This is a genomic window from Streptomyces rimosus subsp. rimosus, from assembly GCF_000720725.1.
GTDB lineage: Bacteria > Actinomycetota > Actinomycetes > Streptomycetales > Streptomycetaceae > Streptomyces > Streptomyces rimosus_A.
Genome location: NZ_JOCQ01000059.1, coordinates 57672 through 100952, shown reverse-complemented (window position 1 = coordinate 100952; position 43281 = coordinate 57672). Strand labels below are relative to the sequence as shown.

General features: G+C 73.1%; 35 protein-coding genes and 2 pseudogenes (1 of these 37 cut by a window edge). 13 read left to right on the top strand and 24 right to left on the bottom strand.

Annotated features, from left to right (window positions below):
• Positions 1–96 precede the first annotated feature (96 nt).
• A complete protein-coding gene (locus IH45_RS0127230) occupies positions 97–300 on the top strand; it encodes a hypothetical protein (protein WP_030673876.1) in 204 nt (67 codons plus the stop codon).
• A gap of 15 nt (positions 301–315) precedes the next feature.
• Here IH45_RS0127230 and IH45_RS1000000145465 read toward each other — a convergent pair whose 3' ends face one another.
• The 8 genes and pseudogenes from IH45_RS1000000145465 to IH45_RS0127190 all read right to left on the bottom strand — a co-directional run bounded on the left by IH45_RS1000000145465 (position 316) and on the right by IH45_RS0127190 (position 13051).
• A complete protein-coding gene (locus IH45_RS1000000145465) occupies positions 316–3186 on the bottom strand; it encodes a CHAT domain-containing protein (protein WP_050515212.1) in 2871 nt (956 codons plus the stop codon).
• Positions 3187–3193: 7 nt separating this feature from the next.
• A complete protein-coding gene (locus IH45_RS0127220) occupies positions 3194–3958 on the bottom strand; it encodes a hypothetical protein (protein ID WP_030673870.1) in 765 nt (254 codons plus the stop codon).
• Positions 3955–4668 carry a hypothetical protein gene (locus IH45_RS0127215; protein WP_030673867.1) on the bottom strand — a complete coding sequence of 238 codons (714 nt, stop codon included), beginning with the start codon at positions 4666–4668 and terminating at the stop codon, positions 3955–3957. The genes IH45_RS0127220 and IH45_RS0127215 overlap by 4 nt, the downstream gene beginning before the upstream one ends.
• 216 nt (positions 4669–4884) lie before the next feature.
• Positions 4885–5853: pseudogene (locus IH45_RS0127210) on the bottom strand (RNA polymerase sigma factor); the annotation flags it as partial.
• A gap of 161 nt (positions 5854–6014) precedes the next feature.
• The gene (locus tag IH45_RS0127205) at positions 6015–8477 is read right to left on the bottom strand and encodes a penicillin acylase family protein (RefSeq protein ID WP_234440694.1); all 2463 of its coding nucleotides are present in this window, start codon (positions 8475–8477) and stop codon (positions 6015–6017) included.
• A gap of 47 nt (positions 8478–8524) precedes the next feature.
• Entirely contained in the window at positions 8525–9373 is an 849-nt protein-coding gene (locus tag IH45_RS0127200) for an SDR family NAD(P)-dependent oxidoreductase (protein WP_050515211.1), read from the bottom strand.
• 47 nt (positions 9374–9420) lie between these two features.
• Positions 9421–10713 carry a M20 family metallopeptidase gene (locus tag IH45_RS0127195; protein ID WP_030673855.1) on the bottom strand — a complete coding sequence of 431 codons (1293 nt, stop codon included), beginning with the start codon at positions 10711–10713 and terminating at the stop codon, positions 9421–9423.
• Positions 10714–10840: 127 nt separating this feature from the next.
• Positions 10841–13051, bottom strand: a complete 2211-nt coding sequence (locus IH45_RS0127190; RefSeq protein ID WP_050515210.1) for an ArnT family glycosyltransferase — start codon at positions 13049–13051, stop codon at positions 10841–10843.
• Positions 13052–13829: 778 nt separating this feature from the next.
• Here IH45_RS0127190 and IH45_RS0127185 point away from each other — a divergent pair.
• Positions 13830–14318: a glutathione peroxidase gene (locus IH45_RS0127185; RefSeq protein WP_030673849.1), complete on the top strand. Its 489-nt coding sequence runs from the start codon at positions 13830–13832 to the stop codon at positions 14316–14318.
• A gap of 70 nt (positions 14319–14388) precedes the next feature.
• Here the strand turns inward: IH45_RS0127185 and IH45_RS0127180 are convergent, their stop codons facing one another.
• Positions 14389–14868: an STAS domain-containing protein gene (locus IH45_RS0127180; RefSeq protein WP_063763059.1), complete on the bottom strand. Its 480-nt coding sequence runs from the start codon at positions 14866–14868 to the stop codon at positions 14389–14391.
• 687 nt (positions 14869–15555) lie between these two features.
• Between IH45_RS0127180 and IH45_RS0127175 the strand changes: the two genes are divergently transcribed.
• Complete coding sequence (locus IH45_RS0127175; RefSeq protein WP_030673845.1) at positions 15556–17238, top strand: GAF domain-containing protein; 1683 nt, start codon at positions 15556–15558, stop codon at positions 17236–17238.
• A 15-nt stretch (positions 17239–17253) separates the two neighbouring features.
• Here the strand turns inward: IH45_RS0127175 and IH45_RS0127170 are convergent, their stop codons facing one another.
• Positions 17254–18579 (bottom strand): arsenic transporter, encoded by a 1326-nt coding sequence (locus IH45_RS0127170; protein WP_030673843.1) that lies wholly within the window; start codon positions 18577–18579, stop codon positions 17254–17256.
• Between the two features lie 120 nt (positions 18580–18699).
• Here IH45_RS0127170 and IH45_RS0127165 point away from each other — a divergent pair, with 120 nt between their 5' ends.
• Positions 18700–19248, top strand: a complete 549-nt coding sequence (locus IH45_RS0127165) for a GNAT family N-acetyltransferase (RefSeq protein WP_030673839.1) — start codon at positions 18700–18702, stop codon at positions 19246–19248.
• Positions 19249–19390: 142 nt separating this feature from the next.
• Positions 19391–20746: an NAD(P)/FAD-dependent oxidoreductase gene (locus tag IH45_RS0127160; RefSeq protein WP_030673836.1), complete on the top strand. Its 1356-nt coding sequence runs from the start codon at positions 19391–19393 to the stop codon at positions 20744–20746.
• A 36-nt stretch (positions 20747–20782) separates the two neighbouring features.
• Here the strand turns inward: IH45_RS0127160 and IH45_RS0127155 are convergent, their stop codons facing one another.
• Positions 20783–21262: an ArsR/SmtB family transcription factor gene (locus IH45_RS0127155; RefSeq protein ID WP_234440693.1), complete on the bottom strand. Its 480-nt coding sequence runs from the start codon at positions 21260–21262 to the stop codon at positions 20783–20785.
• A 95-nt stretch (positions 21263–21357) separates the two neighbouring features.
• On the opposite strand from IH45_RS0127155, the gene IH45_RS0127150 reads away from it, so the two are divergent.
• From IH45_RS0127150 to lnt, 4 genes are all read left to right on the top strand, one after another.
• Positions 21358–23439: a heavy metal translocating P-type ATPase gene (locus IH45_RS0127150; protein WP_078897800.1), complete on the top strand. Its 2082-nt coding sequence runs from the start codon at positions 21358–21360 to the stop codon at positions 23437–23439.
• A gap of 144 nt (positions 23440–23583) precedes the next feature.
• Positions 23584–25500: an ABC transporter ATP-binding protein gene (locus tag IH45_RS0127145; RefSeq protein WP_030673828.1), complete on the top strand. Its 1917-nt coding sequence runs from the start codon at positions 23584–23586 to the stop codon at positions 25498–25500.
• A 98-nt stretch (positions 25501–25598) separates the two neighbouring features.
• A complete protein-coding gene (locus IH45_RS0127140) occupies positions 25599–26096 on the top strand; it encodes a nuclear transport factor 2 family protein (protein ID WP_030673825.1) in 498 nt (165 codons plus the stop codon).
• Positions 26097–26177: 81 nt separating this feature from the next.
• A complete protein-coding gene (gene lnt, locus IH45_RS0127135; RefSeq protein ID WP_050515209.1) occupies positions 26178–27761 on the top strand; it encodes an apolipoprotein N-acyltransferase in 1584 nt (527 codons plus the stop codon).
• 11 nt (positions 27762–27772) lie between these two features.
• Here the strand turns inward: lnt and IH45_RS1000000150185 are convergent, their stop codons facing one another.
• Both IH45_RS1000000150185 and IH45_RS0127125 read right to left on the bottom strand, forming a co-directional pair.
• Positions 27773–28678 (bottom strand): Gfo/Idh/MocA family protein, encoded by a 906-nt coding sequence (locus IH45_RS1000000150185; RefSeq protein ID WP_030673820.1) that lies wholly within the window; start codon positions 28676–28678, stop codon positions 27773–27775.
• A 45-nt stretch (positions 28679–28723) separates the two neighbouring features.
• Positions 28724–29968: an FAD-dependent monooxygenase gene (locus IH45_RS0127125; protein WP_030673818.1), complete on the bottom strand. Its 1245-nt coding sequence runs from the start codon at positions 29966–29968 to the stop codon at positions 28724–28726.
• Positions 29969–30101: 133 nt separating this feature from the next.
• On the opposite strand from IH45_RS0127125, the gene IH45_RS0127120 reads away from it, so the two are divergent.
• Together IH45_RS0127120 and IH45_RS0127115 are read left to right on the top strand one after the other, a co-directional pair.
• The gene (locus IH45_RS0127120; protein WP_030673817.1) at positions 30102–30737 is read left to right on the top strand and encodes a TetR/AcrR family transcriptional regulator; all 636 of its coding nucleotides are present in this window, start codon (positions 30102–30104) and stop codon (positions 30735–30737) included.
• Positions 30738–30814: 77 nt separating this feature from the next.
• Complete coding sequence (locus tag IH45_RS0127115; protein WP_030673815.1) at positions 30815–31318, top strand: hypothetical protein; 504 nt, start codon at positions 30815–30817, stop codon at positions 31316–31318.
• 60 nt (positions 31319–31378) lie between these two features.
• Here IH45_RS0127115 and IH45_RS0127110 read toward each other — a convergent pair whose 3' ends face one another.
• From IH45_RS0127110 to IH45_RS0127080, 7 genes are all read right to left on the bottom strand, one after another.
• Positions 31379–32056 (bottom strand): uracil-DNA glycosylase, encoded by a 678-nt coding sequence (locus IH45_RS0127110; protein ID WP_030673812.1) that lies wholly within the window; start codon positions 32054–32056, stop codon positions 31379–31381.
• Between the two features lie 121 nt (positions 32057–32177).
• Positions 32178–33143, bottom strand: coding sequence for an aldo/keto reductase (locus IH45_RS0127105; protein WP_030673810.1), 966 nt, complete (start codon positions 33141–33143; stop codon positions 32178–32180).
• Between the two features lie 232 nt (positions 33144–33375).
• Complete coding sequence (locus IH45_RS0127100) at positions 33376–34146, bottom strand: SDR family oxidoreductase (protein WP_030673808.1); 771 nt, start codon at positions 34144–34146, stop codon at positions 33376–33378.
• Between the two features lie 17 nt (positions 34147–34163).
• On the bottom strand, positions 34164–34925 hold the full coding sequence (fabG, locus tag IH45_RS0127095) for a 3-oxoacyl-ACP reductase FabG (protein ID WP_030673805.1): 762 nt from the start codon (positions 34923–34925) through the stop codon (positions 34164–34166).
• Positions 34926–35174: 249 nt separating this feature from the next.
• Positions 35175–35570 (bottom strand): DUF3037 domain-containing protein, encoded by a 396-nt coding sequence (locus IH45_RS0127090; protein WP_030673802.1) that lies wholly within the window; start codon positions 35568–35570, stop codon positions 35175–35177.
• On the bottom strand, positions 35567–36391 hold the full coding sequence (locus IH45_RS0127085; protein ID WP_030673799.1) for a HipA family kinase: 825 nt from the start codon (positions 36389–36391) through the stop codon (positions 35567–35569). The genes IH45_RS0127090 and IH45_RS0127085 overlap by 4 nt, the downstream gene beginning before the upstream one ends.
• Before the next feature lie 602 nt (positions 36392–36993).
• On the bottom strand, positions 36994–37524 hold the full coding sequence (locus IH45_RS0127080; protein ID WP_030673796.1) for a DinB family protein: 531 nt from the start codon (positions 37522–37524) through the stop codon (positions 36994–36996).
• 734 nt (positions 37525–38258) lie between these two features.
• Here IH45_RS0127080 and IH45_RS0127075 point away from each other — a divergent pair.
• Positions 38259–38776: pseudogene (locus IH45_RS0127075) on the top strand (transposase).
• A gap of 43 nt (positions 38777–38819) precedes the next feature.
• Here IH45_RS0127075 and IH45_RS01000000144155 read toward each other — a convergent pair.
• A complete protein-coding gene (locus IH45_RS01000000144155) occupies positions 38820–39215 on the bottom strand; it encodes a contact-dependent growth inhibition system immunity protein (RefSeq protein ID WP_234440692.1) in 396 nt (131 codons plus the stop codon).
• A 749-nt stretch (positions 39216–39964) separates the two neighbouring features.
• Here IH45_RS01000000144155 and IH45_RS0127065 point away from each other — a divergent pair.
• Positions 39965–40555, top strand: coding sequence for a TetR/AcrR family transcriptional regulator (locus tag IH45_RS0127065; protein ID WP_030673787.1), 591 nt, complete (start codon positions 39965–39967; stop codon positions 40553–40555).
• A gap of 121 nt (positions 40556–40676) precedes the next feature.
• Here the strand turns inward: IH45_RS0127065 and IH45_RS0127060 are convergent, their stop codons facing one another.
• The 3 genes from IH45_RS0127060 to IH45_RS0127050 all read right to left on the bottom strand — a co-directional run.
• Positions 40677–41282, bottom strand: a complete 606-nt coding sequence (locus IH45_RS0127060) for a hypothetical protein (RefSeq protein ID WP_030673784.1) — start codon at positions 41280–41282, stop codon at positions 40677–40679.
• A 47-nt stretch (positions 41283–41329) separates the two neighbouring features.
• Positions 41330–41704, bottom strand: a complete 375-nt coding sequence (locus IH45_RS0127055; protein ID WP_030673781.1) for a VOC family protein — start codon at positions 41702–41704, stop codon at positions 41330–41332.
• A 186-nt stretch (positions 41705–41890) separates the two neighbouring features.
• Positions 41891–43281, bottom strand: the 3' portion of a protein-coding gene (locus IH45_RS0127050; RefSeq protein WP_030673778.1) for an MFS transporter. Its footprint extends 169 nt past the window's final position; only the last 1391 of its 1560 coding nucleotides appear in the window; the start codon falls outside the window, past its right edge; it ends in the stop codon at positions 41891–41893.

Below are 43281 nucleotides of genomic sequence, written 5' to 3'. Positions count from 1 at the left end.
GAGAGCCGGACGGCCACTCCTTGGGAGCCACAGAAGGCAAGCACCGATCAGCCACATCCGGCCCTCCCGGGCCGCCTAACAACTTACGGAGCACCGATGGATGCCGACGACAGCGAACTGACCCCGTGGGAACGGGAGTTGCAGCAGGCGGATGCCTCCGAGGGGCGCGGGCACGCGCCGGACGACGGGGTGGCGGAGCCCTCCGTCGCGCCCGCCGACCCCGCGAGCGCCTCGTCCCGTTCCACGCACGAGCCGCTTCCCGTGGCAGCGGAGGCCCAGGAGGCGCCGGACGAGGAATGACCCGGGGACGGGCGGTCAGGGGCCGACGTGCACCAGGGCCGCCCACACTCCGGGCAGGCGCGGGAACATCTCGTGGCGGGCCCGGCGGGTGACCGCGTGGACGGCGGCGGCCACGCCCTCGCCCGCCGCCGGATGGGTTTCGAGTGCCTGGTACATCTCCTGGGCGAGGACGTACGCCGCGCGGTCGGGCAGCTGCCACAGCGTGGAGATCACGTGCGGGAACCCGGCGAGCTGGAAGGCGGAGGCCAGGTGGATCGCCTCGTCGCGGTAGCGGGGCCCGGCCACCGCGGTCTCGCAGGCCGACAGGTACGCCAGCCGGGAGCCGCGCAGGTCGAGGGCGGAGATGTCGCCCACGGTCAGCGGCGTGCGGGCGTGGTCGTGCAGCAGCAGCCGGCTGTGTGAGGGGGTCTTCGGATCGGGTACGGCGTGGCAGGCGAAGTGCGCCCAGGCGTGCCGCGGCAGCTCCTCCAGTACGCGTTCCCGTACGGCTTGCGTATCCGCCAGCAGGGTGGTGGCACCGGGCGCCCGACCGCGGACGAACTCCGCCTCGCGCGCGGCGCTGCGCAACGGGGGCGCACCCGGTGGCGCGGGCACGGCGACCACGAGCCGGCTGTCCTGGCCGGCCCGTGGGCCGGGGCGTGCGCGGGCCGCCATCAGAGCGTGTGCCGTAGGCGTGTACGACGAGACCGCCCGGTCGATCAAGGCGGGGCCGCCCTCGCGGTGGTGTCCGGCGGCGTGCAGCGGCAGCGCGGCCAGCGGCCCGGTGGGCACCCACCACACATGCGGGAGCGGTCCCCCGGGCGCCTGCCGCGGCAGGGCCGCGTCGAGCGCGGGGGCGACCAGCGTGTCCCACATCCAGCCCAGCACGCGATAGGCCGGGTCCTGCGCCCGGACGTCGGCGACGGCCCCGGGGGCGAAGCATCCGTGCAGCTCCCGGGCCTGTGCCTCGACCTCCTCGGGGGTGGTGTCGAGCGGCACCGAGCGGATGCCGTCGGGGGTGACGGCGATCGCGTCGGAGCGCCGGCCGGTGACGTTGAGGTAGATCATCGGGCCTCGTGTGCTCTGGGCGCGCAGCCGGGCGGCGGTGGGCGGGCGCGCGAAGTCCTCGAAACCGGGCTGTTCGTGGATGCGCTCCAGCAGCTGTTCCCAGCGCTCCTCCTGTTCGCGGCGGGTCTGCCGGAGCAGTTCCGGACCACGGGCGGCGCTTCCCGGAACGCGGCCCGTGAGGTGGCCGCCGCCCGTGTCCGGGGCCGGGAGGGGTGCTGTGAGCTGTCCGCGTACGTCCTCCAGTTCGTCGGCGAGGCGGGGGTGCGCGGTGCACAGCGCGCCGAGGTCGGTGCGCAGGGCGAGGGTCCTGGCCAGGAGCACGCCGCGGCCGTGTTCGAGCAGGACGGCGGCCCGGGCGGGCTGGTGGGCCTCCAGGGCGCTGGTGGCGGCCGCCCGGGCGATGCCCGGCCAGCGCACGATCTGCTGTTCCTGGTCGGCGCGGTTCAGCTCGTGCGACGCCAGGCGCGGCAGCAGCCCGATCACGTCCTCGTACGCCGTGACCGCCTCGGCGTGCAGCCCCTCCCCCGCGGCGATGTCGCTGAGCACGAGCCCGGCCCGGACCCGCGTCGGCACCTCGGCCGTGGAGTGCCGGGCCGCCGCGCGCGCGGCCCTCAGCGCCCGCTCCAGGCGGTCGGCTGTGGGCTCGGCGCGGTGCAGGCCGTAGAGGACGAGGGCGTGGTTGAGGTGGTAGCGGGCGCCCTCGGGAACGTCGTCCGCGACCCGCAGCAGGGCCTGCCGGGCGAAAGCCTCCGCCTCCTCCAGGGGTGGGTCGGAGCTTCTGATGCGGTATGTACGGTGCGCGGCTCGCGGCCGGGCCGGGGGCTCGTCCGTACCGGCTGCGGGCAGGTCGTGGGAGGCGCGGAGCGCGACGGACAGGTGGTGCAGGCACGAGGGGTACAGGGGGTCGGCCGGCGCTAGCCGTTCCAGGGTGCGTCGCCCCTGGGCCACGGCCTCGGTCAGGTCATGCGGGTCTCCGGCGGTGCGGCCGCGCACGGTGAGCAGATAGCAGAGCCGGATCTCGTCGGCCTTACGGGTGTAGCCGCGCTCGGCCGCTGAGCCGATGCCGCGCCGCATCCGGGCCAGGGCGGCGTCGAGGTCGCGCGGGTCGCCGCTGTGTTCGTACGAGCTGAGCAGGACCGCGCTGAGGCGGGAGCTGCACAGCGGGAAGTACAGGTGCCGGTCGTGGAGGAGGGCCAGGGCGGACCTTCCGCAGGCCCGGGCCTGTACGAGGTCCGCGGAGGCCCCGGTGTGCTCGTGGCGCAGGCGCAGTGCTGTGCTCAGCTCGGTCAGCAGCAGCGCGCGATGTGCCTTCGGGCCGCGCAGCGAGCGGGCTCCGCGGCCCACCCGTACGGCGTCGTCGAGGTCGGCGCGGTTCCGGAGGCGTTCGTAACGGATGCGCAGCGCCTTCACCAGGTCGGCGTGATGGCGCAGGTGAGGACCACTGCCCACCGTGTCGCGGATGGCCAGCCGAAAGGCGTCGACGGCGGCGTCCAGGGTGGCCGTGGTGTCCCGTTTGAAGTACAGGCGCAGGTTCGCGGCGCCTTCGGCGGCGTGCTGCGGGCCGTCGTCGCCGCTGTCGTGGCCGCGGCGGTGCCACTGGTGGCCCCGGTGGAGACCCGCCGCGCCGGCCAGGAGCATCGCGGCGGCGCCCACCGGCTCGTACCAGGGCGGCCGGTCGGCCCGCGGTACGCCGAACTCGGCGGCCACCCAGGTCAGGAAGCCACAGCCGAGCCCGAAGATGCGGTGGCGCTCCAGGAAGGGGAAGCGCCAGTTGGCGCCGCCGAACACTCCCATGACCAGCGCGCCCAGGGCGCCCAGGGCCTGGGCCCACTGGGACACCGCCGCCTCACTCCACCGTCGGCGCAGCCACCCCGAACAGCCGGGACAGCTCTGCCAACTGCCGCTGCGCAGACGCGAGTTCCGTACGGTGCCCGGGCAGCACGGCCGCCAGGGCGGCGTGCAACCGTACCCCTTCCCCACCCAGCCGCAGCGCCTCGGCCTGCGGCTCCAGGCCCGCGCAGCTGGGCAGCACGGCACGGCGGAAACGCCGCCGGTCCCGGTATACGGCCCGGAAGCCACTGCCCGCGTCCTCGCTGATACGCCACGGCGCGCCCGTGGCGCCGCGGGCGGGCGGCCGGTCGGCGATCACCGACGCGAGCAGCAGGCGGACATCGGCCGCGGCCGCGATCCGTTCGGCGGGCGGCACGTCCCCGGCGCCGTCGGGGTCGAAGCGCTCCAGCAGGGGGCCGTCCAGCGCCGCGCCGACCCGGCCGGGCTCGCCCCGCGCGGGGTCGGCCAGATGAGCGGCGGCCAGGCCGGTCCGGGCGTGCACCGCCACGTAGTGGGCGGCACCCGAGGCCGCGACCTTCGGCACCGACTCGCGGCACAGGACGGACAGGGCGTGGCAGGTGGCGCTCAGCTCGTCCCGTACCTCCTCGCGGGGCCTGGGGCCGCCCCGGAGCATGCTGGCGTACAACTGCAGGCGGTTCACGGCCAGGTGATAGGCGACGCCGGTGCGCCGGGGCGGGGCGCCGCTGCTCGCCGTGCTCCGCGCCTGCCGCCAGGCGGCGAGCGCCGTCTGCAAGGGGGCGCGCATGTGGTGCTTGCTCACTCCGGCCTCCACGTCCGTCGGTCTTGTCCGTCACGCGGCCCCGGATCGAAGTGCGGGGCGACCCGGTGCAGCTCCGCGTACAAGGCGTCGGCCTGCTCCCGCAGACGAAGACGTTCGCGGAACTCGCTCAAACCGGCGCAACTGGGCAGCACGGCCTGCATGTAGCGCTTCTTGTCCTGCCAGTAGCCGATGCGGCCCCGCCCCGCCTCGCCGCCGCTGCCGATCGGCCAGAGCCCCATGGCGCTGGGCCGGGTGGCGGCCTCGTCACCGAGCAGGGAGGCCAGCAGATCGCGCGCGTCCGCGGCGCCGGCGATCCGCATCTCGGCGGTGAGCACCTGGTCGTGGCGCCCCAGGGTCAACGCGTACAGCGTCCGGTCACGGCCGTCGTACACCTCCCGCTCGACCAGGGCGACCCGGCCGCGCGTCGGGTCGGCGAAGTGCGAGGCGGCCAGGGCCATGCGGGCGTTCTGCAGGGCGCTGTGCCGGTTCATGGCGGCGCACAGCCGGGCCGTCTCCCTGCCGAGCGCCCCGAACGCGTAGTAAGCGGGCGCCAGTTGACCGTCCCGCGACAGCTTCACGTACGAAAGGAAGCCGCCCAGGCCACGCGTGTAACTCCGGGCGGCCAGGAGCGGCCGCCCCTCGTCCTCGAAGCGCCGCCCCTGCTCCCAGAACCGCAACGCGGACTGAACGAACCGCTCGGCACCGGACACGACCGTCCCCCGATCCCCGCCCTCACGCCCGCCCGCCGGCCTCCCGGCCGCGTGGACGCCCCGGCAACGCTGACGGGCCGGGCGTACGCATCGAGTCTAGGATCCGCGGGACGCGGTCAGGCCGGGAACGGCAACGCCGGCCCCCGCCCGTGCGCCGGTGCTCCGGGGGCGTGCGCCGTCCGGCGGAGGGCTGTCGTCAGCCCGGGAAACCCTCCCCTAGTCCAGGTAGTCCCGCAGCAACTGCGACCGCGACGGATGCCGCAGCTTCGACATCGTCTTGTTCTCGATCTGGCGGATGCGCTCCCGGGTGACGCCGTAGACCTTGCCGATCTCGTCGAGCGTCTTGGGCTGGCCGTCCTTGAGGCCGTAGCGCATGGAGACAACGCCGGCCTCGCGGTCGGCCAGGGTGTCGAGGATGGCGCGGAGCTGCTGCTGGAGGAAGGAGAAGCCGACGGCCTCGGCGGGGACGACGGCTTCGGTGTCCTCGATCAGGTCGCCGAACTCGCTGTCGCCCTCGTCGCCCAGCGGGGTGTGCAGGGATATCGGCTCACGGCCGTATTTCTGTACCTCGATGACCTTTTCCGGGGTCATGTCGAGTTCCTTGGCCAGTTCCTCCGGGGTGGGTTCGCGGCCGCTGTCCTGGAGCATCTGGCGCTGAATCCGGGCCACCTTGTTGATGATCTCGACCATGTGGACCGGAATGCGGATCGTACGGGCCTGGTCGGCCATCGCGCGGGTGATGGCCTGGCGAATCCACCAGGTGGCGTACGTGGAGAATTTGAAGCCCTTCACGTAGTCGAACTTCTCGACGGCGCGGATGAGCCCGAGATTGCCCTCCTGGATGAGGTCGAGGAAGAGCATGCCGCGCCCCGTGTAGCGCTTGGCGAGCGAGACGACGAGCCGCAGGTTGGCCTCGACGAGGTGTTCCTTGGCGCGGGCGCCGTCCGCGACCAGGATCTCCAGCTCGCGGCGGAGCCGGCCGGCGGGCTCGCCGGTGTCCAGCTTCTCCTGGGCGAACAGTCCGGCCTCGACGCGCTTGGCCAGCTCCACCTCCTGCTCGGCGTTGAGCAGCGGGACCTTGCCGATCAGCTTGAGGTAGTCCTTGACCGGGTCGGCGGAGGCCCCGACGCCGGCGACCTGCTGCGCCGGCGCGTCCCCCTCGTCACCGTGGGACAGGGTGAATCCGCCGGCCGCCTCGATCGCCGTACCGTCGGCGGGTACGTCGTGCGGAGCCGGGGACCCGGTTATTTCCTGCGGTCGCGTGATGGCCGAGGTGAGTGACACGAGGAACCTCTCGATACACATAGGCAAGGTGCACGGCGAGCACCTCTTTATTCATCGCGCACTTACCCATGGTTTGTTACACGGTAATTCCCGTGATCTGAATCACGCTTTTCCGGCGGCGGTCCGCCGGCGGGCCGCAGGGTGATCACGCGGGTGGTGTGCCGTTCGACCGCCGCGCGGCCGTACAGCAGCGGAAAGGCGCGGTCCGCGGCCCAGTCCGCGAACAGGTCGCGGTAGTGCGGGCTGCCCGGGTCGCCGGACTGGCCGGGCGCGTTCATGGCCACCGAGGCGTCCCAGTCGCCGACGTCGATCACCAGCCGGAAGGTGGCCCCGCCGGCCTGCCGGAAGTCCGTGCCGTACGAGGTGGCGTTGACCGTGTCGCCGCTGCCGCCGCGCGGCGCGGGCCCGGCGTGGGTCCACTCCGGGGCCCGCTGCCCCATCGGCCACCCGGCGAGCGGATGCCGCGGTTCCGCCTGGTGCAGCGCGCCCCAGGTCCAGCGGGCGCGGTCCGGGCCGAGGAGCCGGCCGAGTTCGGCGAGCGCGCCGGGGAGGGTGGCGAGGACGGCCGTACGCAGGACCCGGTCCGGGGCGGGGCCGAGCCGGTCGCCGGGGGTGAGCAGCAGGTCGAGATCGATCCGGGGGTCGGTGGTGGCGGCTTCGCCGGCGGGCAGGACGCGTGCCAGGGCCGCGGCGCGCCGGTCCGGGGGCAGCAGGCGGGCCAGCGCCCGTTCCAGTACGGCCGGGCGCAGGTGCCGCCGGTACCAGACCTCGAAGAGCGCGCCGGGTACGGAGCCGGGCACCAGCCGCGCGTCCCAGGCGCGCAGCCGGTCCACCGCCCAGCTCACGGCCGGGTCGTCGCTGGTGACACCGTCCAGCAGGGGCAGGATGCGGCGGGCGGTCGGGCTGGAGCAGTCGGTCTGGAGGCGGACGCAGTCCGCGACGGTCCAGCCGGTGCGGGCGTCCAGTTCCGCGGCGATGTGGTCGCGGCGGGCGGGCGCGTACCAGTCGTACGTGATCGTCCGCCGGTCGTTCGGGTAGCCGGGCGGGAGGTTCATCTCGTTGGCCGTGGCGAACCAGCCCCGGCCGGGGTCGCGTACGGACGGCAGCGTGTCCGCGGGGTGGAAGCCGGCCCACTCGTAGCGGCCGTCGCCGGGCACGGGCAGCGTGCCGTCCCAGTTCGGCCGGGCGGGGACGCGGCCGGCGGGCTGCCAGCCGATGGTCCCGTCGGGGGCGGCGTAGACCTGGTTCTCGCCGGGCGCGCCCCAGCGGCGCAGCGCGGCCACGAAGGCGTCGGGGCCTTCCGCCGTCAGGTACTCCGTGCTGCCCAGGTACGGGGCCATGCCCGGGCCGAGCCAGGCGGCCCGTACGGCGAACGCCGTGCCGCGCTCCGGGTCCTCGTGGATCACCGGCCCGTGCCGGGTGAACCACAGCTCGACGGTGACCGGCCGCCCGTCGCGCACCGGGACCGTCTCGGTCACGCGGGTCATGGGCTCCCAGCGGCCGTCGTAGCGGTACTCGCGGGGCGCGTCCGGGTTGGTGCGGTAGACGTACAGGTCCTCCTGGTCGATGGGGAAGATCGTCAGCCCGAAGGCGATGCGGCCGTTGTGGCCGATGGAGATGCCGGGCAGCGCGGGCTCCCCCGCGCCGATGGCGTCGATGCCGGGGGCCGACAGGTGCGCGAGGTAGCGCAGCGCGGGCAGGGTGACGGCGCGGTGCGGATCGTTGGCCAGCAGCGGCCGGCCGGTGGCGGTACGGGACGGGCCGATCACCCAGTTGTTGCTGCCGTCCGGGCCCTGGCGCGGGCCGCCGTCCTCCCATGGCGGGGTGGTGGCCAGCCGGTGGACCCGCAGCACGTCGTCGGGGATGAGGGACAGATCCAGGCCCTCCGGTACGCGCAGGATGTGCGCGGGCTCCCGGGCCCGGCGCAGGTCCTCGACTGCGGGGCCGTGATCACGCAACGTCAGCGCGCGGGCGACCTCCTGCTCCAGGTTGTAGTAGAGGCCGTGGCTGCGGATGCGGGCCACGTCGGCGGGCTCCCAGTAGGCGGGCCGGTGGCCGAGCAGCGCGAACTCGGGTGGGAGGTGGGCCGGGTCGGCCCGGCAGAGCGCCACGTATGCGTTGACGCCGCGTACGAAAGCGCTGGTGATGCGCTCCGTACGGGGTCCGTAGGCGGCCCATTCGGCGGCCATGTCGCCGCGGTACAGGAAGAGCCGGGCCGCCCGGTCGTGTTCGAGGCAGCTCTCGCCGAACGCCTCGGAGAGCAGGCCGAGGCCGCGCCGCCGCCACAGGTCGATCTGGAAGAGGCGGTCCCGGGCGGCGTTGAAGCCCTGGGCGAGGAACAGGTCGTCCTGGGAGGCGGCGTACAGGTGCGGTACGCCCCAGCGGTCGACGCGGATCTCGACGGGGGCGGCCAGGCCGGGGACGTCGTAGGTGGTGCGGTCATGAGTGGTGTGCTCGGAGGGGGTGGCGTTGTCCGAAGGGGTTTGGTTGTCGGTGGGGGTGGTTTTGTCGCCGTGCGGTGGCATGGGGCTCCGTGGGGGTCGCGATGTGCCGTACGCCGGACCGGCCGCCGTCAGAGCGACGGCTCGAACCGGCCGTCCACCGCCGTCCAGCCCCCGTCGACCGTCAGCACGCTCCCGGTGACGAAGGTCGACGCGTCGGACACGAGATAGACCGCGGCGCCCGCGATCTCGTCGGCGCGGGCCCAGCGCCGCAGCGCGGACGCCTGGGCGTACGCGTCGTACCAGTGCGGATCGGCGGCGATCTGGTCGGTGAGCGGGGTGCGGACCACGCCGGGCGCCACCGCGTTGAACCGGATGCCGTGCGGCCCCCACTCCGCCGCGGCCGTCCGCAGGAACTGCACCAGCCCGGCCTTCGAGGCGGCGTACACGCTCTGCCCCGGCTCGACCTGGAAGGCTCGCATGGAGGCCAGGCCGACCACGCTGCCCCGGCCGCGCTCGGCCATGGCGGGGGCGACGGCCTGTACGAGGGTGAAGGCGGCCCGCAGGTTGAGGCCCATGACCCGGTCGAACTCGGCGGCGGTGTAGTCGGTGATCCGCTTGCGCACGTTGACGCCGGTGGTGACGACCAGCCCGTCCAGGGCTCCCCACCGGTCCACCGCGGCCCGTACCGCGTCCTCGTCCAGCACGTCGAGGGGGCAGGCGGTCGCGGTGCCGTTACGGCTGCCGGGGGCCGGCGGCTCGGCGGCGGCGGCTTCCGCGGCCGCCTCGGCACCGGCCGCGTCCAGATCGGCGACGATCACCTCGGCGCCGTGCGCGGCCAGGGCGCGTACCGCCTCCCGGCCGATGCCCCCGGCGCCGCCCACCACCGCGACGCGCCGCCCGTCCAGGCGGAACAGCTTCGCGTACTCGACCGCCGGGCCGGCTCCGCGCTCCGCCGCCTGCTCCGTCGCGTGCTCCATCGCCTGCTCCTTCGGCCGATGCGTTCGGCTTCCGTGTCCCGCCACCGTCATGCGCCGACGCCTTCGGGGCGGGCGTCTTCGGGGCGCGCGCCGCTTCCGCCGAGGAAGTGCCGGGCCGCCGCGGCGTACACCCGGGCGTACTCGCCGATCTCGCGCACCTCGACGTACTCGTCCTTCTGGTGGGCGATCCATTTGCCGCCCGGCCCGTAGACGACGGTCACCAGGCCCGCGTCGCGGGTCAGTATCGTCCCGTCGGTCGTGCCGGGGACCGCGCCGAAGGACGGGGCGCTGCCGTGCACCTGCCGGTGACCGGCCACCAGCGCCGTGACGACGGGGTGGCCTACGTCGGTCTCGATGGCCGGCCGGTCGTCCACGACGGTCAGCCCGACGGTGACGCCCACGCCCGCCGCGGCGTCCTCGGCCGCCTGCCGCAGGTGCCCGATCAGCTCGGCGTGGTCGGTGCCGGGAATCGTCCGCACATCGATGCCGACCACCGCGTGGGCGGGGATGACGTTGAGCTGGTCGGGGTCGCCGCCGTGCAGCACCGTCGGGGTGACGGTCACCGTCCCGGCGTGCGGATGGGTCCCGTACCGGCGTACGGCCCACTCCTCGGCCCCGGCGAGCGCGGCGACGACGCGCGCGCCGGCGACGAGCGGGTTACGGCCCTCCTGGGGCATCGCGCCGTGTGCCATCACCCCGCGCAGCGCGAGCCGCAGGCGGATGCCGCCGCGGGCCGAGGTGCACACCTCGTAGCCCTCCGGCTCGCAGACGATGACGCCGTCCACCCCGGCCGCCGCCGGGGAGGCGGCGAACGCCTTGGCGCCGAGCATCAGGCCCTCCTCGTCGCACAGCACGCCGAGGACGATCCGGCCGGGGAAGGGGCCGGCCTGCTGGAGCGCCCGTACCCCGTAGACCATGGCCGCGACCCCGGACTTCATGTCGGCGGCGCCCCGGCCCCACAGCCTGCCGTCCCGGATCTCGGCACCGTACGGATCGACGGACCAGGCCGCCGGGTCGCCCTCGGTGACCACGTCCGTGTGCCCCTCGAACATCAGGGTGCGGCCCGGCCCGCCGCCGCCCTCGACGACCGCGACGACGTTGGGGCGGCCGGGCGCCACCTCGGTCACCTCGTGCGGCCAGCCGAACGCGGTGAAGAGCCGGGAGACGAGGTCGGCGGCGGGCTGTTCGACGGCGGTGGCGCCATCGGCGTTGACCGTCCGCAGCCGGACGAGGTCCCGCGCGAAGGCCACGGCAGCCGGTGCGTCCACGTCCGGTACACCGCCGGTACGGGCGGCCCCGGCGTCCGGGTCCGACGGCACGAGGCTCGGGCTGCTGTGCACGGCACCCTCCAACGCCCCCGCATCCGAGGCCGCGAGATCGGTCTGACCGGACGGTCCTCCGTACTGTGCTGGCAGGCTCGCGTACGGGTCAAGAGGGGCACGGCGGGGCAAGCGGGGGGAATACCGGTCAGCCCCGTACGTCGTCCGGAGCGCAGCGGTAGAGGCTCTGGTTCGCACCGCCCCCGGCCTGCGGCTGTCCGGCCCCGGCCTGCGGCTGTCCGGCTCCGGCCTGCGGCTGTCCGGCCCCCTTTCCCGTCTCCCCGCCGTACGCCGCCGGGTCGACCTTCTCGCACGCCGACCGGACCCACCGGTTGATCCGCGCCGTCTCCGACGTACCCGCGGTGCTGCGGTTGCCGACCAGCGCGAAGCGCAGCTTCCCGGACGCGACCAGTCGCTGGTACGTCGCCAGGGTGACCGGCTCGGTCCCGGCCGCGAACCCGCCGAGCGGCAGGACGGCGGAGCCGCCGAGGCGGATGTACGGTTCGGCGGAGAGCAGCGCAGCGGAGAAGGTGTACCCGGCGGTCCCCTTGCGCCGTTCCACGTAGTCGAGGATCTTGCGCTGGGCGTCCGTCAGGTGCTCAGGGGTCCCGATGGTCACGTCCTGCGGGCCCGCGGAGGCCGAGTGGGCGGAGCCGGTGTACCGCGGGTCCAGTACGGACAGCGACCAGGTGGCGGGGGCGGCCGCCATGGTGAGGCAGCCTGCGATCAGCCCGGCGGCGCCGATGCGGTGAAGTCGATTGCGAGTCCTACCAGTTGACTGGCCGTCACTTCCCTTCGGCCCGCTCTCCTCGCGGCGGGCGCGGACGGCGCCGTACGCCAGCAGGCCGAGCGCGGCGAGCGCGGTCACGGCGATCAGGGGGATCAGCCACGGCACCCAGTCGGCGTGGCCGGAGACGAGGTGGGCTGCCCAGGCCGCCTGTACGGCGACGGTGACGGGCAGCGCCCATGTCCGGAGCCCTCCCCGTAGCCCTCCGGCCCTGGCGCTTGTCCCCTTGCGGTAGGCGCGCCACAGTGTGACGACCCCGGCGGCGGACAGCGCCGCGAGACCCGGCGCCAGGGCGGACATGTACGTGGCGTGCGGGACGTTGATGGCGCTCATGACCGCGGCCGCCGTCAGCAGCCAGCCGCCCCACAGAAGAAAGCCGCCGCGCACCGGGTCTGTACGGGGCTGTTTGCGGCGGGTGACGAAGCCGAGGACGAGTGCGCAGAGCGCGAGCGGGAAGAGCCACCCGATCTGCTGCGCGAGCGGCGCGCGGAAGAGCTTGAGCCAGCCGCTGATGGGGGCGCCCACCGCCAACTGCGACCCGTCGCCGCCCGCCGACTGGCCCGCCGGCCGGCCCGCCGACTGGCCCATCGTCTTGGCACCGGCACCGGCACCGGCACCAGCACCGGAACCGGCCTGGGCGCCTCCGCCCCGCGCCGCCCCGCCCTGCCCCTTGGCCGCACCCGCCTGCACGCTGTTGGCGGCGTCCATGCTCCAGCCCGAGCCGAGCCGGTCGAAGCCGTTGTAGCCGAACACCATCGACAGGGCGCTGTTGTTCCGTGAGCCGTCCACGTACGGCCGTGAATCCTGCGGTACGACGGTCATCAACAGGACCCAGGACAGCGAGACGGCGCACAGTACGGCGCCCGCGGTCAGCAGGTGACCCAGCCGTTTGCGCAGCGCCGCCGGGGAGACCACGAAGTACGCGACGGCCAGGGCGGGCACGATGACCCACGCCTGCATCATGGCCGCCTGGAAGGCCAGCCCCACCCAGACCGCCGCCAGCAGCAACGGCCGCAGCCGGCCGCTGAGCATCGCCCGCGCGCACTGGTCGGCCGCCAGCACCAGGCACATGGTCAGCGGCGCCTCCAGCAGCGCGTGCCCGAACATCGACGCGGCCACGGGGGTGAGCGTCAGCACGCCGGCCGCGAGCAGCCCGGCCGCCGGGCCGCGCCAGCGCCGTACGGTGCGGTGGATGACCAGGACGGTGACGACGCCCTCGACGCACTGCGGGAGCGTCAGCGCCCAGTTGCTGAAGCCGAAGATCCGCGCGGACAGCGCCTGCGGCCACAGGAATCCGCCGACCTTGTCCAGGGTGACGGTGGAACCGGGGTCGAAGGACGTGAACAGGAACGCCTTCCAACTCTCCGACATGCTGCGGACGGCGGCGGCGTAGTAGCCGGCGTAGTCGCTGCCGGTGATGTTCCAGGCGTACAGCAGGGCCGCGAGAGCGGCGATGCCCAGGAGCGCGGGCCGGTCCCAGCGCGGCCGGCCGGCCGGCGTCTGCCAGAACTGCCAGCGGGCGTGCGGGCGTTGGAGCGCGCGGGGCCGGTCCACGAAGGTTGTGGCGGACATGGGGTCTCTCCCGTGAACGGTGGGTGGTAGGGGCACCGCAGGGCGACGGTGGAGCCGGTATTCGGGGGATCGGCGCATTACCGGCGGCAACGGCAGCGGAACAGCGGGACTTCCCGCCGGGAAAAAGGTGCGTACGTACAGGGTTCCGATGCCGTCGCGAGCACGCCGCCCCACCGTGTCACGCGAAGATGAGAGAAACATGAAGCCAGGAAGCGGAATGGCGAATCCTGCTTCGTCCAGGGCCTTTCCGGTCAATCCCGCGGGAGGAATCCGGCGACCGGCCGGATCAGGAATTCTCCCCGCGCAGGAACGCTTCTCCCGAAGTCCTGCCGTCCGCGGCCACCGGTCACGACCTGCGCTTACGTTCGCGCGTCAACTTCCGGCCAGTACGGCCGGTTCACCCGCGCACGCACGTCACCTGCCGTTGTCCGGCGATTGTCCGGCGATCCGCGTGCCTGCCTCGCCCGCGAAACACGGTACGAAGCATGGCCGATACCGGCCCCTCACAGCAGGAGAATAGCGCGCGCACAGGAATTTCACAGCCGGGATATTCCCCGCGTGCCGGACAACCAGTTGGACAGGTCCGGGCGGAACGGCTCGGGCGGAACGGTTCGGCCGACGGGGCGGCGCGGCCGACAGCCGGTCCGGCGCGTCGGACCGGCGACCGGCGACCGGCAACCGACAACCGGCCGGGAAGAACACCCACCCGGATGATGTTGTTCGCCAAGAAGTCCGTCCGCACGTCCGCAACCGCGGTCCCGTAACGAGGAGCCCGAGCGTGAGCCTGTACGACATTCCCCTGCGCACCCTGAACGGCGAGCCCACCTCGCTGGCCGACCACCGGGGCAAGGCCCTCCTGGTGGTCAACGTCGCGTCCCGGTGCGGCCTGACGCCGCAGTACTCCGGCCTGGAGCGGCTCCAGCAGCAGTACGCCGACCGCGGCTTCAGCGTCCTGGGCTTCCCCAGCAACCAGTTCGCGGGGCAGGAGCCCGGCAGCGCCGAGGAGATCGCCACGTTCTGCTCGACCACGTACGGGGTCAGCTTCCCGCTGTTCGAGAAGACGGACGTCAACGGCCCGGACCGGCACCCCCTGTACGAGGAGCTCACCCGCACCGCCGACAGTGCGGGTGAGGCCGGTGACGTGCAGTGGAACTTCGAGAAGTTCCTCATCGGCGCCGACGGTGCGGTGGCGGGGCGGTTCCGGCCCCGGACCGAGCCGGAGGCGGCGGAGCTGACGGAGGCGATCGAGGCGGCGCTGCCGCGCTGAGGGGCGCGGCCGGGGCGGCGGCGCCGGGCCGAGGGTGCTCAGGGCCCGGTCCGGCTCGCCTGACGCAGCGTCAGGCGACGGCGCTGTCCGTGGGGGCGCCCGGCGTGGCCGGGCGCCCGGGGCCCTCGGCGTGCGGGCGGGTGCAGGGGCAGCCGTCCTCCGTCCGGGGCTCGGCACCGGCCTCGCCGGCGAGGCCGAACACCGGGTCGGGTCCCGGGTCGAGGCAGAGGTCGAAGGTGGACAGCAGGCCGGTCAGCCGCAGCAGCCGCAGCACGCTCGGGCTCTCGGCGACCCCGGCCAGGCGCAGCCGGCCCGCCTTGGCCTGTATACGCCGCCGGGTGCGGCACAGCATCGAGAGGCCGCAGCAGTCGATGAACGTCACGTCCCGCACGTCCAGCACGAGATCGGGGTGGCGGGTGCCGGTGATCTCGTCGAGTCGCATGCCCAGCGCGGCCGCCGCGAGGATGTCCACTTCTCCACCCAGTTCCACCACCGTGGTCGCGCCCACCACGCGCTCCCGGCTCGTGAAGCTCCATCCCTGGTCCACCATTGCCTGTCCCCACCTCCGTGCCCGGGCGCGTGCTGCCGTCGCACGCTGGCGGTGGAGACGTACGGAAGTTGGGGGACTCGCCCGGTGCGGCCCGGGCGGCGAAGACCACCGTCGGCGTTCGGCATCCGCGCGGTGCAAGCCTCCGGCGGGGTCCGGGTCGTCGGCTGTGCCCTTACGTGTCTACGGCTTACCCGCTGGCACCGGTGTCAGTCCGGACGGCACATACGTAAAGAAGTTGTCTCAAACTCACGTCATGGGGGCGGGCGGTGGACATGGCGCCCCCGAAGCGCGCGCATGTGACGGCGGTCACGGCACCCGGCATGGGACCGGTGCACCGGTCACCGGGCGGGACGGCGGCGGACCCGGCGGCGGATGGGGCGGAACGAGGCGGTTCCGCGCTCGTCGGGGCGCTGCGCGTCGGCCGAAAGACCGAGCTGTTTCCGGCCAGCGCTTATCCTTTCCCTACGCACCCGTTGGGTAGCGTCTGCGTGCCCGGCCCGGCCAATCGGTCGCAAGTTCCCTCATTTGGGCGAACTAGACTTAATTTCGTCAATCAGCCATCAGGGGAGCGTTACGGACACGCATCCGTTCCCCGGCCCCGTACGGCGCGTGCGGCACCCGGCCTGGGAGTGTGGCGTGCGGTACCGACGGAGCACAGACGCGAGAGACAGGGCGAAAGCGCGACCGATGCCGCACCATCCGCACTGCCATGGCCCCGCCGCGCCCCGCGCGACCGGCTCCCCGGACCCCGCCGAAGGGACCGCGCCGAGTCTGCGCGACCTCCCCGACAGCCTCCTCCCCCGGCTCTCCCAGCTCCTCGAAGCCATGGTGACGGTCGGCGCCGACCTCGATCCGACGTCCGCGATGCGCCGCATCGCGGACACCGCCGCGGCCCTGACCTCCGCCCGGTACGCCGCCGTCGGCCTGCTCGACGAGGACGGCGTCGCGCTGTGCGACCTGATCACCCACGGTGTCTCCGCCGAGGACGAGCGCCGGATCGGCCGCCTCCCCGAGCGCAGCCGGATCATCGGCGCACTGCTGCACGGCACCGAGGCCGTCCGCATCGCCGATGTCACCCGGGACCCGCGCACCTGCGGGCCGCTGCCGCCCGGACATCCGCCGATACGTTCCTTCCTCGGCGTGCCCATCCGGGCCCACGGCGAGCGGTTCGGGACCCTCTACCTCGCGGACAAACGGGACGGCGCGGAGTTCGACGCCGAGGACCTGCACCTGGTGCGGGTCCTGGCGACCGAGGCGGGCATCGCCATGAGCAACGCCCGGCTGTACGCGGCGGCCCGGCAGCGCCGCCGCTGGGTCGACGGCGCCGCGTCCGTCACGACCGCACTGCTGGCCGGGCCCACCTCCCGTACGGCACCCGGGGACGCGCTCGCGGTCGTCGCCGAGCGGGGCCGGGAGCTGGCCGAGGCGGTGACGGGGGCGGTCCTGCTGCCGCACTCCGGAGGCGGCATGGAGGTCGCGGCGCTCGCCACGGCCCTGCCGGACCCGGCCCGCGACGAGGCGTACCGGGGCGTGATCCCGCCGGAGAGCCCGGTCGTCCACCAGATACGGGCCGGACTGGCCGTCCACTCGGACGACTTCGCCACCGACCCGCGCTCGGTCTCCCCGCTCGCCCGCCATTACGGCCCGGCCATGCTGCTGCCGCTGCGCAGCGAGACGGGGGCCCACCCGGCCGGAGGCTGGGGGAAGGTGCTGGGCGCACTCGCGCTGTGCCGGGCTCCCGGCGAGCGGCGCTTCACCTCGTCCGAACGGACCCTGGCGGCGCAGTTCGCCGGGCAGGCCGCACTCGCCCTCGTCCTGGCGGACGCGCAGCGCGACCGGGAACGGCTGGCCGTCTACGAGGACCGCGACCGCATCGCCCGCGACCTGCATGACCTCGTCATACAGCGGCTGTTCGCGACCGGGATGCTCCTGGAGGGCACCCAGCGCAGGACGGTGGTGCCCGAGGTGCGGGAGGGTCTGGACAAGGCCGTGGACGAGCTGGACGCGACGATCCAGGAGATACGCACCGCGATCATCGCCCTGCAGCAGGGCCCGGCCGACACGCCCGCCGGGCTGCGCACCCGCGTCCTCCAGGAAGCCGGTGCCGCGGCCCCCGGCCTGGGCGTCCGGCCGTCGGTCCGGTTCGTGGGCCCGGTGGACGCGCGGGTCGGCAAGGCGAGCGGCGACGCGCTGGTCGAGAAGTTGCGGACGCTGCTCACGGACGCGTGCGAGCAGCGGGGCACGTCGACACTGGACCGTATCGACGTGGTGGTCGACGCGACGGCCGTCCTCGGTGACGGGCGGGCGGGGGTACGGCTGACCGTGGCGGAGGACGGGGGCGAGGCGGTGGGCTGGGAGGCGCCGTTGTAGCGGGCGGGGTCCGTACTAGACACCGATGACCTGCAACGCACCCCACAGCGCCAGCGTCGACAGGACCAGCCCCGCCGGTACGGTCAGCAGGCCGAGCCGGGTGAACGTGCCGACGTCCGGCGCGTTGCCGCGGTCCTGGAGGGTGCGCCGCCACAGGAGCGTGGCCAGCGAGCCGACGTACGTCAGGTTCGGGCCGAGGTTCACGCCGATCAGCACCGCGAGTACGGGGCCGGCGCCACCGTGTGCCGCGACCGGCAGCAGCGCCAGGACCGCGGGCAGGTTGTTGATGACGTTGGCGAGCAGCGCGGCGAACGCGGCCACGCCGAGGAGCGCGGGCAGCGAGGCCCCGGCGGGCAGCAGCCGGTCGACGGCGTCGCCCAGGCCGTTGTCCACGACCGCCTGCACCACGATGCCCAGGGCCAGCACGAAGAGGCAGAAGTACGGTTTGGCCGCCCCCACGACGCCGGTCACGGTGGTCTCCCGGCGCGCGAGCGCGCGTGTCCCGAGGACCAGGACGCCGGCCAGCGCCGCCCAGGCGGGGTTCAGCCCGGCGAACGAGGTCACCACGAACCCGGCGAGCGTGAGCGAAAGGACCACCAGCGCGAAGACGGGCAGCGGCGGCGGGTCCGGGGTCTCGTCGCCTTCGCCCCCGTGCGGCTGCCCGTCCGCGTCCGTACGCCGGTCCCCCGCGGCCGTCGGTGCCCTCCCGTCCCCGGCGTCCTCCCGCAGCTCCGCGCCGAAGAACCGCCGGAACACCACGTACTCGAAGGCCACCGCCACGGCCCACGGCAGGGCCATCAGGGCCGCGAAGCGGGTAAAGGACAGTCCGGCCGCGCCGAGCGCCAGCAGGTTGGTGAGGTTGGAGACGGGCAGCAGCAGCGAGGCGGAGTTCGCCAGGTGGGCGCAGGCGTACAGGTGGGGCCGGGCGCGGGCGCGGGCGTGCGCGGCGGTGGCCACGATCACCGGTGTCAGCAGCACCACCGTCGCGTCCAGGCTGAGGACCGCGGTGACGGCGGCGGCGAGTACGAAGACACCGGCCAGCAGCAGCCGCGGCCGTCCCGCACAGCGCCGCGCCAGGGCCGCGCCGGCCGCCTCGAAGAGCCCTTCCCGCGCGCACAGATGCGCCAGGACCAGCACGGCGGCCAGGAAACCCACGACCGGCAGCAGCGTACGCACCTGCTGCCAGGCGGCGTCCGGCGTCACCGCACCGGCCACCACGAGCAGGCCCGCCGCCGGGACGGCCACCACCGCCTCGGGGGCGCCGCCCGGCCTCCGTACGGCGAAGACCAGGACGCAGACCAGCAGCAGGAGGGACAGGATCTCGGCGACGGCGGTGCTCACCCCCGCAAACTACATGGGCTTGATCCACGGCCCGGGATCGCCCCGTTTAGGGTTGATTCGTACTGCCTCGGAGGCGCCCTGTCGCCCGTGCCCCGCTCTTCTCCGGAAGGAGTCCCGGCCATGTCCACCCCGGCCGCGCACGACCCCGCGATCACCCTGCAACCGCTGCGGCCCGAGCACCTTCCGGCCGTTCTGGAGCTGGGTTCCCGCGTCTACGACACCGATGCCATGCCGTACACCGGCTGGTCGCTGACCGCCGTCGCCACCCACCTCGACGCGTCCGTGCCCGCGTGCCGGGTCGCCCTGGCCGGTGAGCGGCTCGCCGGGTTCGTGCTCGGCTCGATGACCTTCGAACAGCGCGAGGACTGGGGGTACCTGGAGTGGATCGCGGTGGACCCGGAGTTCCAGGGGCGCGGGGTGGCCGGCCGGCTGGTCGAGGACTGCTGTGCGGCGCTGACGGCGGCGGGCGCCTCGTCCGTGGTCACCGACGTGGAGGTGAACAACACCGCGTCGGCCGCGCTGATGCGCCGCAACGGCTTCACCGAGGGCGTCACCGTCACCCTGTTCGTACGGCCCGGCACCGGCGCGGCCCCGCACCGCGGCGGCATCTCCCTGCCGCACTTCGCCCGCACCGGGCGCCCCCGGCCCACCCACCGCGACAGCCGCTGACCCGGCACGCGGCGCGGACGGTCCCCGCCCCGGTTGTCACCCGGTCGCAGGAAGCACCCGGCGGGCGCGGTGGCGGGCCGCGCCGCCGCGTGTGAGCGTGGCCGGGAGCCGACACAGCTGCCGACAGAGGCGAGGACGCGTCATGGAACGACCCAGAGTCCTGATCGTGGGCGGCGGCTTCGCCGGAGTGGAGTGCGCGCGGGGCCTGGAGCACAGCCTGTCCGCCGAGACGGCCGAGATCGTGCTCGTCACGCCCAACAACTACGAGCTGTACCTGCCGCTGCTGCCGCACGTCGCCGCCGGCGTGGTCACCCCGCAGTCGATCGCCCCCTCCCTGCGGCGGATCCTGCGCCGGACGCGCCTGGTGCCCGGCGGGGTGATCGGCATCGACACCGCGGCGAAGGTCTGCGTCGTACGGCTGATCACGGGCGAGATCACGGACGTGCGCTACGACCGCCTGGTGCTGACGCCGGGCAGCATCACCCGCACGTTCGACATCCCCGGGCTGACGGAGTACGCGCGGGGCATGAAGACGCTGGCCGAAGCCGCGTACATCCGGGACCACGTCATCGCCCAGCTCGACATCGCCGCGGCCTCGACGGACCCGGAGGAGCGGGCGGCGCGGCTCCAGTTCGTCGTCGTGGGCGGCGGGTACGCGGGCACCGAGACGGTCGCCTACCTCCAGCGGCTGACCAGCGCGGCCGCGCAGCGCTACCCGCGCCTGGACCCGACGCAGATCAAGTGGCACCTCATCGACATCGCGCCGAAGCTGATGCCCGAACTGGGCGAGCGGCTCGGGCAGAAGGCGCTGGAGCTGATGCGGCGGCGCGGCACGGAGGTGTCGCTCGGCGTGTCGGTCGCCCAGGTCACGGAAGACATCGTGGAGTTCACGGACGGGCGGGTGCTGCCGTGCCGGACGCTGATCTGGACCGCGGGTGTGGCGGCGTCCCCGCTCATCGGCACGCTCGGCGCGGAGACCGTACGCGGCCGGCTCGTCGTGGACGCCGACCTGACCGTACCGGGCATGCCGGACGTGCTGGCCTGCGGTGACGCGGCGGCCGTACCGGACCTGGAGAAGGGCGGGGGCGCGGTCTGCCCGCCCACAGCGCAGCACGCGGCGCGGCAGGGCAAGCACGCCGCCCGCAACATCATCGCCGGGCTGCGCGGGGCGCCGCGCACGGCGTACCGGCACAAGGATCTCGGTCTGGTCGTGGACCTCGGCGGCATCGACGCGGTGTCCAAGCCGCTGGGGTACGAGCTGACCGGGCTGCCCGCCCAGGTGGCGGCGCGCGGCTACCACCTGCTGGCGCTGCGCACCGGTGTCGCCAGGTTCCGCACCGTCGCGAACTGGCTGATCAACGCCACCGCCGGGGACGACTTCGTACGGACCGGCTTCCAGGCCGAGAAGCCCGCGACGCTGCGGGACTTCGAGCGGACCGATGTGTATCTGTCGCAGGAGGACGTACGGGAGCGGCTGGCGGCGCGCGGAGCGGGGTGAACGCGGGCGCGTACGCCGGGCGGGCTTCCGTGCGGGTCAGCGGCCGAGGGGCTTCGGCCCGGCTCCGGCCCGGGCCCGGGCGGCCGCTCCGGCCCCGGCGGCTTCTTCGACCTCTTCGGCCCCTTCAGCCTCGTGTTGCTCTTCCTCCCCACCCGCCTCCGCCGCGTCGGGCAGGTCGCGGGCGCCGAGCCGCAGGTGCTCGATGTGGTAGACGGCCTCGTCGAGGAGCTGGGCGACATGGGTGTCGTACAGGCTGTAGACGATCCGGCGGCCCCGGCGGGAGCCGGTGACCAGGCCCAGCGCCCGCAGCAGCCGCAGCTGGTGGGAGACCGCGGACTGCTCCATGCCGACCGCGTCGGCCAGCTCACCCACCGGGCAGGGCCCCTGCCGCAGCCGGGTGAGGATCATCAGCCGCGACGGCGTGGCCAGCGCCTGAAGGGTGGCGGCGATGGTCGCGGCGGCGTCCGCGTCCAGATGCGCTGCCGGTGTGGTCCTGCCGTCGACTCCGTGTCCCATACGCCTCATCGTATCTTCGGCAATACTTGAAGACGTCTTCATGTGTTCGGCTATGGTGTGCGGGTCCCGCTCCCCTCCCGCCCCTGAGGTACCGCATGACGTCCACATCCAGCCACGGCCGTACGCACCGGTCACCGGCAGCCCCGACCGGCGCGCCCGCCCCGGCCGACGCCTCCGCACCGGCCGACGCACCCACCCGGACCGCCCCTGCCACCGCCCCTGCCACTGCGCCACCCCCTCCCCCGCGCCGCGGCCGGCTCCTCGCCCTGCCCGAGGTGCGCTGGGCCGCCCTCGCCGCGCTCGCCTTCCTGCCGGCCTTCCCCCTCGACCTGATGGGCGCCCCGGCCTGGACGTGGGGGCCGCTGTACGCGGTGTGTTACGCGGCCGGCGGCTGGGAGCCCGGCCTCGCGGGCCTGCGGGCGCTGCGCGAACGGACCCTGGACGTCGATCTGCTGATGGTCGTGGCGGCGGTCGGCGCGGCGGCCATCGGGCAGTTCCTGGACGGCGGCCTGCTGATCGTGATCTTCGCGGTCTCGGGCGCGCTGGAGGCCCTGGCCACCCGGCGCACCGAGGACTCCGTACGCGGCCTGCTCGACCTCGCGCCCTCCACCGCCGTACGGCTGACGGCCGGCGGCCGGGAGGAGACCGTCGAGGCCGCCGCGCTGCGGGTGGGCGAGACCGTGCTCGTACGCCCCGGGGAGCGGCTGCCCGCCGACGGCACGGTGCTGGACGGTGCGAGCGAGGTGGACCAGGCCACCATCACCGGTGAGCCGCTGCCGGTGGACAAGGCCGCGGGCGACGAGGTGTTCGCCGGGACGCTGAACGGCACCGGCGCGCTGCGGGTACGGGTCGCCAAGGACGCCTCCGAGTCAGCGATCGCCCGGATCGTGGCGATGGTCGAGGAGGCGGGCCGGACCAAGGCGCCCACCCAGGTCTTCATCGAGACGGTGGAACAGCGCTACTCCGCCGTGGTGGTGCTGGCGACCCTGGCGCTGTTCGCACTGCCGCTCCTTTTCGGCGCGGACTTCACCGCGACCCTGCTGCGGGCGATGACCTTCATGATCGTGGCGTCGCCGTGCGCGGTCGTGCTGGCCACCATGCCGCCGCTGCTGTCCGCGATCGCCACCGCCGGGCGGCACGGCGTCCTGGTCAAGTCGGCCGTGGCGATGGAGGGGCTGGGCGCGGTCACCCGGGTGGCGATGGACAAGACCGGCACGCTCACCGAGGGTGCGCCACGGGTCGCCGGGGTGCGGGCGCTGGGCGGCGCGGACGAGCGGCAGGCGCTCGCGTACGCCGCCGCGGCGGAGCTGCCCAGCGAACATCCGCTGGCCCGCGCCGTGGTCGCCGCCGCGCGGGGCCGCGGCCTGCGGGTGTCCGGCGCGCGGGAGTTCTTGTCCATGCCGGGACGGGGCGTGCGCGCGGTGGTGGAGGGGCGCGTCGTACAGGTCGGCAGTCCGGCGGCGCTGCTGAGCGCGGGAGCGCCCGGGAGCACCGACGGGCTCGCCGAGGAGCTGGTGCGCGAGGCGCGCGCCGGCGCGGAGGAGGTGGGGGCCGCCGGTCACACCGCGGTGGCGGTACTGGTGGACGCCCGGCCCGTTGCCGTACTGGCCGTCGCCGACCGGCTGCGCCCCGGCGCTCCCGAGGCCGTGGCCCGGCTGCACCGCCTGACCGGCACCGGCGTGACGCTGCTGACCGGTGACCACGCCCGCGCCGCCGCCCGTACGGCCGAGGAGTGCGGCATCACGGACGTACGGGCCGGACTGCTGCCGCAGGACAAGGTGGCCGCGGTCCGCGCCTGGCAGGACGGCGGCGCGAAGGTGCTGGTGGTCGGCGACGGCGTGAACGACGCGCCCGCGCTGGCAGCCGCGCACAGCGGCGTCGCGATGGGCCGGGTGGGCTCCGACCTGGCCCTGGAGACGGCCGACGCGGTGGTGGTGCGCGACGAGACCGGGGCGGTGCCCACCGTCGTCGCGCTCTCGCGACGGGCGCGACGGCTGGTGGTCCAGAACCTGGTCATCGCGTCCGTGTGCATCGGCGTGCTGGTCACCTGGGACCTGGCCGGACACCTGCCACTGCCGCTGGGCGTACTCGGCCACGAGGGCTCGACGGTCCTGGTCGGCCTCAACGGGCTACGGCTGTTGCGCGCCGCTGCCTGGCGGCGGGCGGCGGCCACCTGAGGGGCCCGTATGCCCCGCCCCGGCGCGCCGACAAGGGAATCCCTTGACCTCAACATTGGTTGAGGTCATAGCTTCTGGCATGTCGCCGGGCAGCACGGCCCGCGCACCTCACCCATGCCGACCACGCCGCCCCGGAGGACCGCGATGGACATGGAAGTCACCGCCTGGCATTCGCTGCACAGCACCTTGAACGCGCAGCGCGACCGGCGCCCGTTCTCCCGCGCGACGCTGCGGCGCATCGTCGCCTTCGCCCGGCCGCACCGCCGCGCGCTGGCCTGGTTCCTGGTGCTGAGCACGGTGACCGCGGCGCTCGCGGTGGTCACGCCGGTGCTCGCGGGCCGGGTGGTCGACGGCATCGTGGGCGGCGCGGCGGCCGGCACCGTCCTCAAGCTCGCCGGGCTGATCGCCGCCATCGCGGTGGCGGAGGCGGGTCTGGGCCTGCTGGCCCGCCGGCTGTCGGCGGGCCTCGGCGAGGGCCTGATCCTCGACCTGCGGACCACCGTCTACGACCACGTGCAGCGGATGCCGGTCGCCTTCTTCACCCGTACCCGCACGGGAGCGCTGGTCAGCCGCCTCAACAACGATGTGATCGGCGCGCAGCGGGCGTTCAGCGACACGCTGTCCAGCGTGGTCGGCAACATCGTGACGCTGCTGCTGACGCTCGTGGTGATGCTGAGCCTGTCGTGGCAGATCACGCTGATCGCGCTGGTGCTGCTGCCGGTGTTCGTCCTGCCCGCGCGCCGGGTCGGCCGCCGGCTGGCCGGGCTGCGGCGGGAGGCGGCCGACCACAACGCCGCGATGGGCACCCGGATGACCGAGCGGTTCTCCGCGCCCGGCGCCACCCTCATCAAGCTGTTCGGCCGTCCGGCGCACGAGTCGGCGGAGTTCGCCGCACGGGCGCGGCGGGTGCGCGACATCGGGGTGCGCACGGCCATGGTCCAGACGTACTTCGTCACCGCGCTCACCCTCGTCTCCGCCCTCGCGCTGGCCGTCGTCTACGGCCTCGGCGGCTTCCTGGCACTGCGCGGCCACCTCGAAGCGGGCTCCATCGTGTCGCTGGCCCTGCTGCTGACCCGCCTGTACGCGCCGCTGACGGCGCTGTCCGGCGCGCACACCGAGGTGATGAGCGCGCTGGTCAGCTTCGAGCGGGTCTTCGAGGTGCTGGACCTCAAGCCGCTGATCGAGGAGAAGCCGGACGCCCGCGCGGTGCCGGAGGGACCGGTCGCGGTGGAGTTCGACTCCGTGCGCTTCGGCTACCCGTCCGCCGACAAGGTCTCCCTGGCCTCCCTCGAAGAGGTGGCGTCCCTGGACACCCGGGGCGGCGCCGAGGTGCTGCACGGTCTCTCCTTCCGCGCGGAACCGGGCCACATGGTCGCCCTGGTCGGCTCCTCGGGCGCCGGCAAGTCGACCATCGCGCAGCTGCTGCCGCGGCTGTACGACGTGGACGCCGGCGCGGTACGGGTCGGCGGCGTGGACGTACGCGATCTGACGGCCGACTCGATCCGCGACACCCTCGGCATGGTGACCCAGGACGGCCACCTCTTCCACGACACCATCCGCGAGAACCTGCGGCTGGCCCGGCCCGGGGCCGGCGAGGACGAGCTGTGGGACGCGCTGCGCCGCGCCCGTCTGGACGGCCTGATCGCCTCGCTGCCGGACGGCCTGGACACGGTGGTCGGCGAGCGCGGCTACCGGCTCTCGGGCGGTGAACGGCAGCGGCTGACCATCGCCCGCCTGCTGCTGGCCCGGCCGCGCGTGGTGATCCTCGACGAGGCCACCGCCCATCTGGACAACACCTCCGAGGCGGCGGTGCAGGAAGCGCTGACCGAGGCGCTGGAGGGCCGTACGTCCGTGGTGATCGCCCACCGGCTGTCGACCGTACGGGCCGCCGACCTGATCCTGGTGGTCGAGGACGGGCGGATCGTCGAACGCGGCACGCACGACGCGCTGCTCGCGGCGGGCGGACGGTACGAGGAGCTGTACCGCACGCAGTTCGAGCAGGCGGAGACCTCCGGGGAACGCGCCGACCGCACGGCGACGGAACCGACCGCGGCGCGCTGACCGGCCGCACCGCCCGCGGGCCCCCGCCGACGGCTGGGGCCCGCGGCCGTGCCTCCCGTCCCCTTGGCGCCGCCCCGCGCATGCCGAACACTGAGGCGATGACCCAGCGCGTGGAACACACCACTGTCATGGACCGCCTCGCCATCGACGACCTGGTCACCGGCTACGCGATCGCCGTGGACGACGGCGACTGGGCCGCCTACCGGGCCCTGTTCGCCCCCGGGGCGCACGTCGACTACCGCTCGGCGGGCGGCATCGCGGGCAGCGCCGACGCGGTCGCGGACTGGCTCGCCGAAATGATGCGGCGCTTCCCCGTACGCCAGCACCTGATCGTCAACCGGCGGATCGGCATCGAGCTGCGCGACGGCGGCGCGCCCGGCGACACCGCCACCGTGCAGGCCGACTACCTGAACCCGATGCACCTCGCGGACCCGCACGGCACCCCGCCCGGCCCGTCCGCCGGCGCGTCGGCCGCCCCGAACTACACCTGCGCCGGCCGCTATGTCTTCGCCGCCCGCCGCGCCGCCGACGGATGGCTGCTGACCGAGGTCGTCGTCCACGAGAAGTGGCGCCAACTGCTTCCGGCGCACGCCTGACGGGCCCTGCTGTCCATGATCGGCCGACGCGCGCACACTGGGTGCTGCGATCCGACGGAGGGCTCCGAAGGAGGAGACGGCATGCAGGTGTCGGCCGACGGCCGGAGGGAAACGGGCCGGGGACGCGTCCGCGAAGAGCGGCACCGCGGGCTCACGTCGCCCTGGACACGCGGCGCCGCCGCGGTCGTGGCCGGAGCGCTGCCCGCGCTCGCGTTCCCGGCGCCCGCCCTGTGGTGGCTGGCCTACGCCGCCCTCGTCCCGTGGATCCTGCTGGCGCGCTCGGCCCGGACGAACCGCCGCGCGGCCCTGGACGGCTGGCTCGGCGGCGCGGGCTTCATGCTGGCCGTCCACCACTGGCTGCTGCCGAGCCTGCACGTGTTCATCCTCGTGCTGGCCGCACTGCTCGGCCTGTTGTGGGCGCCCTGGGGCCTGCTCGTACGGGCGCTGCTGCACGGCAGCCCGGGCGCGGCCCGGTGCGCCGCGTCCCTCGTCCTCGTACCGTCCGGCTGGCTGATGGTCGAACTGGTCAGGTCCTGGGAGTACTTGGGCGGGCCCTGGGGGCTGCTGGGCGCCAGCCAGTGGCAGGTGCCGCCCGCGCTGCGGCTCGCCTCGCTCGGCGGGGTGTGGCTGCTGAGCCTGCTCATCGTGTCGGTGAACGCCGCGCTCGCCCTGCTCGTCGCGGTGCGGCGGGCCCGCGTACCGGCGGTGGCGGGCCTCCTCATCTGCGCTGTCGGCAGCACCGCGGCCTGGCTGTGGGCGCCGGTGCCGCGGCCGGCCGGCACGGTCCGCGTCGGCCTCGTCCAGCCGGGCGAGATCGTGGGCGCGGACCCGCGGATAGCCCGCGGCGATGAGCTGACCCGCTCGCTGGCCGGGCGCGGCGTCCAGCTGGTGGTCTGGGGAGAGAGCAGCGTCAACCGCGACCTGACCCGCAATCCGGCCATGTCGGCCCGGCTCGCCGCGCTTTCCCGGGACGTGGGCGCCGACCTCCTGGTGAACGTCGACGGGCGGCGCGCCGACCGGCCCGGCATCTACAAGAGTTCCGTCCTGGTCGGCCCGCAGGGCGCGACCGGCCACCGCTACGACAAGATGCGCCTGGTTCCGTTCGGCGAGTACATCCCGCTGCGTTCCGTGCTGGGCTGGGCGACGCACGTCGGCAAGGCCGCCGACCAGAACCGGATGCGCGGCACCCGGCAGGTGCTGATGCCGGTCGGCTCGGCGGGCGGGCTGCGCGTGGGGCCGCTGGTTTGCTTCGAGTCGGCGTTCCCGGACATGAGCCGTCAACTGGCGCACGATGGCGCGCAGTTGCTGGTCGCCCAGTCCTCCACCTCGACCTTCCAGGACAGCTGGGCGCCCGCCCAGCACGCCTCGCTGGCCGCGCTGCGGGCCGCCGAGACCTGGCGGCCGATGGCGCACGCCACGCTGACCGGGGTGAGCGCGGTGTACGGGCCGCGGGGCGAGCCGGTGGGCGGCCGCCTCGGCACCGAGCGAGGTGCGGCGGCCGTGTACGACATCCCGCTGGCCGAGGGCACCAGCCCGTACGTGCGCTTCGGCGACTGGGCCCTGTACGGCGCGATGCTGGCGCTCGGGGCGTACGCGGTGACGGCGGGGGCGCGGGCGTTGCGGTCACGCCGAGGCGCACGCGGGGCAGCGGAGCGGAAACCGTGAGGCCCGTCGCCTCACCCGGCCTGCGCCAGCGCCTCCTCGATCACCCGCTCGCACAGCTCGTGCGTACGCAGCGCGTCCTCGGCCGGCACGAACCGGCCCGCCCGCACGTCGTCCAGAAAGGCCAGCACGATCTGCTCGATGCCGCGCTGCCGGGCCACCGGTACCCAGTCGCCGCGCCGCCGCACGCTCGGCTGTCCCTTGTGGTCGATGATTTCGGCGAGGTTGACGACCTGGCGCTTGGTGTCCTGGCCGGACACGTCGAGGATCTCCTCCGCGGAACCGCTGAGCCGGTTCATGCTGCCGATGGCGCTGAAGCCGGCGCCGGAGAGGTGCAACACCACGTGGTGCATCAGGCCGTCGCGGATCTTCGCCCGGACGTCCACGTGCTCGACGGTGCCGGGCGCCAGGAACCGCAGCGTGTCGACCACGTGGATGAAGTCGTCCAGGACCAGCGTCCGGGGGCCCTCCGGGAGGCCGACCCGGTTCTTCTGCATGAGGATCAGGTCGCGCGGGTGCTCCAGGCACTGCGCGTACCCCGGCGCGTAGCGGCGGTTGAAGCCGACCGCCAGGCTGACGCGGCGCTCCTCGGCGAGCCGCACGATGCGCTCGGTGTCGGCCAGGTCGTAGGCAATCGGCTTGTCCACGTACGTCGGCACCCCGGCCTCGACGAGGCGGGTGACGATCTCCGGGTGCGCGGTGGTGGGCGCGTGCACGAACGCCGCGTCCAGACCGGCGGCGAGCAGCCCGTCCAGATCGGTGTGGCACCGGTCGGCGGGCAGGCGGCAGGTCGCGGCGACCCGCTCCAGGGTGGCCGGCGTACGGGTCTGGAGGTGCAGCTCGACACCGGGCTGCGCGCCGAGCACCGGCAGGTACGCCTTCTGTGCGATGTCGCCGAGTCCGATGCAGCCGACCTTCACGAAGGGCTCCCTGGGGTTGTGCCGCCGTTTCCGGTGACGCGCTGGTCAGCGCGCCGGGTGCGCCGGGCGTGCGCCGGGCGCCCCGGAAGCATACGTGCCGCCCGGGGGCCGCCAGTCGGCGATGCCGTCGAGCGAGCGCAGCGCGAGGTCCGGGGCGAACCGCGCGGTGCAGGCCACGGCGGCCTGGCGCAGCAGGACGGCGGGCGCGGACCGCCAGGTGGTGAGACGGCCGATGCGCTCCGACCGGCGCACGACCTCCGTCGTCCGCGGCAGCCGCTCCCGCGAGTACGCGTCGAGGGCCGCCGCCAGGGTCCGGTCCGACGCGACGCGGTGTGCCAGCACGATCGCGTCCTCGATGGCCTGGCAGCCGCCCTGGCCGAGGTTGGGCGTCATCGGGTGCACGGCGTCGCCGAGCAGAGCCACCCGGCCGCGGTGGCAGGCGGGCAGCGGCCGGGCCGCCGTACGGACGTCGTTGCGCAGGACGGCGGCCGGGTCGGCGGCCGCCAGGATCTCGGGGACGGGCTGGTGCCAGCCGCCGAACCGGCGCAGCAGCTCGGACCGTTCGTCGTCGGGCGCACGGCCCCCGGGCGGCACGGCCGCGGTGGCATAGGCGTAGACCCGCCCGTCGTGCAGCGCCACGCTCCCCCACACCCCGCCGGGCCCCCACGTCTCGTGCGCGGCGTACGGACGGCGGAGCGCCGGGACGACGAGGCGCCAACTGGTGAACCCGGCGTAGCGGGGCTCCGGGTGTCCGGGGAAGAGGGAGCGGCGGGTGGCGGAGTGGATGCCGTCGGCGGCTATGACGAGGTCGGCGGTCAGGTGGGGTGTGCGGGCGGTTTCGGCCGGGTCCAGGAGGCGGACGCGGGCCGGGCGGTCCGGGCGCGCGGGGTCGCCCGGGTCGGCCACTTCGGCGGGCGCGCCGGTCCGTACGGCCCCTTCGGGCAGCCGCCCGGCGAGCAGGGCGATCAGCTCCGCGCGGTGGGCGACCACGACGGGGCCGCCGAAGCGCCGTACGACCGCGGCGTTGTCCGTACGGGCCAGCCGGCGACCGCGCGGAGTCCGGAGCTCGCCCCTGATCTGCGGGACGGCCATGGCGCGTACGGCGTCTCCCGCGCCGATGGTGTCCAGCGCGCGCTGGGCGTTGGCGGCCAGCGCGATACCGGCCCCGACGGGTTCGAGCGCGGCGGCCCGTTCCAGGACGGTGATCTCCCACCCCTGCCGGTGCAGGGCGACGGCGGCGGTGAGGCCGCCGATCCCGCCGCCGATGACGATCGCTGTGCGCTGCCGCATGAGTCCTCCCGTGGCACCGAGCGGTGGGACCGGACGCCTCGGCGGACCTGCCACCGGACACTCGGACTACACCTGTAGTTGCCTGTCGGCACGACATTACTACACGTGTAGTCGCAGCGGTAGGCTCACCTGCATGACCCGAAGTGCCACCCCCGGCAAGGCCGCGACCAGCAAGGCCACGTCCGACGCGACCACGCCCCGCCACGACCGCATCGCCGACGCCGCCCTGTCCCTGCTCGCCGAGCGCGGGCTGCGCGGGCTCACCCACCGGGCCGTGGACGAGGCCGCCGGGCTGCCGCAGGGGTCCACCTCGAACCTCGCGCGCACCCGCGCGGCCCTGCTGGAAACGGCGGTACGGCGGCTGGCCGAACGGGAAGCGGCCGTCCTCACGCCCCAGGAGACGCCGGACGCGGCGGGCAGCGGCCCCGCGGCGCTCGCCGACGCCCTCTCCCTCGGCCTGCACCGTTCGCTGACCCGCCACCGGGACCTGGCCGTCGCCCGGTACGAACTGGCCCTGGAGGCCACCCGGCGCCCCGAGCTGCGCGTCTTCTACGACCGGGCCGGGCAGCGGTTCCGCGAGCCGCTGGTGGCGATGCTGACGGCGGCCGGGTCCACCGCGCCCGAGCGGCACGCGCTGAACGTCCTCGCCTGGTGTGACGGCATGCTCTTCTCCTGCATCGCCGGACAGTTCCACGCGACGCCGCCGACCCGGCGGGAACTGCGTACCGGTATCGAGGAATTGCTCGCCGGCCTGCTCGGCCGCGGCTGATCCGGTGTCAACGCCGCTCGGATCGATCACTCCCACGGGGCCTTCACAAAAGGGGCTGTCATCGGCAGAGTTGGCCGGTGTTCCGTATTCCCGCAGCGGCGGCCCTCGCCGTGACGACGGCCGCGGTCGCCACCGGATGTGTCACCGTCGCCCACCGCCCGGCCCCCGAAAGCCTCCGGCCCCGCCCCGCGGCGCCCGCCCCGTCCGTGGAGCCCATCGGCCCGGAGGTCACCCAGTCCCCGCGCCGTGAGGGTTCGGGAGCGCCGCCGCCCGGCCCGGCCGCCCGGCGCTCCGCACCGGCCGGTCCCCCGGCCTCCGGCGTACAGCGGACGAAGCAGCCGCAGCCGGAGTCCGCGCGGAAGGGGGCGGGGAAGGGCAAGGGCGCGGGCCGGGACGGACGGGGCGGCCCGGAGCACGGGTCCGGCCACGGAGGCCACCGCTTCGGCTCTCCATGGCAACGCGCCGAGGACCGCCGCCCGATCGCCCCGGCCCCCGGCCTGTGCGCGCTGGCCCGGGAGTACGGCCGCTGGCAGGGCGACGACCGCGCCGACGAGGTCTGCCGCCGCGTGTACGGAGGCTGAGCGCCGGGGCGCCCGCGCGGTCGGGCCGCCCCCGTCGGCGCCGAACGCCGCGGCCCCGGCTCAGCCCAGGTCGGGGATACGCCAGTCGATCGGGGTGTGCCCCTGCGCGGCGACCGCCTCGTTTATCCGGGTGAAGGGCTGGGAGCCGAAGAACTTCTTCGCGGACAGCGGGGACGGGTGGGCGCCCTCCACGACCGCGTGCCGCTCGGTGTCGATCAGCGGCAGCTTCTTCTTCGCGTAGTTCCCCCAGAGCACGAACACCGCCGGGTCCGGCCGGGAGGCCACCGCCTTTATCACCGCGTCGGTGAACTTCTCCCAGCCCTTGCCCTTGTGCGAGTTGGCCTCGCCCGCCCGCACCGTGAGCACCGCGTTCAGCAGCAGCACGCCCTGCCGGGCCCAGGGCATCAGATAGCCGTTGTCCGGGACCGGGTGGCCCAGCTCCTCCTTCATCTCCTTGTAGATGTTGCGCAGCGACGGCGGCGTCTTCACACCGGGCCGCACGGAGAAGCACAGCCCGTGGCCCTGCCCCTCTCCGTGGTACGGGTCCTGCCCCAGGATCAGCACCTTCACCTGGTCGTACGGGGTGGCGTCGAGGGCCGCGAAGACCTCCTCGCGGGGCGGGTAGACCGGCCCGTTCGCCCGCTCCTGCTCGACGAACTCGGTGAGCTCCTTGAAGTAGGGCTTCTCCAACTCCTCGCCGAGGACGCCGCGCCAGGACTCGGGCAGCATGTCGGTCATCACTGAGCAACCTCCGGTGTGCGTTCCGTTCTCGGCTACGAACTTACCGGCGACCACTGACAGCGCCGCACGCCCGTCCACCGGCCGGGCCCGCCCGGGCCTCCGCCCGCCCCGCGCCCGCTCACGCCGTGTCGAGCCGCGCCCGCTGCGCCGCGTCCAGTCGCAGGTCCAGCGCCGCCAGACTCTCGTCCAGCTGGGCCACCGAACTCACACCGAGGACCGGGACGACCGGCACCCGGCCGCCCATCAGCCAGGCCAGCACCACCTGGTTCACGGTGGCCCCGGCCTCCGCGGCGACCTCGCGGAGGACCCGCAGACGCGCCACCGAACCGGGGTGGTCGTACCGGTCCAGCAGCGGCTGCTCCGGCCGCGCGTACCCGCCGTGCATCAGCGTCGAGTATCCCAGCAGCGTCAGGTCGTCGTGCGCCTCGGCGTAATCGAGCAGTTCCTCGTCCGTCTCCCGCTGGAGCCCGGAATCCGCGTCGGGCCGCGGCCGCAGGTAGGTGTGCCGCTGCTGTACGGCGCGGTAGCCGGGCAGGCCCTGCGCCTCGGCGATGCGGCGGGCCTCGGCGAGCCGCCACGTGGCGTGGTTGCTGGCCCCGAGCACCCCCACCGAGCCGTCCCGCACCAGGCCCGCCAGCGCCCCGACGGTCTCCTCCAGCGGCACGTCCCGGTCCTCGATGTGCGCGTAATACAGGTCCACCCGGTCCGTGCCGAGCCGTCGCAGGCTGCCCTCGATCCCGTCCCGTACGGTCTTCTCGCCCAGCCCCTCCAGATTGGCGGGCCACTCTGGGCCGCGGGACGGGTCGGGGCGCGCGCCGACCTTGGTCGCCAGCACCGTACGGTCCCTGGCGCCCCGGCTGCGCAGCCAGCGCCCCAGCAACAGCTCGCTCTCGTCGCCGGTCGCGCCCGGCACCCAGCAGGCGTAGTTGTTGGCGGTGTCCAGGAAGGTGCCGCCCGCCTCGGCGAAACGGTCGAGCACGGCGTACGACGTCTCCTCGTCGACGGTGGTGCCGAACGGCAGGGTGCCCAGGCACAGGGCGCTGACCCGGGGTCCCCGGTCGCCGCCGAGAGTGCGGTAGCGCATGGTGGGTCTCCTTCACGGATTCACAGAGGGCATCACGGGCCCTCGTGCACGGGCCCGGAACAGACGTGGTGCCGGCCCCTTCCGGACCGGCACCACAGACTCTGCCTCTTGGAGTGCACGCGAACGCAAGCCGCTGTGCACGCTCCCGTACGCGGAGCGCGCACACCCGTACGCCTGCCCTCAGGCGCCCGCGCCCACCGGCGCCCTCAGACGCCCGCGCCCGTCGGCGCCCTCAAACGCCCGCGTTCAGGAACAGCCCGCCGTCCACCTGGAGCGTCTGCCCGGTGATCCACCCGGCGGCGTCGGACAGCAGGAACGCCGCCGCGCCGCCGATGTCCTCCGGCACACCGAGGCGCCCCATCGGGTAGCCCGCGGCGGCCTCCTCCTCGCGGTTCTCGTACAGCGCGGCCGCGAACTTGGTCTTGACGACCGCCGGGGCGATCGAGTTGACCCGTACCACCGGCGCGAACTCGTGCGCCAGCTGGAACGTCAGGTTGATCATCGCGGCCTTGCTCATGCCGTACGCGCCGATGAAGGGCGACGCGGAGACGCCCGCGATGGAGGCGATGTTGACGATCGCGCCGCCGTTGTCCTTCTGCCACGCGTGCCAGGTGCGCTGCGCGAAGCCCAGCGCGGAGACGACGTTGGTCTCGAACACCTTGCGGGCTACGTTCAGATCGAGGTCCGCGATCGGGCCGAAGACCGGGTTCGTACCGGCGTTGTTGACCAGGTGGTCGACGCGGCCGAACGCCTCCATGGCCCGCTCCACGGCGACACCCTGGTGGGCCTCGTCGTGCGCCTTGCCCGCGACGCCGATGACGCGGTCGGCGCCCAGCGCCTCGACGGCCTCCTTGAGGGCGTCCTCGTTGCGGCCGGTGATGCAGACCTTGTCGCCGCGGGCCACCAGCGCCTTGGCGATGCCGTACCCGATGCCCCGGCTGGCGCCGGTGACCAGCGCCGCCTTGCCGGAGAGCGGGGGCAGCGCCTTGTCCTGTGCAGTCATCTTCCGTCCCCTCGGCGTCAGTTGAGCGGGCCGCCGGCCACGTACAGGACCTGGCCGGAGACGAAGCCGGCCGCCTCGCCCGTGAAGAAGGCGATGGCGTTGGCGATGTCGTCCGGCACGCCGACGCGCTGCACCGGGATCTGGGTGGCGGCCGCGGCCTGGAAGTCCTCGAAGCCCATGCCGACGCGCTCGGCGGTGGCGGCGGTCATGTCCGTGGCGATGAACCCGGGCGCGACGGCGTTGGCGGTGACGCCGAACTTGCCGAGTTCGATGGCGAGGGTCTTGGTGAAGCCCTGCAGGCCGGCCTTGGCGGCCGAGTAGTTGACCTGTCCGCGGTTGCCGAGCGCCGAGCTGGAGGAGAGGTTGACGATCCGGCCGAACTTGGCGTCGACCATGTGCTTCTGGCAGGCCCGCGACATCAGGAACGCGCCCCGCAGGTGCACGTTCATAACGGTGTCCCAGTCGCTGTCGCTCATCTTGAACAGCAGGTTGTCCCGGAGCACACCCGCGTTGTTGACGAGCACGGTCGGCGCGCCCAGCTCCGCCGCCACCCGCGCGACCGCCGCCTCCACCTGCTCCGCGTCCGAGACGTCACAGCCCACGGCCAGCGCCCTGCCGCCCGCCGCGGTGATCTTCTCGACGGTGTCCTTGCAGGCCGCCTCGTCCAGGTCGAGTACGGCGACGGCGCGGCCCTCGGCGGCCAGGCGGACCGCGGTGGCCGCGCCGATGCCGCGGGCCGCGCCCGTCACGATGGCTACGCGCTGCTCGGTGGTGGACATGCGGGGTTCTCCTCACCCTCGAAACCTCGACGAGCGGTCCGCCGCACCGCAACCACAGGTGAGCAACCGCTTAGTAGCTTCAGCAGGCCCGACGCTAGAAGCCCCGCCACCCTCTGTCAACGCCTCCTCGGCACTCCACCGCACTTCAGAAGGGCCACCGGGCCCGTACGGACCGGCGGCAACCGGCTTCCGTACGGACCGGCAACCCCCGGCAGGCCCTCCCCCACGCAACCAGCGACCGCCCTCACCTCACCTCACCAACAGATCGAGCAACCGCTCCGCCTCGGTCGACGGGTCCGTGGTCAGCCCGGTGTGCACCGGGCCGGGCTGCACGACGGTGCTGCGCGGCGCGATCAGCCACCTGAAGCGCCGCCCCGCATCGTCGCCCGCAGCCTGCCCGGCACGCTCGCCGCCCACACAGATCCCCTCGACCGCACGCAGGGCCGCCCTGACACCTTCCACGTCGGCGTTCGCGTCGAGCGCCCGCAGCCGCCCCTCGTCCAGATACGTACGCGCCTCCACGAAGCGCCGGGCGCGGCAGTACACGACCACCCCCGCATTGATCATCTCTCCGCGTTCGACCCGCGGTACGACCTTGAGCAGGGCGTACTCGAACACGTCACGTCCGTTGTGCAGGCCGCTCACTTCACTGTCCTCCGCGGCAACTCGCTCGCCAGCCAGCCCGGTACCCGGGAGGGCCCGTCCTTCGTGGGTTCCCCGACGGTGATCCGCTCGCCGATCACCGGGGCCCGGCCCAGCAGCGCCCGTACGTAGGCGCCGCGCAGCTCGTCCGGCGAGCCGAAGCCCGGCTCGTCCACCAGCCACTCGTCCGGCACGGCGGCCGCGACCTCGGTCAGCAGTTCCTCGGTGACCAGCGGCGCGAACTCGGCCGCCGCGGCCTCGACGTCCGGCCCGAAGCTCGCCAGCACGTGGTCGGAGGCGTCGTACGGTTTGGCCGCGGACTTCTCGGCGGTGGGCCAGTTGTGCTGCCAGATCATCGTGGCCCCGTGGTCGATCAGCCACAGCTCACCGTGCCAGACCAGCAGGTTCGGGTTGCGCCACGAGCGGTCCACGTTGTTGATGAGCGCGTCGAACCACACGACCCGCCCCGCCTCCCGCGCCGACACCTCGAATGCGAGCGGATCAAACCCGAGCGACCCCGGCAGATAGTCCATCCCCAGGTTCAGTCCCCCGCTGGCCTTCAGCAGCTCCTGCACCTCCTGATCGGGCTCACTCAGCCCGATCACCGGATCGAGCTGCATCCGCACCAACTCCGGCACCCGCAGCCCGAGCCGCCGCCCCAGTTCCCCACAGATGACCTCGGCGACCAGCGTCTTGCGCCCCTGTCCCGCCCCGGTGAACTTCATGACATACGTACCGAGATCATCGGCCTCGACGATCCCCGGAAGCGACCCGCCTTCACGCAAGGGCGTGACATAGCGGGTCGCGGTGACTTCGGACAACATGCGGATCAGGCTACTTCCTGGGGTTTGCCGCAGGTCAGCGACGTGCGGGCGATTCAGTCCGGCGGTAGTGATGCAAGTATATCGATACATGCGCATCGAACCCGCCTCAGCCACCCCCGCACCCGAGGGGTCCTCCGAAGATGACCGGGGAGAATCTGGGGAGTTTCAGATCTCAACCACAGGGTTCACTGGATCGCCAAGCAGCCCATCATGATTACGGAGCGTAACGGCCGAGGGCGTTCGGCCACCGCCGTCTCACCATCCGATACGAGCGAAAGGGATCGCACTTCCTCGCCCTCCTCGGCCTCAGGCTGCCCTGGCCCGCCACAAGAAGCAGGCAAAACTCACCACGTGAGACCTTCTCCAGGGACCGTGCGGTAGCTGCCGTGCCGGGCGGAATGGCCCTGCTGGGGTTGGTGTGATCACAGTGCCGGAGCCGTCATGAACGGCTCCGGCACCGAGTTGAACCCACGGCAGTTCGGCAGGTTGTTCAACCCATGCACCGCGAGTACAAGGCAAGCCCACGCACCCACGCACCCACGAACTTCTCGCCGTGCTCCGCGCGCGAGACCATCACCGTCGGGATGAACTCACCTCGACGGCTACTCGCCGACGGTGCCATCGGCGAGTTCACGTGCGATGTCCAGGTGCCCAACGTGCCGGGCGTACTCCTGGAGGAGGTGAAAGAGAATCCAGATCAGCGTCGGGCGATCTTCTTCGGCCGGGACGCGGCCACCGAGCGTGGCTGCTCTGTCCTCCAGCTGTGCCCCGGCGACGATGACGCGGGAGCGTGCGCACTGCTCCTGGAAGAACGTCTTGACGTCCTCGAAGGTCTCGTCCGGCGCGATGTGCCATGGTGCGCGGCGGACCTTCACATCGCCCCAAGGCTCTTCGATGTGTTCACCGGCAAACCCCCACTGCAGCCAGCGCAGCTCTACGTAAGCCAAGTGCTTGAGCAGGCCGAGCGGGGCCCAGCCGGAAGGCAGCCGACTGCGACGTAGCTCCGCGTCGGACAGTGCCTCCAGCTTGCGCAGCACGGCCTCTCGGTAGAAGTCGAGGTAGCCGGTGAGCAGTTCGGCTGGGGCGCTGAGGGTGACCGGGGGCTCCGGCGAAGGCTCGATTCTGTGGAGCACAGCCGGAGTGTCAGACTGCATGTGGTGCATGTGCTTGTCTCTCCAAAACTTTCGTCGGAGCGCCGGGTACAGGCGCAGTTGAACCTACTTGGTCGCAGCCGAACGGTCTGCGCATGGCCCTGTCCGGCAAAGCTGCACAACGCCACCAGACCGCGGTGCCCGCAGAAAAGCTCAACGCGCAGGTGGTCCACACTCTGAGCAAAAGGCGCCCGCCGTCCACGAGCAGGCCGCCGTCGATGCACGCACGGCAGAGCAAGTTTGCGTCCACCCCGGGGCCGGCGACCGGAATCCGAGCGGTCTTACCTCCTGCTCATGTCCGGCCGCTGCCTTCCCGGAGCTTGACGGCGGCTTCTGCGGAGTTCAGCCCGTACTGTTGCCTGGCACCCTTCCCGCCGCGGAATGCGGGAGCGCACAGGAGAGAACCGGTAGTGATTCCCTGCCTCGACCGATTAATCTCCGTCAGTGAAACCCGTCCACCGGGGATTGTCGAGGTCTTTGCCTGCAGCATTTCGGTCCGGGAGGGCAAGCCAGCAGTCAACCACGTGAAGAACAGACCACACCACGAGAACGCCGTCGGCCCGACCACGAGATGTAGACAACCGCAGGGAAAGCTTCTCAGAGCGGTCTCAAATTTCCGGTCTCAGCCTCTTTGCCTACGGCACGAAAGGGATCTTGACCTGTACTCCATAATATGTGGGTGCCCACAAAGGTGGTCCTTAGATCGTGTTTGAGATCTGCCGTGTCCAGTGGCCTGGGCGAACGTTGAGTCTTATGTCAATGCTGTTGGGGATGGGTATCCGTCGGACTTGGCGGATGAGCAGTGGGGGCTGGTGGAGCCGTTGCTGCCGCCTGCGAGGGTGGGGTCGAAGGGCGGGCGGCAGGAGGAGGGCAGTCCGTCCGCACCGCCGACACCGTCCCCATCGCCACCAAGGGCTTCGATGCCGGCAAGAAGGTCAAGGGTCGCAAGCGGTTCCTCCTGACCGATGCGCTCGGCCTGCTCCTGGCAGTCCACGTCCTCGCTGCGAATGTGCAGGACCGTGATGGTGCGAAGCACCCGCTGCTTAAGCGGTGGGCGATCGGGCGCACGCTGCCGTGGAGCACCGCCCCCCGGCGCCTTGCGCGGGACTACGAGACCAATCCGGCTCACTCGGAGTCCATGATCCGCTGGGCGATGACCGGCGTCATGGTCCGCCGTCTCACCCGCGGCCGTCCCGCAGCCCGCCCGGGCCCGCTCGTGCGGCTACCGTCGTAAGCGGCCCGCTCACGGGCACCGGCAGCCGGGCGCTGGCGGCGGCCTACAGAGCCAGGAACCGTTCTACGTCTTGTTTCAGAAACGGTGTCAGGTCGCTCAGCTCCGAGACGATCATTCGAAGCTCACGCCCGAGCTCGGGTGATCCGCTCCAGACCTCCGGACTCCTGGTGAGTACGGCGGCCAACAGATCGCCCTCGTACATGTCGCCCTCCGCCATCGGGTCGTCCCGGAGTACCTCCAGTGCCACCGGCAAGACATAGGCAAGGCCCATGTCCTGCCTGACCAGCAGGCGCAGGTCCTCGACGGTCAGCTCGCCGATCGGCTTACGCCGAAGCGCGTGCACGGTCGCCACAAGACGGGTCACACTGCCCGACGGGGCCGGCCAACGATCGCGCTCAAGCTCCTCAAGGGAGCGGTCACGGTTCACATGTCGAGTCACCGAAGGATCGTCCCAGGCCAGAGATCTCAAACGCGGTCCAAGGCACTCGAATCGATCAGGAGCCTCCTGGTCAGCTTCCCCGACCTATCCGAGAAGCAGATGCTGTACACGCTCCCGGCAGGGGGCATGCGCTTGGAAGGGTCGGTGGCCGGCGAGATGGCGGGGGGGCGACGGCCCATTTGCTGCCCCTGTCCCCTACCAGGGGGAGCTGATAGTCCTGGCCGGACATCGAACGCAGGGCCATCTCGGCTGTGGTGACAGCGGTGTCCCATTCGGTGCCGCCCAGGATGTGGCGCAAGCGTACGAGCGCCTGGTGAAGGTAGTGGTCAGCGAACTGGCTCTGGCAGACGAACGCGACCGTCTTGGCCACGGCCTCGGCGGGCGCCTGAGCCCGCTTAAGAAGCCGAGCCCGCACGGTGGGGCCGACGGCGTCCGCCTCCGCAGCGGTGGCCAGCCCGCGTGCGATCAGCTTCAGATGCTCGGCCGAGCCAGGCCAGGAGGTGCTTGTGGGTGTCGGGGCGCTGTCGCCACAGGTGCAGCAGCACAGCCCGTGCGTGTCCCGGCTTGTGGCTTCCTGGGCTTTGTCGCAGGCGCAGGTCAGCGACGTGCGGGCGAGGGGACTCCCCAATACTGAGGCAAGCATACCGATGCGGACGCATCGGTTCTCGGTGTTCTCACTCGTTCCGGCGGACGCATCGCCACCACGGGCCAAGTTGACGTACCTTCAGTACGTGAAGAACGGGGAGAGGATGACTCAAGGAATTCGGGCTCAGCAGCGGGAGCAGACCCGGCAGGCGCTGGTGCGGGAGGGCAGGCGGCTGTTCTCCACGCTGGGCTACGGGAGTGTGGGACTTTCGGAGATCGTCCGGGCGGCGGGGGTCACCAAAGGCGCGCTGTACCACCACTTCACCGGTAAGGCCGACTTGTTCCGGGCCGTACTGGAGCAGGTGCAGCAGGAGGTGGCCGAGCGGATCGCCGAGACGGCGGATGCCCGGGAGGACTCCTGGGAGCAGCTGGTCTCCGGATGCCAGGCGTTCCTCAGCGTGTCCACCGATCCCGCGATCCAGCGGATCATGCTCGTCGACGGACCCGCCGTCCTCGGCTGGAGCGAGTGGCGGGCCATGAACGAGACGACCTCCGGGCGGCACCTGGCACAGGTGCTCGGGGACCTCGTCGGTGCGGGGCGGATCGCCGCGCAACCCGTCGAGCCGCTCACCCATCTGCTGTCGGGCGCGATGAACGAGGCGGCACTGTGGCTGGCCACCTCGACGGGCCCCGGCGATCTGGACGACACGCAGGCGGCGCTGGTGACGATGCTGGAGGCCCTGCGGGTCAAGTGACACCGACGGGCGCCCTGCCGGGTGGCGGGCACTCCGCCGGGTAGCGGGCACACCTCCGCACGACGGGCGCCCCGGGTGCGGGGCGCCCGCTTCCGTGCGGGTCGGTGTACGGGCGGGCCCGTCAGCTCGCACGGCGTAGGCCCGCGGCGCGCTGGGCGCAGGCGTAGCACCCGCCCTGACCGCGGCGGATGTTGTTGAGGGTGGGGCTGCCGACGTGACCGCACATCGCGCAGCGGCACATCCACCTGTCGCGGACCCGGCCCGGGAAGGGCTCCAGCGGCTCCATGCCGACCGCGCGCATCTCCGCCTCGGCGGTCTCCTGGTCCACCGGCGCCCGTCCCGCACAAGCACGGCAGCCGCCCTTGCCGGCACGGATGCCGAACAGCCGCGGATGGACGGTACGGCCGCAGACCACATGGCGGCAGGGCCACCGGGCCCGGGCCCCGGGGTACGGCTCCAGCGGCTCGAAACCCGCGGCACGCATGTCCGCCTCGGCCCGGGCCCGCCCGGCGGCCCGCCGCCGCTCCCCCGCGGCGATGCGTCCGCAGTAACGGCATCCCGCGCTCGCGCCGACGCGCACCGAGGCGAAGGTGGGCGCGACAAGGTGCGCGTTCTTCGTGCAGCGGCTGCTCCAGGCCACGTTGGCCCCGGGATACGGCGCCAGCGGTTCGAGACCCGCGGCACGCATGACCGCGACCGCCACCTCGGGATCGACTCTTCCGGGCATGATCGCCCTCCCCCTTCGAACACCGATCCTCGGCGAGCGCCGATCGGTCATTTCAGTGCGACGACATGGATGAGCACACCGTTCGGGTCCGTGACGAACAGGTCGGCCCCCGCCGCCGTTCCGGTGCCGGGCCCGCGCCTCCCCGCCGGTCCGCCACAGGCGGCTATACGTGCCAGCTCCCGCTCTCCGCCCTCGACTTCGAGGGTGAGGCGGACCGTACGCAGCGGCCGTCGCCGTGGCTCCGGCAGAGCCGGGTGCGTGTGGTCCAGAAGGGCGAGTTCGCAAGGTGGCGGACCGGGCCGGCCGAGGCCGACATGCCACGCCGTTTCGTGAGTGACCTCGAAACCGAACAGCTGGGTGTAGAACTCGCGGGACTCCTCAAGGCATGAGGTGCAGATCACCGGGCGCAGGCTGGTCAGCATGGAGTGCCATCTCCAGTCACGTACCGAAGGTATGCGAGTGAACCTAATGACGTACCATCGGTATGTCAACACGGGTCGCCACCGCCCGTGAGGTGCGGTGGCGATGGTCCTTCGGCACTCGGCACTCGGCACACGTGACGGCGGGTGGCGTTCCCTGTTGCGCCGAACGCCACCCGCGCTCCCGGCTCATGAGGCCGGCTGCTCCGCGGGCTCGACGGGGCTCCCGGCGGACTCCTCGGCCGCGCCCGTGGGCGGGCTCTTGATGACGACCGCCACCAGTACGGCCGTCCCGAGCGCCAGCAGTGCGCCGATGACGCCGATGACGTTCATGCCGTCGGTGAACGCGGCCCGGCCCGAGTCGACGAATGCCGCGGCCACGTCCGAGGACAGGTCCTTCGCCGCCTTCAGCGCGCCGGCGAGGGTGTCACCGGCACCGTCCGGGACACCGGCGGGAACGTCCACACCGCCGCGGTACACGGCGGTGGCGACGCTGCCGAGAACCGCCACGCCGAGAGCCATGCCCAGTTCGGTGCTGGTCTCCGACATGGCCGCGGCGGACCCGGCCTGCTCGGGCGGCGCCGACCCGACCACGATGTCGGTGCCCAGCGCGATGAGCGGGCCGCCGCCCGCGTACACGAAGGCGAAACCGGTGACGACCTGCGCGATCCCGGACGTGCTGTCCGCGAGGGCCAGCATGACGTGGCCCAGCGCCGAGACGCCCAGGCCGACGGCGACGACGTACGCGGGCCGGATCCTGCCCGCGGCGATCGGGGACACGACGGACGTCACGATGAGGGCGAAGGCGGCGGGCAGCAGGTACAGACCGGCCTTCATCGGCGAGAGCCCGCCCACGAGTTGCAGATACTGCGTCACGAACAGGTAGGTGCCGCCCGCGACCAGCATGCACAGCAGCAGCGTCACCAGGGACGTGCGGAAGGCGGGATTGCCGAACAGACGGAAGTCCAGCAGCGGGCTCCGCACGGTGCGCTGCCGGCGGACGAACACCGCCCCCACGACCAGGCCCGCGACGAGGATCAGCAGCGGCGGCACGGACACCCCGTCGTTGGCGATCTCCTTCAGGCCGTAGATCACCGGCAGTATCGTCCCCAGGGACAGGGCCACGCTGGCCAGGTCGATCCGGCCCGCCCGCACGTCGCGGTACTCCGGGAGCAGCACCGGACCGGCCACCAGCAGCAGCGCCATGATGGGCACGCCGAGCAGGAACACCGAACCCCACCAGAAGAACTCCAGCATGGCGCCGCCGACCACCGGGCCGAGCGCGATGCCCACGGAGAACATCGTGATCCAGATGGCGATGGCCACCCCGCGCTGCCGGGCGTCCCGGAACATGTTGCTGATCAGTGCCAGGGTGGACGGCATCAGGGTGGCACCGGCGATGCCCAGCGCCGCGCGGGCCGCGATCAGCGCGGCCGGGCCGTTGGCGTAGGCGGCGGCGACCGATGCCACGCCGAAGGCCGCGGCGCCGATCAGCAGCAGTTTCCGGCGGCCGACGCGGTCACCCAGCGTGCCCATGGTCACCAGGAAGCCGGCGATCAGGAAACCGTAGATGTCGATGA

Coding starts and splice junctions, on each gene's coding strand:
- IH45_RS0127085 (WP_030673799.1), bottom strand. CDS start 36,391: ATGTTGTCCGAAGTCACCGCGACCCGCTATGTCACGCCCTTGCGTGAA.
- IH45_RS0127150 (WP_078897800.1), top strand. CDS start 21,358: ATGACGTCCACATCCAGCCACGGCCGTACGCACCGGTCACCGGCAGCC.
- IH45_RS0127055 (WP_030673781.1), bottom strand. CDS start 41,704: ATGCTGACCAGCCTGCGCCCGGTGATCTGCACCTCATGCCTTGAGGAG.
- fabG (WP_030673805.1), bottom strand. CDS start 34,925: ATGTCCACCACCGAGCAGCGCGTAGCCATCGTGACGGGCGCGGCCCGC.
- IH45_RS0127105 (WP_030673810.1), bottom strand. CDS start 33,143: ATGCGCTACCGCACTCTCGGCGGCGACCGGGGACCCCGGGTCAGCGCC.
- IH45_RS0127230 (WP_030673876.1), top strand. CDS start 97: ATGGATGCCGACGACAGCGAACTGACCCCGTGGGAACGGGAGTTGCAG.
- IH45_RS0127165 (WP_030673839.1), top strand. CDS start 18,700: ATGTCCACCCCGGCCGCGCACGACCCCGCGATCACCCTGCAACCGCTG.
- IH45_RS0127155 (WP_234440693.1), bottom strand. CDS start 21,262: ATGGGACACGGAGTCGACGGCAGGACCACACCGGCAGCGCATCTGGAC.
- IH45_RS0127125 (WP_030673818.1), bottom strand. CDS start 29,968: ATGCGGCAGCGCACAGCGATCGTCATCGGCGGCGGGATCGGCGGCCTC.
- IH45_RS0127190 (WP_050515210.1), bottom strand. CDS start 13,051: ATGTCCGCCACAACCTTCGTGGACCGGCCCCGCGCGCTCCAACGCCCG.
- IH45_RS0127100 (WP_030673808.1), bottom strand. CDS start 34,146: ATGACTGCACAGGACAAGGCGCTGCCCCCGCTCTCCGGCAAGGCGGCG.
- IH45_RS0127110 (WP_030673812.1), bottom strand. CDS start 32,056: ATGACCGACATGCTGCCCGAGTCCTGGCGCGGCGTCCTCGGCGAGGAG.
- IH45_RS0127160 (WP_030673836.1), top strand. CDS start 19,391: ATGGAACGACCCAGAGTCCTGATCGTGGGCGGCGGCTTCGCCGGAGTG.
- IH45_RS0127060 (WP_030673784.1), bottom strand. CDS start 41,282: ATGCCCGGAAGAGTCGATCCCGAGGTGGCGGTCGCGGTCATGCGTGCC.
- IH45_RS0127120 (WP_030673817.1), top strand. CDS start 30,102: ATGACCCGAAGTGCCACCCCCGGCAAGGCCGCGACCAGCAAGGCCACG.
- lnt (WP_050515209.1), top strand. CDS start 26,178: ATGCAGGTGTCGGCCGACGGCCGGAGGGAAACGGGCCGGGGACGCGTC.
- IH45_RS0127145 (WP_030673828.1), top strand. CDS start 23,584: ATGGACATGGAAGTCACCGCCTGGCATTCGCTGCACAGCACCTTGAAC.
- IH45_RS0127180 (WP_063763059.1), bottom strand. CDS start 14,868: ATGGTGGACCAGGGATGGAGCTTCACGAGCCGGGAGCGCGTGGTGGGC.
- IH45_RS0127175 (WP_030673845.1), top strand. CDS start 15,556: ATGCCGCACCATCCGCACTGCCATGGCCCCGCCGCGCCCCGCGCGACC.
- IH45_RS0127205 (WP_234440694.1), bottom strand. CDS start 8,477: ATGCCACCGCACGGCGACAAAACCACCCCCACCGACAACCAAACCCCT.
- IH45_RS0127140 (WP_030673825.1), top strand. CDS start 25,599: ATGACCCAGCGCGTGGAACACACCACTGTCATGGACCGCCTCGCCATC.
- IH45_RS0127200 (WP_050515211.1), bottom strand. CDS start 9,373: ATGGAGCACGCGACGGAGCAGGCGGCGGAGCGCGGAGCCGGCCCGGCG.
- IH45_RS0127065 (WP_030673787.1), top strand. CDS start 39,965: ATGACTCAAGGAATTCGGGCTCAGCAGCGGGAGCAGACCCGGCAGGCG.